This is a genomic window from Actinokineospora enzanensis DSM 44649 (assembly GCF_000374445.1).
In the GTDB taxonomy this organism is placed as follows: domain Bacteria; phylum Actinomycetota; class Actinomycetes; order Mycobacteriales; family Pseudonocardiaceae; genus Actinokineospora; species Actinokineospora enzanensis.
In genome coordinates this window covers 115,343-173,013 of record NZ_KB894412.1, presented here as the reverse complement: position 1 = coordinate 173,013, position 57,671 = coordinate 115,343, and the positions used below count along the sequence as shown (strand labels likewise).

Annotated in this window: 24 protein-coding genes and 1 pseudogene (2 of these 25 running past the window's edge); 14 read left to right on the top strand and 11 right to left on the bottom strand. The window is 71.1% G+C overall.

Annotated features, from left to right (window positions below; genetic code table 11):
• On the bottom strand, positions 1–641 hold the 5' end (the start) of the coding sequence (locus C503_RS0114715) for a glycosyl hydrolase family 18 protein (RefSeq protein ID WP_084477122.1). Its footprint begins 1,615 nt before the window's first position; 641 of the gene's 2,256 nt are visible here — the first part of the coding sequence; the start codon lies at positions 639–641; the stop codon falls past the left edge of the window.
• Positions 642–1,084: 443 nt separating this feature from the next.
• Between C503_RS0114715 and C503_RS0114710 the strand changes: the two genes are divergently transcribed.
• From C503_RS0114710 to C503_RS0114695, 4 genes are all read left to right on the top strand, one after another.
• Positions 1,085–1,870: a hypothetical protein gene (locus tag C503_RS0114710; RefSeq protein WP_018682978.1), complete on the top strand. Its 786-nt coding sequence runs from the start codon at positions 1,085–1,087 to the stop codon at positions 1,868–1,870.
• Positions 1,871–2,188: 318 nt separating this feature from the next.
• Positions 2,189–5,542 (top strand): fibronectin type III domain-containing protein, encoded by a 3,354-nt coding sequence (locus tag C503_RS43300; protein WP_018682977.1) that lies wholly within the window; start codon positions 2,189–2,191, stop codon positions 5,540–5,542.
• Positions 5,542–6,063, top strand: a complete 522-nt coding sequence (locus C503_RS0114700) for a hypothetical protein (RefSeq protein ID WP_018682976.1) — start codon at positions 5,542–5,544, stop codon at positions 6,061–6,063. Before C503_RS43300 ends, C503_RS0114700 begins: the two co-directional genes overlap by 1 nt.
• Before the next feature lie 136 nt (positions 6,064–6,199).
• Positions 6,200–7,942: a cytochrome c oxidase assembly protein gene (locus C503_RS0114695; protein ID WP_018682975.1), complete on the top strand. Its 1,743-nt coding sequence runs from the start codon at positions 6,200–6,202 to the stop codon at positions 7,940–7,942.
• Here C503_RS0114695 and C503_RS39395 read toward each other — a convergent pair.
• Positions 7,861–8,766 (bottom strand): hypothetical protein, encoded by a 906-nt coding sequence (locus C503_RS39395; protein ID WP_018682974.1) that lies wholly within the window; start codon positions 8,764–8,766, stop codon positions 7,861–7,863. The two genes, C503_RS0114695 and C503_RS39395, sit on opposite strands and share 82 nt — an antisense overlap.
• A 340-nt stretch (positions 8,767–9,106) precedes the next feature.
• On the opposite strand from C503_RS39395, the gene C503_RS39390 reads away from it, so the two are divergent.
• The 3 genes from C503_RS39390 to C503_RS39380 all read left to right on the top strand — a co-directional run bounded on the left by C503_RS39390 (position 9,107) and on the right by C503_RS39380 (position 14,912).
• Positions 9,107–12,313 carry a S8 family peptidase gene (locus C503_RS39390; protein WP_018682973.1) on the top strand — a complete coding sequence of 1,069 codons (3,207 nt, stop codon included), beginning with the start codon at positions 9,107–9,109 and terminating at the stop codon, positions 12,311–12,313.
• Positions 12,314–12,464: 151 nt separating this feature from the next.
• Positions 12,465–13,712, top strand: a complete 1,248-nt coding sequence (locus C503_RS39385) for a S8 family peptidase (RefSeq protein WP_018682972.1) — start codon at positions 12,465–12,467, stop codon at positions 13,710–13,712.
• Positions 13,713–14,207: 495 nt separating this feature from the next.
• Positions 14,208–14,912, top strand: a complete 705-nt coding sequence (locus C503_RS39380) for a Crp/Fnr family transcriptional regulator (RefSeq protein ID WP_018682971.1) — start codon at positions 14,208–14,210, stop codon at positions 14,910–14,912.
• 275 nt (positions 14,913–15,187) lie between these two features.
• On the opposite strand, the gene C503_RS0114670 is transcribed toward C503_RS39380, so the two are convergent.
• Both C503_RS0114670 and C503_RS0114665 read right to left on the bottom strand, forming a co-directional pair.
• A complete protein-coding gene (locus tag C503_RS0114670) occupies positions 15,188–16,546 on the bottom strand; it encodes a hypothetical protein (RefSeq protein ID WP_018682970.1) in 1,359 nt (452 codons plus the stop codon).
• A gap of 883 nt (positions 16,547–17,429) precedes the next feature.
• Positions 17,430–17,744, bottom strand: a complete 315-nt coding sequence (locus tag C503_RS0114665) for an ArsR/SmtB family transcription factor (protein WP_018682969.1) — start codon at positions 17,742–17,744, stop codon at positions 17,430–17,432.
• A gap of 87 nt (positions 17,745–17,831) precedes the next feature.
• Between C503_RS0114665 and C503_RS0114660 the strand changes: the two genes are divergently transcribed.
• Positions 17,832–18,998, top strand: a complete 1,167-nt coding sequence (locus C503_RS0114660) for an MFS transporter (protein ID WP_018682968.1) — start codon at positions 17,832–17,834, stop codon at positions 18,996–18,998.
• A 78-nt stretch (positions 18,999–19,076) separates the two neighbouring features.
• Here C503_RS0114660 and C503_RS0114655 read toward each other — a convergent pair whose 3' ends face one another.
• Positions 19,077–19,358 (bottom strand): isoamylase early set domain-containing protein, encoded by a 282-nt coding sequence (locus C503_RS0114655; RefSeq protein ID WP_018682967.1) that lies wholly within the window; start codon positions 19,356–19,358, stop codon positions 19,077–19,079.
• Between the two features lie 855 nt (positions 19,359–20,213).
• Here C503_RS0114655 and C503_RS0114650 point away from each other — a divergent pair.
• The 6 genes and pseudogenes from C503_RS0114650 (at position 20,214) to C503_RS0114625 (ending at position 50,917) form a co-directional block, all read left to right on the top strand.
• Entirely contained in the window at positions 20,214–21,533 is a 1,320-nt protein-coding gene (locus C503_RS0114650) for a serine hydrolase domain-containing protein (protein WP_018682966.1), read from the top strand.
• Positions 21,534–21,671: 138 nt separating this feature from the next.
• Positions 21,672–29,201: pseudogene (locus C503_RS0114645) on the top strand (amino acid adenylation domain-containing protein); the annotation flags it as partial.
• Between the two features lie 19 nt (positions 29,202–29,220).
• Positions 29,221–48,282 (top strand): non-ribosomal peptide synthase/polyketide synthase, encoded by a 19,062-nt coding sequence (locus tag C503_RS0114640; protein WP_018682964.1) that lies wholly within the window; start codon positions 29,221–29,223, stop codon positions 48,280–48,282.
• A 91-nt stretch (positions 48,283–48,373) separates the two neighbouring features.
• The gene (locus C503_RS0114635; RefSeq protein WP_018682963.1) at positions 48,374–49,603 is read left to right on the top strand and encodes an MFS transporter; all 1,230 of its coding nucleotides are present in this window, start codon (positions 48,374–48,376) and stop codon (positions 49,601–49,603) included.
• Positions 49,600–49,797, top strand: coding sequence for an MbtH family protein (locus C503_RS0114630; protein WP_018682962.1), 198 nt, complete (start codon positions 49,600–49,602; stop codon positions 49,795–49,797). The genes C503_RS0114635 and C503_RS0114630 overlap by 4 nt, the downstream gene beginning before the upstream one ends.
• Before the next feature lie 268 nt (positions 49,798–50,065).
• The gene (locus C503_RS0114625; protein ID WP_018682961.1) at positions 50,066–50,917 is read left to right on the top strand and encodes a hypothetical protein; all 852 of its coding nucleotides are present in this window, start codon (positions 50,066–50,068) and stop codon (positions 50,915–50,917) included.
• Positions 50,918–50,951: 34 nt separating this feature from the next.
• On the opposite strand, the gene C503_RS39375 is transcribed toward C503_RS0114625, so the two are convergent.
• From C503_RS39375 to C503_RS0114595, 6 genes are all read right to left on the bottom strand, one after another.
• On the bottom strand, positions 50,952–52,013 hold the full coding sequence (locus C503_RS39375) for an IS630 family transposase (RefSeq protein WP_051114824.1): 1,062 nt from the start codon (positions 52,011–52,013) through the stop codon (positions 50,952–50,954).
• Positions 51,974–53,299 (bottom strand): GH1 family beta-glucosidase, encoded by a 1,326-nt coding sequence (locus tag C503_RS0114615; protein WP_018682959.1) that lies wholly within the window; start codon positions 53,297–53,299, stop codon positions 51,974–51,976. Before C503_RS0114615 ends, C503_RS39375 begins: the two co-directional genes overlap by 40 nt.
• 10 nt (positions 53,300–53,309) lie before the next feature.
• Positions 53,310–54,107 carry a carbohydrate ABC transporter permease gene (locus C503_RS0114610; RefSeq protein ID WP_051114823.1) on the bottom strand — a complete coding sequence of 266 codons (798 nt, stop codon included), beginning with the start codon at positions 54,105–54,107 and terminating at the stop codon, positions 53,310–53,312.
• Positions 54,104–54,973, bottom strand: a complete 870-nt coding sequence (locus C503_RS0114605) for a carbohydrate ABC transporter permease (RefSeq protein ID WP_245572484.1) — start codon at positions 54,971–54,973, stop codon at positions 54,104–54,106. The genes C503_RS0114610 and C503_RS0114605 overlap by 4 nt, the downstream gene beginning before the upstream one ends.
• A gap of 14 nt (positions 54,974–54,987) precedes the next feature.
• Positions 54,988–56,256: an ABC transporter substrate-binding protein gene (locus C503_RS0114600; RefSeq protein ID WP_425393523.1), complete on the bottom strand. Its 1,269-nt coding sequence runs from the start codon at positions 56,254–56,256 to the stop codon at positions 54,988–54,990.
• 179 nt (positions 56,257–56,435) lie between these two features.
• On the bottom strand, positions 56,436–57,671 hold the 3' portion of the coding sequence (locus tag C503_RS0114595) for a hypothetical protein (RefSeq protein ID WP_026316315.1). The gene runs 153 nt beyond the window's last position; only the last 1,236 of its 1,389 coding nucleotides appear in the window; the start codon falls outside the window, past its right edge; its stop codon occupies positions 56,436–56,438.

Below are 57,671 nucleotides of genomic sequence, written 5' to 3'. Positions count from 1 at the left end.
GCCGAGGCCAGGCCGTTGGTGTCCTTGGCCTTGACGGTGAACTTGTAGGCGGTGGCCGGGGTCAGGTCGCTGATCGACGCGGTGGGGTCGACCACCGTCTTGACCAGCTTGCCGTCCTGGTAGAGGTCGTAGTCCTTGATGGGCAGCGAGCCCATCCCGGCCGGGTCCCAGGCCAGCGTGATGGTCTTGGTCGTCTTCACCGTCGCGCGCAGGTTCGCCGGGGCAGCGGGCGGTGTGTCGGGGGTGCCATCGCAGTTGGCGTTGTCGACCCGGCACTTGGCCGGGGTGGCCGAGCCGCTGAGCCGGAACGACGGGTTGTACGGGTAGGTGGAGCGACCCGGCTGGAGGGTGTTGATGTAGTACTCCGGGCTCAGCGTGACCCGGGTGCCGGTCTGGCTGACCTTCGAGTTGGCGTTCGCCGTGGCGGTGACGCCCGCGGGCAGCTCGAAGGTGACGGCCCAGCCGGTCACCGCGCTGCTGCCGTTGTTGACGACCGTGTACTCCCCGGTCGTGCCGGTCATAACGAGCGTCGCGCGGAGAGCGCCCGCCGCCGAGGCCGGTTCTTGGAGCGTGATCAGGGCGGAGGTGGCCAGCAGGAGGCTCACCGCCGCGGTGGACAAGCGACGAAGGGTGCGTCTCATGGCGTTGGCTCCAGGGTTGAGCGGAATGCCGTGTGGTCTAGACCACAATGAATCTAGCGGGTGGATCGGTTTAGGTCTAGACCAATACGCGTCTCGGAAATCACCAGTTGATCGGGGTCGGAACGGTGTCCGGGATGCGTGGAATCAGGGGCGGTTGGCTCGCCAGGGTTGTTTGTAGACCGTCGAGACGCTGGGCCGGAGTGGGAATTCACAGAATTCCGGCGGGGGTATTCGGCGCGAAAAAGAGTACATTTCGGGCGAATTATCGGTCACGCTCCGTGCTGGACCTCTCCCGGCCTTGGCCACCGGTTCACCCACCGGCTTGTCCGGACGCCGAGCCGGCCGGAAACGACCAGGAACTGTCATCTCCACGGCGGGCCCGGCGCAGTACGGTGTAAGCGCAGACGCGTCGACGGGGAAACACGGGGAAACGGAGTGCCGCGGTGACTGGTCCGTCCGATACCGAGGTCGAGCTGCCGCCCTACCGGGCGGTGCTGGTCGTGGACACCGAGCGGTACGGCTCGAACCCGGACCTGGCCCAGCAGGTGCTCGCCCAGGCCGTGCCGGACGTGCTCGGCCTCGCCTTCGCCCGCTGCGGCCTCGGCCACGTCTGGGAGGGCAGGCTGTTCCCGCAGGACACCGGCGACGGCGTCGGCATCGGGTTCGACACCAAGTACCTGCCCGGGGTCATCGGCAGGCTGTTCCCTGCACTGCAGGAGGTGCTCGCCGAGCGCGACGTCCGGCTCCGCGAGCGCGACCGCGGCCTGCGGCTGCGCCTGCGCGGCGCACTGCACGTCGGCCCGGTCCTGATGCCCGGCGGCGGCCGCGCGCTGGTCAACACCCACCGGCTGCTGGAGGCCGACGTCCTGCGCGGCGCGCTGAGGCGCTCCGACCCCGACCGCACCTTCTTCGCCGTCCTGCTGTCCGGCCGGGTCTACGACGACGTGGTCGACTCCGGCTACGTCCGGCTGAACGTGGCGCCGACGGACGTCCGGGTCAAGGAGCTGTCCACCAAGGCCTATCTGCACGTGCCGGTCATGAGCGGCGACCTCGTCGGCTCCGGGCTGGTCGCCGCGGGCGCGGAGATCGTGGGCGAGGAAGGTGCCGCGGGCGCCGACCTGCGGCAGCGGGTCCCCGCGGCGGGGGATGTGCACAACGTGATGAACGGAGTGCACACCGGGACGGCGATCCAGGTCGGCCACCTGCACGGCGGCCTGCACAATAACTGATTTCTCCCGCCGCCCGCCCCCACTTCCCCGCCCGGCATCGTTCCCGGCTTGGTGGGCGCACGTTCATCGGATAGCGCCACCATCGCCACGGATCAGGCAATGGCGTCGACTTTGTCCGTTTTGCCGTTATACCTTCGCAGTCTTCGTCCCGAAGTCTCGATGGTGAGAAATTCCCTGGGGGACAAGGGAATTCGTTTCGGGTACCGCTGTTCGGCCTAATCGAGAAATCCTCGCCTACTTCCCGAAACGTCCGTCCGCACGGCGCGATGTAAGCCACGCCGGCGTGGTCGGCCATGGAACTTCGGTCGAGGACGGTTCATGGGATTCCTTCGCCCCCGCCGGGCGCGCGTCGCACTGGCGGTTCTGCTGTCGTTCCTGGTGGTGACGCTCGGCTTACCCGGGCTGGCCGCCGGGGTCACCCCCGCCTTCGTGCAGAAGGCCAGTGCGCGGGCGGTCGCCACCAGCAAGGCGGTGACCCTGCCCAACGCGGTCGTCGCCGGTAACCGGATCGTCGTGCAGGTCGGGATCTGGAGCAGCGGCCACGCCACCGCCAAGACCGTCAAGGACGCGGCGAACAACACCTACACCAAGCTCACCGCAGTCGTCGCGGCCGACGGTACCGAGCTGAGCGTGTGGAGCGCGCCGGTCGTCAACGGCGGCGGCACCAAGCCCGCCATCACCGTGACCCCGACCGCCAAGGCCGACATCGGTGTCGGCGTCACCGAGTACTCCGGCCTGGCCACCGCGGCCGACGCCACCGTGGTCGACCAGCAGGCGCAGGCCACCGGCACCACCACGGTCGCGGGCGTGGTCAGCTCCGGGGCGACGCCCGCCACCACCGCGGGCAACGGCCTGGCGATCGGCTTCTACGCCGACTCCGGGTTCGGCCAGACCCTGGCGGCGGGCAGCGGGTTCACCGAGCGGGTCAACGTCTCGCCCACCTCGGACATGGAGTTCGTCTCCGCGGACCGGCCGGTCGGCATCGGCGAGCAGCCCAACGCGGGCGTGTCCACCGGGCCGGGCGTGCCCTGGCTGATGGCCACCGTCGTCTTCAAGGCCGCGGACAGCACCGGCGGCGGCACCAACGGCCCCACCGCGCCCGGCGCGCCGACCTCCGTGGTCGCCCAGGCCGGGAACGGGACCGTCACGCTGAGCTGGACCGCGCCGCCCAACGGCGGCAGCGCCATCGTCTCGTACACGATCACCCCGTACGCGGCGGGCGTCGCGCAGGCGCCCATCGTGCTCAGCGGCTCGACGCCGACCACCCAGGTCCCCGGCCTGACCAACGGCACCTCGTACACCTTCACCGTGGCCGCGACCAACGCGGTCGGCACCAGCGCCGCCTCGGCGCCGTCCAACGCCGTCACCCCCAGCGCGGCCCCGCAGGGCCAGTGGGCGCCCGCGATGAACTGGCCGTTCGTCGCCGTGCACATGATCGCGCTGAACAACGGCAAGTACATCCTGTGGGACGGCTGGCACCAGCCCGAGCCGACCTACCTGTGGGACCCGGTGGCCAACACCTTCACCACGATCACCGCCCCGGACAGCATCTTCTGCGCCGCCAACGCGCACCTGCCCGACGGCCGCGTGCTCGTGGTCGGCGGCTACGGCGTGGTCTCCACCGGCGAGCTGGGCATCAAGGACACCACGATCTTCGACCCGGCCACCAACGCGTGGAGCCGGGTCGCGGACATGCACTACCCGCGCTGGTACCCGAGCATCACCGAGCTGCCCGACGGCCGGTACGTGACCATCAGCGGCAACACCGCCGACGCCTACACCTGGGCCGAGCACCCCGAGGTCTACGACCCGGGCAACAACACCTGGACCGTGCTGTCCAATGTGAACACCTCGCAGATCCACGAGGTGGAGTACCCGTTCGCCTACCTCGCCCCCAACGGCAAGGTGTTCACCATGGGGCCGTCCGAGGACGTCTCCTACTGGCTGGACGTGGACAACCAGACCTGGACCCCGGTCGGCGCCAGCGGCGTGGTCAACGGATCGTCCACCATGTACCGGCCGGGCAAGATCCTCTACAGCGGCGGGTCGACCACCGTCTCCGACGGCGCGCCCGCGATGGCCAACACCGCGGTCATCGACCTCACCGCGCCCACACCCGCCTGGCGGCGGACCGCGTCGATGAACATCGCGCGCGACTTCCACACGCTGACCACCATGGCCGACGGCAAGGTGCTGGCCGTGGGCGGCGCGCCGTCCAGCGACCAGGGCAAGCTCAACACCAACATCCTCACCGCGGAGATCTGGGACCCGGCCACCGAGCAGTGGTCCACCGCGGCGTCGATGGCGGTGCCGCGCCAGTACCACCAGACCGCGCTGCTCATGCCGGACGGCCGGGTGCTGGTCGCGGGCGGCGGCCACCACATCAGCGCCACCGTGCCCGGCCAGCTCTCCGCGCAGATCTACTCCCCGCCGTACCTGTCCAACGGCCCGCGCCCGACGATCACCGGCGCGCCCGCGTCCACCGCGTACGCGCAGACGATCTCGGTGTCCACTCCGGACGCGGCGAACATCAGCGCGGTCAACCTGGTGTCCATGGGCGCCGACACCCACCAGAGCGACATGGACCAGCGGTTCGTGCCGTTGCAGTACACCAAGGGCGCGGGCAAGCTCGACATCCAGACGCCCGCCGGGGCGACCCTGGCCCCGCCCGGCGACTACATGCTGTTCCTGGTGAACGACGCCGGGGTGCCGTCGGTGGCGAAAACCGTGCGGATCCTGCCGTCCATCACCGCGCCGTCCGCGCCCTCGGGCGTGGCCGCGGTGGCGGGCAACGGCTCGGCCACGGTCAGCTGGTCGGCGCCCGGGGACGGCGGCAGCCCGATCATCGGGTACACCGTCACCCCGTACGCGGGTGCCGCCGCGCTCGCCCCGATCGCCGTGACCGGCACGTCCACGCAGGTCACCGGGCTGACCAACGGCACCGCGTACACGTTCCGGGTCACCGCCGCCAACGCCATCGGCACCAGCGGACCGTCCGGACCGTCCAACGCGGTCACCCCGTCGGCGACGCCGATCCCGGGCTATGTGCAGCAGGTCTCCGGCCGCGGCCCCGGCGGCGAACGAGCCGTCACCACGCCCTCGGCCGTCCAGGTCGGTGACCGGATGGTGGTCCAGGTGGGCGTCTGGAACACCTCGGGCGCGCGGGCGACCGGCGTCCGCGACTCCGCTGGCAACGTGTACACCAAGGTGGCCGCCGTGGTCGCCTCGGACAACACCGAACAGAGCGTGTGGACGGCACCGGTCACCGCCGGTGGTGGCACGAAGCTGACTATCACCGCCTCTGCGTCGTCGTCGGCCGACATCGGTGTCGGCGCGGTCGAGTACTCGGGACTGTCGTTGGCCTCCGGCACAGGCGCGGTGGACCAGGTGGTGTCCGCGGTCGGCAGCGGGGCCCTGGCGAGCTCCGGGCAGACCGCCGCCACCACGGCCGCCGACGAGCTGGCCGTCGGCCTGTACGTCGACTCCGGCTTCAGCCGACCGCTCACCGCGGGCACCGGCTACACGGCTCGGCTGAACTCCTCGCCCGCCGGGGACATGGAGATGCTGATCGAGGACCAGCCCGCGGCCCTCGGCACCCGTCCGAACGCGACGGTCAACACCAAGGCCAGCACGCCCTGGATGATGACCACCGTCGTGTTCCGGCACGGCTGATGACCACCCCGACCGATCCCACCCCGGGCACCCTCACCCCGGGCACCCCGGTCGTGGTCACCGAGGTCATCGAGCGCGTGGAACCGTCCGGGGCCGCCCGGTCGTCGGCGGCGCGGCGACCGGGTGTCCGGATCGGGGTCGGGGTGGCGGTGGTGGCCGCCGTGGCCGCCCAGGTGTGGTTGTTCGGCGGGTCCGGCGACGGCCCGGCCGACGCGGTGGCGGGCTACTTCCAGGCCGCCATCGACGAGGACTGCCCGACCGCGTTCGGCCTGCTCACCGCGCCCGTGGTGGGCAGCTATGGGACGGTGGACGGGCTGTGCGCGCGGGCCAAGGCCGACTCTCTGCTGTCCTTCCAGGTCGGGGACACCACGACCACGCCGGAGGGCGCGCGGGTAACGGTGACCCTGGTTCGGCCGAATCTCACCCTGGTGGACGCCGTGACCATGGTGCGGGTCGGTGACGACTGGAAGATCTCCTCGTTCGAGGTCATCTCCTCCGACCGCGGCCACGGACGCCCGTAATCACCCTGTCGCACGACCTGCCTCCGCTCGAAAGCCCCGGACCGGTCGCCCGGGGACGTCTCGACCAGATTGCCCGGCGGGCGGGGTGCCGGGGAGGGGGCAGTGGATGCCTGTGGATGGATCGCGAGGGTTGTGGATGGATCGCACCGTGAGTCGGGCGGGTCTGGCCCCGTTGCTGGGTGTCGGGCTGGTCGCCGCGGGTGTCCTCGCGGTCGGTATCACCGCCGCCGCGCCGCCGCCGTTGCCCGGGTTGCCGGACGCGGGGCCGTTCGTGCGGGCCGCGTTGCCCGGGGTTCGCACGGTCAGCGAGATCGCGGCCGTCTTGGTCGTGGGCGCGCTGTTGGCCGCGTCCGTGTTGATCCCGGTCGGTTCCGACCGCAAGACCGCGGTGCGGTTCGCTGGTCGCGCGGCCGGGTGGTGGGCAGTGCTATCGGCGGCGATGGTCGTACTGACCGTTTCCGACGCGTTAGGACAACCGCTGTCGGGTGTGTTGTCCGTGCTCGCGCCCATGGTGGGCCGGTTCTCGGTGGCGTTGGCGTGGTTGGTCGTGGCCAACATCGCCGCGTTGGTGTGGATCGGCACGCGCATGGATGTGCGACCGGTCATCCTGCTGGCGGCGACCCTGGTCGGTATCGCGCCGGTAGCGCTGACAGGACACTCGTCGTCCGGTGGTGACCACGACATCGCCAGCGACAGCCTGGCGCTGCATGTGGTCGCGATGTCCGTGTGGATCGGCGGGTTGGTGGCTCTCCTACTGATCGCCCGCCGCCGATACGCGGTCAGTGCTGCCGTTCGTTACTCGGCGATAGCGCTGGCCTGTTGGTCGACAATGTTCGTGACCGGTGTGGTCAACGCGTCGTTGCGACTGTCCTTGACCGAGTTGTTTACCCGCTACGGGGTGCTCGTTCTTGCCAAGACGGCCGCGATCATCCTGTTGGGAGTCTTCGGCTACCTGCACAGGCAGCACACACTGGCCCGACTTGCACGAGGCGAGCCGCGCGCCTTCCTGAGGTTGGGCTCCGTCGAGGTCCTGGTCATGCTTCTCACGGTCGGCATCGCTGTCGGCCTGAGCCGCACACCCGCCCCTGTCGGTCCACGAACCCGTCTGTCGGCGACCGAGGTGCTTGTCGGGTTCCCCCTGCCGCACCCGCCGAGCCTGTCCCAGGTGCTGTCGGACTGGCGACCGGACCTGGTTTTCGGCACTGCGGCAGTGGCGGCAGCCGGTTGGTACCTCTACCGATTGAACCGCCGCACCGATCCGTGGCCGATAGAGCGCACTGCGGCGTGGCTGGTCGGTTGCGCCCTGCTGTTCGTGGCTACCTGTTCCGGTCTGGGCAAGTACGAACCTGCGGTGTTCAGTGCCCACATCGGCGTGCAGCTGCTCGTCGGACTCCTCGTGCCGCTCCTGCTCGCGCGAGGCAAGCCGCTTGCGCTCGCGGGACCGTTGGCGATCTGGGTTCCTCGGCCCGATGTGGCTGCCTATGCCGCAGCGGTGATCCCCGTTGTCCTGTACGGGTTCGGTATCTACGGCGGTATTGCCGGACAGCACTGGGCGCGCCTGGTCGTGCTGGGCAGTTCACTTATCGCCGGACTCGCGTTGTTCGCGCGTACCAGCCGGACACCGGTAGTGACAGTGGCACTCGCGCACGGCCTGTGCGGGCTTGTGTTGCTGTGCCGCGAAACCGCGTTGGGACGCGGGTTCTATACCCGGCTCGCGTTCGACTGGCCGCACGACCTGCTGGCGGACCAGGTGTATGCCGGGTGGCTGATGATGGCCACGTCCGCCGCACTCGCCTGCTATGCGGTCCTGTCGACCCGGCGGGCCGAGCGCGTCCCGGTGGAACCGCTGGTCAGGGCGCCCGCGCGCACCAGCCCGTAAAGTGCCACCGACCCGACCGCGACCAACGCGACCAGCGCCACCACGGATGCCACGGCGACAGCGGCGGGCGGCTGCAGCGGCGAGACCCCGGTGATCGACTCGACACCGACCACCACGATGAGCGCCGAGTAGGCGACAATGCCCGCCCACAACAGCCGCATACGGTCACGTTCGGCCCACCGCGTGCGATCGAGCAACCACGCGAGCACGGGCAGTACGAGGATCGCGTGCATCGCCACCGCGTGCAACGGCTTGAGCGCTCCCGCCGTTGTATACGCGAGCTGCGGATCCCCACTGCGCGCCTGGGCCACCCCGCTCGCGATCATCGCGGCACCAGTCCCCAGGGCGACTATCAACGCGACCATCCCGAACCGCACCGCCACTCGCATAGTCGGTGAGGCGGCGCGCGCGCCAGTGATGGCAGAGATCGTGAAGAGAACGGCTGTCAGGACCAGGACTCCGCCCCCGGCTGCGAGCGCCATGGACACTCCGCTGTCGAACGGCGTCTCGAAGTTGAAATGCGATGGCACCCCGCGCCAGGCCTGCAAGCTGACCAGCACGACCTCCATGACGCTCGCGCCGCCGAAGAGGCTCAGCAGCAGCGTCCGGCCCTTGACCGTGACGAACGACGTCGCCCAGGCGACCGTGGCCAGGGTGAGCCCGAACGAGAGGCCGAACGTGGCGGGCTTGCGAAAGGAGAGCGGGCCGAGCCAGGACCCGCCGGTCACCAACAGGATGACGACGTGAGCCAACCCGCTCGCGAACAGCACACCTCCGACGATGAAGGCCGCGCGTTCCACTGGCCTCGCCTGCTGCCACCTCATGTCCGTAAGTGTCACCCGAACGGCCTGAGAGTGCGTTCAGATCTGTCGGCCCGCGACAGGACTACCTATTGCGGTAGTGGAAACGACCTTCCGCCGACGGCCAGCGCTTGATCGACATCCGGATGACCCCCAACCACCAAAGCCCGCCGCTCCACTGGGGGAGCCCCCGCTGGCCATTCTACCGGGTGGGGGTGGCAGTGGATCTTGGCTTGTGGGGGGTTGGGGTGGGGGTGTGGATAACTTCTGTCGCTGGGAAGAGTGAATTTTGTGGGGTGGGAAGGGAACGTCAACCTACGAACGGACGCTGGACGGGGGGTGGGGAGTCGGCTTCGTTGGGGGGATGCGGCGGATTCTGGTGCTCCTGGTGGCGGTGCTGGTCGGGCTGGGTGGGGTTGTCGGGTCTGCGGCCGGGGAGGAGGAGGGCCTGGCCGGGGCGGTGGCGACGTTCGTCGGGTCGGTCACCCTGGTCACCGGGGATCATGTGACGGTGCGGCGGGTGGGTGGGCGGTTGGTGCCCGCCGTCGATCCGGGGCCGGGGCGGGCGGGGATGCAGTTCGCGACGGCAGTGCATGGGGATGCGCTGGATGTGGTGCCGGGGGACGCGTGGGGGTTTCTGGGGTCGGGGTACCTCGATCGGCGGTTGTTCGATGTGGCCGGGTTGATCCGGGATGGGTTTGGGGACGAGCGGCGGGATGATCTCCCATTGATCCTGCCGGCGAGCGCGCCTGGGGCCGGGATTGTTCTGTCTACTGTGGACGTTAAGACACTGTCCCTGCCCAAGGCGGACGCGGTGGACTTCTGGGAAGGGATGGTGCGGAACCGGGCCGCGGGGCGGGTGTGGCTGGACGGGGTGCGGAAGCCGAGCCTGGACGAGAGCGTGCCGCAGATCGGGGCGCCGACCGCGTGGAAGTCGGGGTGGACGGGGAAGGGGGTGCAGGTCGCGGTCCTGGATAGCGGGATCGATGGGACGCATCCCGACCTGCGGCGGAAGATCGCGGCGGCGAAGGACTTCACCGGGGAGGGCAAGGAGACCGAGGACACCGACGGGCACGGGACGCATGTGGCGTCGACGATCGCCGGGACGGGGGCCGCCTCCCAGGGGCGGTACACCGGGGTGGCGCCGGACGCGCGGTTGCTGGTCGGGAAGGTGTGCGGGGGATCGGGGTGTGCCGAGTCGGCGATCCTGGCCGGGATCCAGTGGGCGGTGGACTCGGGGGCGAAGATCGTCAACCTGAGCCTGGGCGGGCCCGATACCGCCGACGTCGACCCGATCGAGGCGGCGATCGACCGGCTGAGCGATCGGGCGTTGTTCGTGGTGGCGGCGGGCAATGACGGGGGTTACGGGGCGGAGACCGTGTCTTCCCCGGCCAGCGCGGATGGGGCGTTGGCGGTGGGGGCGGTCGACAAGTCGGATCGGTTGGCGGGGTTCTCCGGGCAGGGGCCGCGGGTGCACGACGCGGCGGTGAAGCCGGAGATCGTGGCGCCGGGGGTGGATATCACGGCGGCTCGGTCGAAGTACTCCAGCCTCGGGAAGAAGGGAGATCGGTACACCTCGCTCAGTGGAACCTCGATGGCTGCGCCGCACGTGGCCGGCACGGCGGCCCTGCTCGTGCAGCGGCACCCGGACTGGCCCGCGCCGCGGCTGAAGGCGGCGTTGGTGGCGGCGGCGAAGCGGCTGGACGGGCCGGGCGCGTTCCAGCAGGGGGCGGGCCGGGTCGACGCGGCGCGGGTGGTCGGCCAGGTCGGGTACACCGAGCCCGCGGTGGTCTCGGTGGGGCGGCAGGCGTGGCCGCACGAGGACGATCCCGTGGTGACCAAGCAGCTGACCTACGTCAACACCGCGACCGTGCCGCTGGTGCTGCGACTGTCGTTGGCGGGCAACGCACCCGCGGGAATGTTCCGATTGTCGACGCAGGATGTCACGGTGCCGCCTGCCGGGCGGAGCACGGTCGACGTCGTCACCGACACGAAGGTCTCCGCGCCGGACGCGACCTACAGCGCGTGGGTGGTGGCGGAAGGGGGCGTGGAGCGGATCACCACGCCGGTCGCGGTAGATCGGGAGTCGGAGAGCTATGACCTGACCGTGCACACGATTGATCCGAGCGGGGCGCCTTCCGACAGCAATTTCACGCTGCTGTGGGGCGTGAGCGCGGACCGGTACCGTCCACTTCCGACGATCGCGGGTGCCGACACCGTTCGGGTGCGCAAGGGGACCTATCACCTCGACACCGTCATCTCCGCGCCGTTGCCGGACGGCCGGATCGCGTCGCACAAGGTGGTTCAGCCGACGGTGGAGGTCACGCGGGACACCTCGGTCACCCTGGACGCGGCGCTCGCCAAACCCATCACGATCGACTTCTCGCACCCCGGAGTGCGATCCCAGACCGTCGGCACCGGATATGGTCGTCGATTGCCTTGGGGGACTTTGTACGCGAGCGTCCTGGGTGACTCCTTCGAGCGGATATTCACCGCCCAGCTCGGTGGCCCCATTCCCAACGTGAGCGCCGATGTCGGCGGCGGCTTCTACATACCCGACCCCACGGGCGGGGTGAACCAGGCGCCGATCACCTATAACGTCGCCTGGTTCCAGGCAGGCGAACTGCCGACCGGGTTCAGCCGACATGTGGACGACACCGACCTGGCGCGGGTCGACAGCACCTATCGCCAGGTTCAGGCGCAACGGAACGGGACCAAGCTGTGGCTGGTCACCAATCCGACCTTCCAGAGCGGCTCCGGATTCGGCCTGCCGATGACCCTGCCGACCAGCCGGACCGAGTTCCACGGTGGTGACGGGACCTGGTCGGCCGAGTTCGACCAATGGCGGCAGACCCGCAAGCAGACGATCACCGAGTTCACGTCCACAACGGACACCCTGGACCAGGTGCCCGGCCAGACCTACCGGGAGGACTGGAACACCGCGACCTTCGGACCCGCCGTGCCGCGCACCGGGCTGGCCGTGCGGGTCAACGACCAGATTTCCTTCGGCGTCCCCCTGTTCACCGATTCCCTGAGTCGCATGGCCCAATCCCCGGTGAAATCCGGCTCCAGTGAGCTTTATCGGGAAGGCGTATTGATCGGCCAGTCGACCCAACCCGGGCAAGGCGTGTTCGACGTGCCGCCGGAGAAGGCGAACTACCGCCTGGAGACCAAGGCCGTGCGCGACGCGCCGTTGAGCACGGAAGTGCGGTGCGCGTGGACTTTCGACTCCATTCGGCCGCAGTCGTTCAAGGGTGGCGCGCTGCTGCCGTTGATGGGTGTCCGATTCGCGCCGGAGAACCTCGACCCCCGAAACCACGCGACGACCAGGACCGTCCGCGTTCCGGTGACTGTGCGGCGACAACCGCAGGCACCGACCGCGCCACTGGCGAGCCTCACCGTCGCCGCCTCCTTCGACGACGGCCAGACCTGGGTCGACGTCCCGGTGGCCGACGGTGCCGCGACCGTCACCTCGCCCAAGGGCACCCGCTTTGTCTCCCTGCGGGCGAAGGCGGTCGACACGGCGGGCACGTCAATCGAGCAAACGGTTATCCGCGCCTACGGGGCATAACCGGGAAAGGACCGATCGGCGTGCCCGGCATTGGGCTGTCCGGGTGCGTGAAATGACCCTGTGGTGGTTACGCGGCGGTCGCAACCGCGTCACAACCGGGGTGCGGTGTGCTCGGGCCTTCCCTGACGTCCCACCCAGGAGGCCGTGCGAGATGAACGAGAGGTTCCGCAAGCTGTCCCGACGATCGGCGCTCGCCGCCGGTCTGGCGTTGGCCATCAGCGGTATCGCGGGCGCTGTTCCCGGTGCCGCCGCCCCGGCCCCGGCGACCAAGGCCGGAGTGGTGCTCTACGCCGACACCGGCAATGTCGTGCCGGACAGTTACATCGTGGTGCTCGCCGACGGCAACGCGTCCCCCGACGTGGTGAAGCGGCGGACCACCGAGGCCACGCAGAAGTACGGTGTGACCATCACCGCCACCTACACCACCGCCCTGCGCGGCTTCGCGGTCAAGGCGAAGGCCGACCAGGCGGCGAAGATGGCGACCGACACCGCCTACGAGTACGTTGCCCAGGACCAGGAGATCACCGCCGACGCGCTCGGAGTGCAGAACGCGCCGCCGTCCTGGGGCCTCAACCGGATCGACCAGCGCTCGCTCCCGTTGGACACCAAGTACTTCTACCCCAACACCGCGCCGTCGGTGTATGCGTACGTCATCGACACCGGGATCCGTTACACACACCAGGAATTCGGCGGCCGAGCCATCTACGGCATCGACACGGTCGGGGGAACCTTCCCGCCCGGCAACGACTGCAACGGCCACGGAACCCACGTCGCGGGTACCATCGGCGGCGCCACGGTCGGTGTCGCGAAGCAGGTCCAGCTGGTGTCGGTGCGCGTACTCAACTGCGCGGGCTCGGGCACGGCGGCGGGCGTCATCGCGGGCGTCGACTGGGTGACCAACGACTCGATCCTCAACAACCGCAAGGCCGTCGCGAACATGAGCCTCGGCGGCGGCCCGTTCCCGCCGCTGAACACGGCCGTCACCAACTCCGTCGCCGCCAACGTGCACTACTCGGTCGCGGCGGGCAACAGCAACGCCAACGCGTGCTCGTTCTCCCCGGCCAACACCCCGGCGGCCACCACCGTCGGCTCCACCGACCCGAACGACGCGCGCTCGTCCTTCTCCAACTGGGGCACGTGCCTCGACCTGTTCGCCCCCGGCCGCAACATCTACTCCGCGTGGGCGACCGCCGACAACGCCTACCAGACCCTCAGCGGCACCTCGATGGCCGCCCCGCACGTCGCGGGCACGGCGGCGCTGTGGCGGCAGCGTTTCCCCGGTGACTCGGCCTGGCAGACGGCGACGGCGCTGACCGCCAACGCCACCCCGGGCGTGGTGGTCGGTCCGGGCGCGGGTTCGCCGAACCTGCTGCTGTTCGCGGGCATGATCCCGGTCTGATCGGACTGGAGCCGGGCCTCGACGCGTTTCCGCCGTCGAGGCCCGGTCGCGCCCGTCACATGGGACTGGCGACCCTACCTGCCTCTTGTCCTGGCAATCAGTAGACCGATCTCGAAATGGAAAGAGAGCCTATAGGGTCCAGGCGCAGTCCGAAGGCTGATCGTCAAACGTGCAGTGTGGCGGCATCAAGGGTGGCGAAGCCGAGGGCGCGGGATTGCCGGACGCAACCAGCTCGTCGGGTCGGGCCGGGGGTGCGGGGCTCCGGCCGCGTCGAGGGTGCGCCCGCGACGCCAGAGGGCGGGGATGGCGTCGTCGGGGGTGGTCGGCCGGGGCTCCGGGGGATCGGGTGGCAGGTGGCCAATGGTGGTCCGCGCCACCCAAGTGGACTCCTTCCCCTGCGCCGTTCAGGGGACGCTCGCCGGTAGTGGACCACTTCGACCGGGCAAGTGGGAAAGTGTGATCGGCAACTGTGTCTACCACGGGAATGGTGGGCCGATGACTCTCGCGAGCCGGTGGCCGCCAGCGAGCCTGCTGGGCGGTCTGGACGATCGCATCCGCCGGGATCTGCTGGCGCTCGGCAAGTCTGTGCGCGTGCGGGATGGAGACCGGTTGCTACGCGCGGGGGATCCGGCGACCCATGTCTACGTGCTGCTGCTCGGCTGGTTCAAGGTGCACGCCAGCCGGGCGAGCGGGGACGAGGCGTTGATCGCGGTACGGTCCGGTGGCGACCTGGTGGGCGAGCTGGGCGCGTTCGAGAGCAGACCGCGCGCGGTGTCGGTGCGCGCGGCCGGGCCGGGGGTGGTGCACCGGATCGAGCGTGAGGACTTCCTGTCCTTTCTCACCGCACATGGCGGCGCGTTGCGGGCCGTTTTGCGTGCGGTGTCGGTGAAGCAGCGGTGGACGACGCGGCGGCTGACCGAGTTCGCCGGGTACACGGCGGAACGGCGGGTCGCGTGTGTTCTGGCGGAACTGTTGGCCAAGGACCTGCCGCACGAGTACGGCGCGGCGATCCCGGTGCGGTTGAGCCAACCGGAGCTGGCCGCGCTGGCGGGCACGTCGGTCCCGTCGGTGCAGCGGGCACTGCGGCAGTTCCGGGTGAACGGCATCGTCGAGACCCGTTACCGCCGGGTCGTGGTCACCGACGCCGTCGCCCTGGTCGAACTGGCAGGCGACGAGTCCCAGATGGACTGCGTGTGGTGAGTGCCCGCACCCGCGGACGCGCCGGGTCCCGGCCGCCGAACCGACGCAAGATCGACAACTCGCCGCGGCGCGCGCCCCGCCCTTCCCAGGGGCTTGAGGTCCCATTTCGAGGCTATCGGCTTTGGAGGCTTGTCAAGAGGGGGTGCGGGCGGGTTGTGGATGGATTCGGCGGGTTGTGGACAACCGGGGCATCGTCGGGCAGCGGTGTGCCGGACCTGTGCGGTGGGGCCGACAGGGTCTGCGGTCAGGTCGGCGAGTGCCGGGAGAGTGGCGGATCAAGCGCTTCGTAGGGCGGCGTTGATGGCGCCTGCCAGGGCGGTCGCGGCGCGGGCGAGGCGGTGCCAGTCGACTCGGTCGTTGTCCTGGTGGGAGGTGGCGCGGGCGGTTGCCGATTCGGCCTGTTTGGTGGCCAGGTCGGTGAACAGGGGTTCGTAGGTGGCGGCCAGCAGCGTCCAGGTGCGGTTGATCAGCAGGGTGGTGGCCTGTTCCACGGTCGCGGCGAGGGTGCCGACCGAGTCGCCGGGGTGCGGGATGGGGACGCGTTCGCCGGGGCCGCTGGCGACGATCTCGGCCAGCGGGTGGGCTTCCTCGACGCGCAGGCTGGGTTCGGCCGGGCGCCAGGGTGTGCTGTCCAGCTCGGATTCCAGCCAGGTCAGGTCGTCGGTCACGGTGGCGCGGATGAGGGTCTCGGTGCGTTCGGCGGCCGCGGCGAGTTCGGCGCGCAGCAGGCCCGGCAGGTCCACGCGCCACCAGGAGCGGGGGTTGTTCGCCTGGGACATCGCGGTTTCCAGACGGGACAGGGTCGCGGTGCGTTCGGTGCGCAGCTGGTCGCCGACGCGGCCGATCAGGGCAAGCTGGCGGGCGGAGAGGCGGGCGCGCACCGAGTCCCGGCGGCGGTCCTCCGGGGTGCGCGCGTCCGGGTCCCTGGTCTGGCCACTGTGGACGCGGCGGGCGTCGGCGATGGTCTCGGTGGCGCTGGTGGCCATGGCGGTGCACTGGTCGGCGACCTGGGCGGCGATCCGGCGGGCGCGCAGGCGGGCACGGTCGGCCGCCGGAGCTGAGTCGACCAGATAGGAGCGCAGCGCGGTGCGTGCCGGGTCGTCCGCGGTGGGGCCGGGACCGGACAGCAGGACGACGCGGCCGACCCGGGCGTTGATGTAGGTGAGCACGCGGCCGCGTTCGGCGGCGCCGAGGCGGTCCAGCATGGTCACCACGACGGCCAGCGACGTCACGTGCGCGGCCACCGCGTCCTCGACCAGCCGGGACTGCGCGGCGCCCCACACGCCGGTGGCGGGCATGGCGAGCAGCACCGCGTCGGTGTCGGTCACCGCCTCCGAGGGCGGGCCTGCCGGATCCCAGGGGGCCTCGACCAGCTCCATCCCGGGCAGCGGGTCCCGGCCGAGCAGCCGGTACACCAGCGTGGACTTGCCCGCCCCGGCCGCGCCGACGACGGCCACCCGCCACGACTGCCGTTCCCGCCCGGCCGCGAGCCGCTCCACGGCGCTCGCCGTCCGCGTCCGCCCGTGCTCGGCGGCCAACCGGCCCGCCTCGCGCAGCCACCGCGGTGTCATGGTGATGATCTCGCGGCCCTCGATGGTGCCTGCCCCCTCGCCGTCGTGCCCACTGCGCGGCAATCATGGGGCGCGCCGCGACCGGAGATGCCATCACCGGAGGGGATTGGCCGAAACATCGGCCATGAGGGTGATCACCGGTCCGGCCGGTCGGTAGCCGTCGACCTTGTCGCGAACGTGCCTGCACCGGGTCGTCGGACGTCGTTGTCGGCCCGGGTCGGTCGCTCGGCGTCCGGGATTGTCCACAGCCGGTCCGATTCATCCACAGTTCCCGACCGGGGGATATTGACAACCGCCAAGATCGCCTAGGGTTTCACGTATTGGGCGGGTTGCCCCCCGGGTGGGTGGGGGTGTGCCCTGGGGTTCGCGCCCGGAGGGCACAGGATCATGTGGCCCCGGCGGGCGGCGGCATGTCGCCTGGGCTCGGGGGCGGTGTGGGTTGTCCACAAGCTGCCGATCCATCCACAGCTCACGGTCGGGGGATATTGACAGCGGGCGAGGTCGCCTAGCTTGCCTTTTTGTGGGCCCGCCCCCTGGTGGGGCGGGGCCTGCTTTCCGGTGGACTCATCGTGGTGGGGTTCGACAGCGGGGGTTCGACAGCGGGGTTCGGTGGCCGGGTGCGTCGGCCGGGTGCGTTGGCAGGGCTCGACGGCGGGGCTCGGTGGCGAGGCGCGTTGGCAGGCCGCGATGGCTGGGTGCGGTGGCTGGGTGCGGTGGCGGAGCCCGATGGCAGGGCTCGGCTGTGGGGCTCGACTCGGCGAGGTGGCTCGGGGAGTCGGGGAGGTGCCTTGGGCGTCGGGGGTGTCTCCACGGGTGCGCTCGCGGCCGGGCGGCACGAGCGTGAGTGGAGTGCGACATTCGCCCCATGGCGTCGTGAACGTGTCGGTTTGTCTTGATCGGCTCGGTGCGCGTCCGGCATGGGGGGTGTCGTACCCCGCTGGTACCTCTACTGGCGGGCCGCGAGGACGCCGTCGAGGAGGCCCGGGTAGAGGGCGTCCAGGTCGTCGCGGCGGAGGGTGGTGATGCGGGCTGTGCCCGCGGGGCGGATGCGGATGATGCCTGCCTCGCGGAGGGTGCGCAGGTGGTGGGTGCGGGTGGACTTGGAGATGGGCAGCTCGATGGAGCCGCACGGGACGCCCTCGGGGAGGGTGGCCAGGACGCGGACCAGGTGCAGGCGCATGGGGTCGGCGAGGGCGTGCAGGACCGCCTCGATCCGGATGTCTTCCCGGGTCGGGTGGGGTAGCTCGGCGATGGCGGTCACGGATCCATAGTACGAAATCTTTCGTAGTTCGGCGAGCGTCGTAGTACGATCGCAGTCGTACTTGGATCAGGGCACGGAGGGGGCCGGATGTCGTCGCGCACCTACCTGCTGGCCGCGGGCGCGTTCACCGTGGGGACCAGCGGATACATCATCTCGGGGCTGCTGCCCGAGATCAGCCGGGAGCTGGAGGTGTCGCTGCCGAGCGCGGGGCTGCTGCTCACCGCGTTCGCCATCGCCTACGCCATCGCGTCCCCGTTGCTGGCCGCGGCCACTGGGAGCTGGGGGCGCAAACGGCTGGTGATCGCCGCGCTGGGGGTGAGCGCGCTGGGCAACGCGCTGTCCGCGGTGGCGCCGAACTATGAGCTGTTGCTCGGCGCCCGGGTGCTCAGCGCGCTCGGTGCGGCGGTCTTCACGCCGGTCGCGACCGCGATGGCGACCGCGATCAACCCGCCGGAGCGGCGTGGGCGGGTGGTCGCCATCGTGTTCGGCGGGTTGACCACGGCGTTGGTGGTCGGGGTGCCCGCCGGGAACCTGCTCGGCGGCGCGCTCGGCTACCAGGGCGTGTTCGGGATCGTGGCGGGCGTGACCGTGATCGCCGCGGTGGCGAGCGCGGTGTGGCTGCCCGCGGTGGAGCCGCCGCCCGCGGTGGGGATCCGGGAGCGGTTCGCGGTGCTCGGCGACGCGCGGGTGCGGATGGTGTTGGGCATGACCGTGCTCGGCTGCCTGTCCGCGTTCAGCGTGTTCACCTACGTCTCGCCGCTGGTGTCGGAGACGGCGGGTCTGCACGGCGGGGTGATCAGTCTGCTGCTGCTCGCCTACGGGGTGGGTGGCGCGATCGGCAACACGCTGGGCGGCCGGGTCACCGACCGGTTCGGCAGCCGCAGGCCGTTGCTCTACTCCTTCACGGCCTTCGTGGTGCTGCTGGCGACGCTGCCGCTGACCGCGGTCACCGCCGTCACCGCGGCGGTCGCGCTGTGCCTGTGGGGGATGGCGACCTGGTCGACCAACCCGCCGATCCAGAACTGGCTGATCGAGCTGGCGCCGGAGACGGCCGGGCTGCTGCTGTCGATCAACGCCTCGGCCATCTACCTCGGGGTCGGGCTGTCCGGTGTGGTCGGTGGCGTGGTGGTCTCGGCCTGGGGCGTGGTCGCGCTCCCGCCGGTCGCGGCGGTGGTGGCGTCGCTGTCGTTCGTGCTGCTGGTGCGTGCCGGGCGGCCGGTCGCGTCGAAGCGGGCGGAGCTGGTGGCCGCGTAGGGCGACGGGTGGAGACGGGTCTCCACCCGTGGACGAAGGGCCGGTGCCGGAGGGGGAGGCACCGGCCCTTCGCCGTGCTCACACGGTGATGCGCGGGTTGCCGTGCTGGTCCCGGGCGGTCACCGCGGGGTCGTCGGTCCAGACGCCGCCGTCGGTGAGGTAGCGGAAGGACAGTTCGGTGCCCGCCGGGAGGACCACCGAGCTGGAGCGTTTGCCGTTGGACCGGGCGCGCAGCGGGTGCGCGCCGGGGGTCCAGCCGTTGAAGCAGCCGACCACGCTGGTGTGTCCCGGCGGGTCGTCGCGGTCCAGGGTGAAGGTGACCCGGACCTTGTCGAATGGCAGTGACCTGGTGTCGATCATCCGTTGACGGTTCCTCACGGTCGGCGGTGGTCCTCGACCAAGCAGGGTGCTCGCCGCGGCCGCCGCGCACCAGGGACGTCACCCGGACGTGTCCGGGGTGTGTCGGCGCGGGCGAATGACGGCGAATATCCGGTGGATCGTGTCGCGGACAAACCGCACCGAGATCGTTGTAGTTGTGGAAGCAAGGAGTTTAGCGGTGCCCACCGTTCCCAGATATTGGGCCATTCGGTGCCGAGTGTGGCGCGAATCTCGCATTGGGTCCGGCTGGGTGTTACTCGCAGTTCGCTGTTCCCATAACCGCGAATTCCCTGTTATTGGATTGTCGAGACGGTAAATCGAATGGGCGGATGCATGTGCAAGCTACTCGCGGGTATCCGCCGGACCGAACGCGAGGATCGTTCGGAGCTGCCCGATGAGGTGCTCTTCCCTGTGTACCAATAGGATTGGTATCAGGCCACTGTGGACTACGCGAGCGCTCCCAGTCATCTGTGATTGGCGTCACAGGAACGGCCCAATATCTTCGTCGTTGCTTTGCGAAGATTTTTTATGAATGCTCGGTCCGGTTGTCGAAACGTGTTTGGCCGGATTTCGCCGAGCCGGCTATAGGCCCGCTATGGTGTTGTGCCATAGGGGTTTGATTGCTCCGTTCGGCGGTAGCTGGTGTGCTCAGCCGCTGGTCAACATTGGGCTCGTTCGACGATTGAATCGAGCGGTATCGGGGAACCTGGACTACGGTCGGAGACACTCCGGCTCGGGCATTCTTCCCGCTGCCGACCCCATCAGCGTCACGTGCGGATCACCCGTTTTGCGCGTGCTGTTCACCGTGCCCACCAGGCACTCGACCAGTGAGGATCCATGGACGCATCCGTCAGAGCCGGGCTGGCAGCCCGGGTCGACGAGCTCGCCACCGCGCACCTCGTCCCCGGCGCCCAGCTGGCCATCCACCATGACGACGACACGTGGTCGCACGTGACCGGGGTGACCCGGCACGGGACCTCGACCGCGCTGACCATCGGGCACGCGGTGCCCACCGGGTCGATCACCAAGGTGGTGACGGCCGCCACGGTCCTGGCGCTGGTCCTGGACGGGGACCTAGACCTGGACGAGCCCTTGGCCGGGCAGGCGCCCGGGCTCACCGGCCTGCCCGGGTTCGCCCGGGTCACCCCGCGACACCTGCTCAGTCACACCGCGGGCCTGCCGTCGGACACCGCCGAGGTGACCGCGCCCACACTGCGCAGGCTGCTGCAGGAGTCCGCGGCGGGTCTGCACCCGGTGGCCCCGCCCGGGAGCGCTTTCTCCTATTCCAATGTGGGCTATCTGCTGCTCGGCCACGCCATCGAGTTCGTCACCGGTATGTCCTGGGCGGAGGCCGCCGAGGCGATCGTGTTGTCCCCCTTGGGGATCGACGCGCGCTGGGTCATCGGGCCCGGTGCCGACCAGGATCTTGTGACCGGGCACACGGTCAACCGTTCCCGCGGGACCGTCCGGCCGGTCGCGCAGTCGATCACGCCGGTGCAGGCGCCCGCGGGCGCGTTCGCCGCGAGCGCGGCCCAGCTGGTCCTGTTGGGACGGGCGCTGGGCGGCAACGAGCCGAACGACCTGCTCGACCCCGGCTCGCTCAAGGACATGCGCGGCGCGGTCGCCGCGGCGGAGCCGTTCGGCATGGCCGACGGCTGGGGCCTCGGCCTGGCCGTGTTCGGGTCCGGGGACAACGCGGTGGTCGGGCACGACGGCACCGGTGACGGCACCTCCGCGCACCTGCGGATGAACCCGTCGACCGGCACCGTGGTGGCCTTCACCGCGAACGCGGGCGCGGGCTTCGCGATGTGGCGCGAGCTGGCCGCCGAGCTGCCCCGGTTCGGCATCCCGATCACCGACTACGACCCCGTGCCCCGGGTGGTCGAACCGGTCGCCGTCCCGCGCGGCGTCGCGGGCTCCTACGCCAACGGCGACACCACCTACCACGTGGACCACGACCTGCACCTGACCGTGGACGGCGAGCCCTTCGCCGACCTCACCCCGATGAGCGGGCTGCGGTTCGCCATGCGGGACTGCGACACCGGCGAGACCGACCAGGTCGGCCGCTTCCTTCCCGGGCCGGACGGCGTCCCGGCCTGGCTCCAGGTGGGCGGCAGGCTCGCCCGCCGGACAGACGCCGTCACCGCCGCCGCGTAGTCGCGGACCGAGCGGAACCTCCCCCGGCAGTACCCCGAAGCAGAACCCTTCCTTCGCGCGCGCCCTCCCCGACGCCCGCGCCGCCCCACGCCGCGAAAGGTTCGACCAGTCATGTCCGCGCCCCGGTTAGCGAACCCGACCCTGCTGGATCTGTTTGCCGCCCAAGTCCACCGCGATCCCCAGGCCCCCGCACTGGTCGCGGATCGGGGGTCGGTGAGCTATGCCGAGCTGGACGCCTGGTCGGACCGGGTGGCCCGAGCCCTGGTGGCCCGGGGCGCCGGGCCGGAGCGGCTGGTGGCGTTGCTGCTGCCGCGGTCGGTGGAGATCGTGGTGGCGCAGCTGGCGGTGCTGAAGTCCGGCGCCGCCTACCTGCCGGTGGATCCGGCGTACCCGGCCGAGCGCATCACCGCGATGCTCGACGACGCCCGCCCCCTCGCGGTGCTCGACGATCTGTCCACAGTGGACGACACGACGGCGTCCCCGCTCCCCGCGCGGCCCGGGATGGACCAACCGGCGTACGTGATCTACACCTCCGGGTCCACCGGCAGGCCCAAGGGCGTCGTGGTCACCCACCGCGGCCTGGCCACCTTCGCCATCGCCGAGGTCGAGCGGTTCGACGTGCGGCCCGGCGACCGGGTGCTGCAGTTCTCCTCGCCCAGCTTCGACGCGTCGGTGCTGGAGCTGTGCATGGCGTTCGCGGGCGGCGCGGCGCTGGTCGTGCCGCCGCCCGGCCCGCTGCTGGGCGACCAGCTGGCCGGGGTGCTGCGCTCCCGTCGGGTGACGCACGCGCTCATCCCGCCGGTGGCGCTGACCACGATCGAGGGCACGGACTTCCCCGACTTCCGCACACTCGTCGTCGGCGGCGACGCCTGCTCGGCCGACCTGGTGCGGCGCTGGGCGCCGGGCAGGCGGATGATCAACGCCTACGGGCCGACCGAGTCCACGGTCGTCGCCACCTGGAGCGACCCGCTGGTGCCGGTGGACACCGCGCCCACGATCGGCCGGGCGATCACCGGCACCGTGGCGCACGTCCTCGACGACCACCTGAGCCCGGTCCCGCCCGGCACCCCCGGCGAGCTGTACGTCACGGGTGTCGGCATCGCCCGCGGCTACCTGGACCGGCCGGGCCTGACCGCGCAGCGGTTCGTCGCCGCCCCGGACGGGGCCCGCATGTACCGCACGGGTGACGTCGTGCGCGAGCTGCCGGACGGCAACCTGGAGTTCGTCGGCCGGGCCGACCACCAGGTCAAGATCCGCGGCTTCCGGATCGAGCCGGGCGAGATCGAGGCCGAGCTGGCGGCCGACCCGTCGGTCGGCCAGGCGGTCGTGGTCCCCCGGGACGAGACCGGTCTCAAGCGGCTGGTCGCCTACGTCGTCCCGGGGCAGACCCGGCCGGAGCCGCACGAGCTGCGTGCCCGCCTGGTCGACCGGCTGCCCGCGCACATGGTTCCCGCCGCGATCGTGGTGCTGGAGGCTTTCCCGTTGAGCCCCAACGGGAAGCTCGACCGGTCGGCCCTGCCCGCGCCCACGGTCGGCGTGGCCGCCGTGGACCATGTGGTGGCGCGGGACGAGCGCGAGCGGGTGCTCACCGAGATCTGGTCGGACGTGCTCGGCGTCGACTCGGTGGGCGTGACCGACGACTTCTTCGCGCTGGGCGGCGACTCGATCCTGGCCGTGCGCGCGCAGACCCGGATCGCCGCCGCGTTCGGCACCCCGGTGTCCGGGCGGGCGATCTTCGACGCGCGCACGATCGCGGGCCTGGCCGCGCGGCTGCCCGCGAACCCGGTCGAGACCGCGGCGATCCCGCGCGTACCCCGGGACCTGCCGCTGCCGCTGTCCCCGGCACAGCGCCGGTTGTGGCTGGAGGACCAGACCTCGCTCGGCCCGGTCAACAACACCGGTTTCGCGCTGCGGCTGACCGGACAGCTGGACCGTCGGGCGTTGCAGTCCGCGCTGGACGGGCTCGTGGCGCGGCACGACGCGTTGCGCACCACGGTCGACGGCGAGTTCCAGATCGTCGCCGCCACCGCCGACCTGCCGATCCGCGAGGTGGCGAGCCCGGACCTGGATGCGACGTTGGCCGAGCTGGTCGCCGAGCCGTACGACCTGGCCACCGGACCGCTGACCCGCGCGACCCTGATCAGCCTCGGCGACGAGGAGCACGTGCTCGTCCTCGCCCAGCACCACATCGTCACCGACGGCTGGACGGCCGCGCTGCTGGTGGAGGAGCTGACCGCGCTCTACGTCGAGGCGACCGGTGGCGCGCGGGCGGACCTGCCGGAGATCGCCGTCCAGTACGCGGACTTCGCCGCCTGGCAGGTCGACCGCCCCGAGCCGGACACCGAGCACTGGCGGCAGCGGCTCGACGGCGTGACCCCGCTCGACCTGCCCACCGACCGCCCGCGCCCGCCGGTGCGGGTCGGCTCCGGCGGTGTGCACCGGCGGGTGTTGTCCGCCGACCTGACTCGCGGGCTCACCACGCTGAGCACCGCGCACGAGTCGACGCTGTTCATGACGCTGACCGCCGCCGTGCAGATCATGCTGTCCGCGCACGCCCGCACCCGTGATGTCGCGCTCGGCGCGGTGCGCGCGGGCAGGCCGCTGGCCGAGCTGGACCGGGTGGCCGGGTTCTTCGTCAACACGCTGGTGCTGCGCTCGCGGATCGATCCGACGATGCCGTTCAGCGACTTCCTTGGCGCCGTGCGGGAAACCGTGCTGGACGCCTTCGACCACGACGAGGTGCCGTTCGACCGGCTGGCCGACCAGCTCGACCTGGTCCGCGACCCGAGCCGGACCCCGCTGGTGCAGGCGGTCGTCGCGGTACAGCAGAAGCTCGTGCGGGTCCCGGAGGCGGGCGGTCTGCGCTGGGCGGACCAGCCGTTGCCGCGTCCGTCGGCCCGGTTCGACCTGGCGGTGGAGTTCTGGCCCGGCGCGGGGCAGGAGGACGGCGCGGGTATGACCGTCGTGCTGGAGTACGACACCGCGCTGTTCGACGCCGAGCGGATCGCCGCACTGGGCGAGGAGCTGGCCGCGCTGCTGGCCGTCCTGGCCGAGCGCCCGGACAGTCCACTCGGGACACTCGCGGAGCTGCCCGATGGCGAGCACGCGCCGGTCCCGGCGCCCCGGGTCGCCGAGCCGAACCGCTACCTGGCCCCGCGCACCCCGGTCGAGGCCACCCTGGCCACGGTGTTCGCGCAGGTGCTCGGCGCGGAACGGGTCGGCGTGCGGGACAACTTCTTCGCGCTGGGCGGCGACTCGATCCTGAGCATCCAGGTCGTCACCGCCGCCCGCGCGGCCGGACTGGTGCTCACCGCGCGGGACGTGTTCGTGCACCAGACCGTGGCCGCGCTCGCCCCGCACGTCACGCCGCTGGACACCGTGACCCCCGCGCCCGAGGTCGGACCGACCGCCGGGGCGGTGCCGCTGACCCCGATCCAGCGCTGGTTCTTCGACACGCACACCGCGCACCCGCACCACTTCGACCAGACCTGCCTGGTCGACCTGGGTGAGCCGGTGCTGCCGGACGCGCTGGCCACCGCGCTGTTCGCGGTGCTGGAACACCACGACGCGCTGCGCATGCGGTTCACCCGCGCCGCCGACTGGCACCAGGAGAACGCGCCGGTGGGCGAGTCCGGCACGGTCGGCGAGCACGGCCCGATCTTCCTGGCCGAGCTGCCCCGGCCGGGCGACCCGGACACGGCCGTGCGGCTGCGGGCCCACCACCTGGTGGTGGACGGGGTGTCCTGGCGGGTGCTGGCCGAGGACCTGAAGACCGCGCACCACCAGGCCGCCGCCGGGGAGCCGGTGCGGCTGCCCCGACGCACGACCTCGTTCCGCGAGTGGGCGGTGCGGCTGGCCGAGCACGCGGTGGACGGCGGGTTCGCCGACGAGATCACGCACTGGGCGGAGGTTCGCGCCGCGTCGTCGGTGCCGCGCGACCAGGATGGCCCGAACACGACGGCGTCGGAACGTTCCGTCACGGTGACACTCTCCCGTGAGGAGACCGACGCGCTGCTGCGCGAGGTCCCGCGCGCCTACCGGACGCAGGTCAACGACGTGCTGCTGACCGCGTTCGGCTCCGCGCTGGGCAAGTGGACCGGCCGCGACCGCACCCTCGTCCACCTGGAGGGACACGGCCGGGAAGACCTGTTCGACGGCGTCGACCTGTCCCGCACGGTCGGCTGGTTCACCACGCTGTTCCCGGTCGTGCTGGAGACGACGCCGGACTGGGCCACCTCGCTCAAGACCGTCAAGGAGTCGCTGCGCGCGATCCCGCGCCGGGGCATCGGGCATGGCGCGTTGAAGTACCTGGCCGGGGTGGAGCTCGGTGGCACGGCCGAGGTGTCGTTCAACTACCTGGGCCGTCTCGACGACGCGGCCGACCTCGCGCTCGACGCGCACCCGGACGCGCGCCGCCCACACGTGCTCGACGTGGTGGGCAAGGTCGTGCGGAACCGGCTCGACATCACCGTCTACTACAGCGAGAACCTGCACCGCGCCGAGACGGTCACCGGCCTGGCCGAGTCGATCGCGGCCGGGCTGCGTGCGATCGTCATCCACTGCGCGGCGGGTGCGCACGGCCGCACACCGTCGGACTTCCCGCTGGTCACCCTCGATCAGTCCACTGTGGACGATCTGGCCGGGCCGGGCGTGCTGGACATCCTGCCGCTGACGCCGATGCAGGCGGGCATGGTGTTCCACGGGCTGTCCCAGCCGGGGCAGGGCGCCTACTTCCAGCAGACCGCGTTCGTGCTCGACGACATCGCCGACCTCGACCGGCTCGCCGACGCCTGGCGGCAGGTGGTCGACCGGAGCGCGATCCTGCGGTCCTCCGTGGTCTGGGCGGGCGTGCCCGAGCCGCTGTCGGTGGTGCACGAGCACGTCGACCTGCCGGTCGAGTGTCTCGACTGGACCGGCCAGGACCGCGAGAAACGGATCGCGGACCTGCTGGCCGCCGACCGGGAGACCGGGTTCGACCTGGCCGAGCCGCCGCTGATGCGGCTGACGCTGGCCCGGCTGGCGGACGACCGGGTGCAGGTGCTGTGGACGTTCCACCACGTGCTGCTGGACGGCTGGAGCATCTTCGGCGTGCTGTCCGACGTCGCCGAGGCGTACGCGGGTCGGCCGCTGCCGGACCGCCCGGACTTCGCCGAGTACCACCGCTGGCTGGCCGCCCAGGACCCGGCCGACGCGGCACGGCACTGGCGGAACGTGCTGGGTGAGCTGGAGGCGCCGACCGCGCTGCCGTTCGACCGGCCGCGCGCCTCGGTGTCCGACCCGACGACGTCCGCGCAGACCGAGGTGGCGTTGACAGCCGAGGAAACCGCGCGGCTGACCCGGTTCGCCAAGAACCACCACCTGACCCCGGGCTCCGTCGTCCAGGGCGCGTGGGCGCTGCTGCTCGCGCACCACAGCGCGACGCGCGAGGTGTGTTTCGGGGCGACGGTGTCCGGTCGTCCGGCGGACATCCCGCAGGTCGAGGCCATCACCGGCATGTTCGTCAACACGCTGCCGGTCGTGACGGCGCTGGACGACTCGCCGGTGGTGGACTGGCTGGCGCGGGCGCAGCGCACGCAGGTCGAGTCCCGGGCGTTCGAGCACATGTCGCTGACCCGGCTGCACGGCTGGAGCGCGGTGCCGGGCGGCATGGACCTGTTCGACAGCGCGGTGATCTTCGAGAACTACCCCGCCGACGGGCCCAGCCTGCACGAGCTCACCGCCGTGGAGAGCACGACGTTCCCGCTCAGCGTCACCGTCTACCCTGGCGAGGAGCTGCGACTGCTGTTCGGCTACGAGCCCCGCCTGTTCGACACCGAGACGGTCGACTCGCTCGCCGCGCACCTGAGCCGGGTGCTGGTCGACCTCATCGCCGACCCGCGCCGCAAGGTGTCGGAGATCCCGGCGCTGGCGGGCGCGGACCGTGAGCGGGTGTTGGTCGACTGGAATGACACCGCCGCTGAGGTTCCGGACACGACGCTCGACGCTTTGCTTGTCGCACAGGCGAAGCGGACGCCGGACGGGCAGGCGCTCGTGGCTGGCGAGCGGAGCTGGACCTACCGGGAGCTGGACGCCGAGGTCAACCGGCTCGCGCACTGGCTGCGCCGGTCGGGGGCCGGGCCGGAGAAGGTCGTGGCGATCGCGTTGCCGCGCTCGGCCGAGCTGGTGATCGCGCTGCTGGCCGTGCTCCGCGCGGGCGCCGCCTACCTGCCGGTCGACCCCGAGCTACCGCGCGACCGGGCCGATTTCATGGTCGCCGACGCGGGAGCGGTGCTGCTGGTCGCCGCCCTGCCGGACACCGCCGCCGAGCCCGCCGACGCGCCCGAGGTGACGATCACCCCCGGCAACAGCGCTTACGTGATCTATACGTCCGGGTCGACCGGTCGGCCGAAGGGTGTCGTGGTCCCGCATTCGGCGATCGTCAACCGGCTCGTGTGGACACAGCACCGGTTCGGGCTCACCGAGCAGGACCGTGTGTTGCAGAAGACCCCGGCGAGCTTCGACGTGTCGGTGTGGGAGTTCTTCTGGCCGCTGACCGTCGGCGCCACGCTCGTGGTCGCCAACGCGGGCGGCCACCGGGACCCGGCCTACCTGTCCGGGCTCATCCGGGACGAGCGGGTCACGACCGTCCACTTCGTCCCGTCGATGCTGCGCGCGTTCCTCGACCACGGTGACGCGAACGCCTGCGGCAGCCTCAAGCGGGTGCTGTGCAGCGGCGAGGCCCTGCCCGTCGACCTGGCCGAGGAGTTCCACGCGACTCTCGACGCCGAGCTGCACAACCTCTATGGGCCGACGGAAGCGGCCGTCGACGTCACCCACTGGGCGTGCCTGCCGGGCGCGTCGGTGGTGCCGATCGGGCGGCCGGTCTGGAACACCCGCCTGCACGTGCTCGACGCGGACCTGAACCCGGTGCCGGTCGGCGCCCCGGGCGAGCTGTTCCTGTCGGGGGTCCAGCTGGCGCGCGGCTACCTGAACCGGCCCGGCCTGAGCGCGGACCGGTTCATGGCCGACCCGTTCGGCCCTGCGGGCACCCGCATGTACCGGACGGGCGACCTGGTGCGCTGGAACCGGGACGGTGCGGTCGAGTACCTGGGCCGCACCGACCAGCAGGTGAAGATCCGGGGCGTGCGGATCGAACCCGGCGAGATCGAGGCCGCGCTCACCGCCCGGCCCGAGGTCACGTCGGCCGCCGTCATCGCCAGGGACGGCAGGCTGGTCGGCTATGTCGTGTCCACATCGGACATCGAACCGGCCGGGCTGCGCGCGGAGCTGGCCCGGGAGCTGCCGGAGCACATGGTCCCGGCGGCCATCGTCGTGCTGGCCGCGCTGCCGCTGACCCCGTCCGGCAAGCTCGACCGCCGCGCCCTGCCCGAACCGGACTTCGGCCAGGCCGGGGAGTTCGCCGAGCCGGAGACCGAGACCGAGCAGGTGATCGCCGAGATCTGGACCGAGGTGCTCGGCGTGTCCCCGGTCGGTGTCGAGGACAGCTTCTTCGACCTCGGCGGCGACTCGATCCTCAGCCTGCACGTCACCGCGCGCGCCAACGCGGCGTTCGCGGTGAACCTGACGCCGCGCGACGTGCTGACCGCGCGCACCGTGCGCGCCCTCGCGGACGTGGTCGAGGACCACGTGCTGCGCGAACTCGAAGCCCTCGCGGGCGAGACCCGCTGAGCCGAGGAGACCCGAGAAGATGACCACGTCCAAGTCCCCTCGGCAGAGCCGCTTCGACGCGTTGCCCGAGCACCTGCGCGCCCAGTTGGCCCGCAGGCTCGCGGGCAAGGCAGGCGCCCCCGCCGTCCCCGACGCCATCCCCACCGCGCCGCGCGACGGCCACCTGCCGCTGTCGTCCGCGCAGCAGCGCCTGTGGTTCCTCAGCGAGTTCAACCCCGGCGGCAACGACTACAACTCCGGCACCGCGCTGCGGTTCACCGGCTCGCTCGACGTGCCCGCGCTGGTGGCGGGCGTGCGGGCGTTGGCGGCGCGACACGAGTCGCTGCGTACCACGTTCGCCGAGGTGGACGGTCGGCCGGTGCAGGTAGTGCACCCCGACCTCGATCTCGAAGTGCCGGTGCGCGACTGCGCCGCCGACGCGTTGGATGAGACGCTGCGCGAGGAGTTCGCCAGGCCGTTCGACCTGCGCAACGGACCGCTGTTGCGTGCGCTGGTGTTGCGGCTGGGCGAGAACGAGCACGTGCTGCTGCTCACCTCGCACCACATCGCCGTGGACGGGTGGTCCCTGGGCGTCCTCACCGAGGAGCTTGCCACCCTCTACATCGGACAGACCCTGCCCGCGCCCGAACTGCACTACGCCGACTTCGCCGTCTGGCAGCAGGACCGGCTCACCGGCCCGGCGATGGAGAGCCACCTCGTCTACTGGCGGGACGGCCTCGCCGGGTCGAGCGCGCTCGACCTGCCCACCGACCGCGCGCGCCCGCCGGTGCGGACCCCGGCGGGCGCGGCGCACCACCTGACCGTGCCCGCCGAGCTGACCGCCCGGCTCACGGAACTGGCTCGCGCGAACGACACCACCCTGTTCACCGCGCTCATGGCCGCCTGCCAGCTGCTCGCCGCCCGCTACAGCGGTCAGGACGACATCGCGCTCGGCACGGTCACCGCCGGGCGCGGGCGCGCGGAACTCAACCGCGTGGTCGGCTTCTTCGTGAACACCGTGGTACTGCGATCCACTGTGGACATGAAGGCCACGTTCGCGGAGTTCCTGCGCGCGGTCAACGGGTCGGCGCTGGACGCGTTCAGCCACGACGAGGTGCCGTTCGACCGGCTGGTGGAAGCCGTCGGCGCCCCCCGTGACCCGAGCCGCAACCCGCTGTTCGACGTGCTCGTGCTGCTGCAGAACGCCTCCCGGGGCCTGCCGGAGTTCCCCGGGCTGGCGGTCGAGGAGGTGGACCTGCGGCGCTGGGCGGCGAACTTCGACCTCAGCGTGGAGTTCACCGAGCGGGCCGACCACCTGGACTGCGTGCTGGAGTACAGCACGGACCTGTTCGACGCGACGACCATCGAGCGGTTCGCCGGACACCTGCTGGTGCTGCTGGACGCGGTGACCGCCGCGCCCGAGCGGCCGATGGCGGAGCTGCCGTGGTTGACGGGGCCGGAACTCGACGCCGTCATCAAGGGCTGGAACGACACCGCGCTGCCGGTCGAGCCCACGACGTTCCCGGCCGTGTTCGAGGCACAGACCCGGCTGACCCCGGACGCCACCGCGCTGGTCTTCTCCGGCGAGCGCCTGACCTATGCCGAGCTGAACGCGCGCGCGAACCGCGCCGCCCACCAGCTCATCGCCGCCGGTGCCGGTCCGGAGCGCGTGGTGGCGGTGTCGCTGCCGCGCTCCGTGGACGCGGTCGTCACGCAGCTGGCCGTGCTCAAGGCGGGCGCGGTGTACCTGCCGGTCGACCCGGCCCAACCCGCCGAGCGGCGCGCGCACCTGGTCGAGGACTCGGGCGCGGTGCTGACGGTAGAGAAGCCGTTGGCGGACCAGGGTTCGGACGAGAACCCGGAGGTCGGGCTCCGGCCGGACCACACCGCGTACGTGATCTACACCTCCGGGTCGACCGGCAGGCCCAAGGGCGTCGCGGTCGAGCACCGGGCCCTGGTGAACCTCCTGCACAACCACCGCGCCGACTTCGCGGGCGGCGACCGGTTGCGGGTCGCGCTGTCGGCCGTGTTCTCCTTCGACACCTCGTGGGAGGGGCCCGTCCTGATGGCGGGCGGGCACGAGCTGCACCTGCTCGGCGACGACATCCGCCTCGACCCGGACGCCCTGGTCGACTACGTGGTCGGTGAGCGGATCGACTTCCTCGACCTCACGCCGTCCTACCTGCGCAAGCTCCTGCCCGCCGGGCTGCTGTCCAGCCCCGACCACCGCCCGGCCTTGCTGATGCTCGGCGGCGAGGCGCTGGGCGAGGACCTCTGGCGTGAGCTGGGCGAGCTGCCCGACACGGCCGTGCACAACTTCTACGGCCCCACCGAGACCACCGTCGACGCACTGTCCACTGTGGTCACCGGGGACAAGCCGACGATCGGCCGTCCGCTGCGCAACCTCGCCGCCTACATCCTCGACGCCGACCTGCGCCCGCTGCCCGTCGGCGTTCCCGGCGAGCTGTACATCGCGGGCGCCCAGCTCGCGCGTGGCTACCTCAACCGGCCCGGCCTGACCGCCGACCAGTTCGTGCCCGACCCGTTCGGCGAGCCGGGCAGCCGCATGTACCGGACGGGCGACCTGGCCCGGTGGACGGCCGACGGCACCGTGGAGTACCTGGGCCGCACCGACGACCAGGTGAAGATCCGTGGCTTCCGCATCGAGCCCGGCGAGATCGAGGCCGCCCTGCTCGCCCGGCCCGGCATCCGCGAGGCCGCCGTGGTCGCGCGCGAGGACGACGGCCACCGCAGGCTCGTCGCCTACCTCGTCGGCGACACCATCCCCGAGCCCGCCGCACTGCGCGTCGCTCTCAAGGAGACACTGCCGGACTACATGGTCCCGGCCGCGTTCGTGACGCTCGACCGGCTGCCGATGACCCGCAACGGCAAGCTGGACAAGGCCGCGCTCCCGGCACCCGAGGTGCGGGCCGAGGCGGCCGAGGAGTTCGTCGCGCCGCGCACCGAGACCGAGTCGCTGCTCGCGGGGCTGTGGGCGGAGGCGCTGGGCGCGGAGCGGGTCGGCGTGACCGACAACTTCTTCGCGCTCGGCGGCGACTCGATCCTCAGCATCCAGATCGTGTCCCGGGCCCGGCAGGCCGGGCTCAAGGTGTCCTCGCGGGACATCTTCGTCAACCAGACCATCGCCGAGCTGGCCCTGGTCGTGTCCAGGGAGACCGCGCCGGTCGAGCGGAAGGTGCCAGCGGGGCCCGCGCCGCTGACCCCGATCCAGCGCTGGTTCTTCGACACCCACGGCGACCGCGCGCACTTCACCATGTCCGTGCTCGTCGACCTCGCCGACGACGTCGACCACGACGTGCTGGAACGGGCGCTGCGGGCCGTGGTCGACCACCACGCCGCGCTGCGCAGCCGGTTCCGGCACGACGGCGACTGGCGGCAGGAACCCGCCGAGGTCACCGTCCCGCTCGCGCGCGGCCTCGACATCGCCCGCGCCCGCGCCGGGATCGACCTGGCCGACGGGCCGCTGCTGCGGGCCGCGCTGCTCGACGACGGCCGCCTGTTCCTGACCATCCACCACCTGGTCATGGACGGCGTCTCCTGGCGCGTCCTGCTCGAAGACCTGGTCACCGCCTACACCCGGCTGCGGGACCACCAGGACGCCGACCTCCCCCCGGTCGGCACGACGTTCGCCGAATGGGCCCACCGACTGCGGGAGTTCGTCACCGCCGGTGGCCTGGACGCGGACGCCGGGTACTGGGCGGCGGTGCCCGATCCGGCGCCGCTGCCCAAGGATCGCGATGGCACTGCCACCACGGCCGCGAACGCCGTGCACAACACGGCGGGCAGTACCGCGTCGGTCACCGTGCGGCTCGATCCCGCCACGACCGACGCGGTGCTGCGCACGGTTCCCGAGCGCTACCGCACCCAGGTGAACGACGTCCTGCTCAGCGCGCTCGGCCGCGTCCTGACCCGCTGGACCGGCGTGCCCACCGCCGCCGTCACGCTGGAAGGCCACGGCCGCGAGGAGATCCTGGACGGCGTCGACCTGTCCCGGACCGTCGGCTGGTTCACCACCCAGTTCCCGGTGACGCTCGACGTTCCCGCAGGCGACTGGGGCGCGGTCCTCAAGTCCGTCAAGGAACAACTCCGCGCCGTCCCGCGCAACGGCCTCAGCTACGAGGCCCTGCGCTACCTGACCCCGGACAGCCCGCTCGCCGGGCGTGCGCTGCCCGCGATCAGCTTCAACTACCACGGCCGGTTCGAGACCGGCGACAACGAGCTCATCGGCGCCCGGCACGACGCGGGCCCCGAGATCGACCCGGCCGCGCCGCGCGACTTCGAGCTGGAGGTCATCGGCCTGGTCGAGGCCGACGAGCTGGTGCTCACCTGGGAGTACTCGACCGCGCTGCACCACGAGGCGACCGTGCGCAGGCTCGCCGACGCCATGGTCACCGCGCTCGCCGAGATCGCCCGGCACTGCACCGCCCCCGGCGCGGGCGGCCGCACCCCGTCGGACTTCCCGCTCGCCCGGCTCACCCAGGCCCAGGTGGACGCGATCGCCGGGGACGGCACGGACGTCGAGGACATCTACCCGCTGACGCCGTTGCAGTCCGGCATGGTCTTCCACAGCCTGGTCGACCCGGACAGCGGCGCCTACGTCGACCAGGTCCGGCTCGTGCTCGACGGCGTGCGTGACCCGGCCGCGCTGGTCACCGCCTTCCAGGCCGTGCTGGACCGTACGCCGGTGCTGCGCACGGCCGTGGTGTGGGCGGACGTGCCGGAGCCGGTGCAGGTCGTGCGCCGCTCGGTCCGGCTCGACGCGCTGGTCCGGGACTGGCGCGACCTCGCGCCCGCCGACCGCGACCGGGCCATGCGCAACCTGCTCGCCGAGGACCGGGCGCGGCCGTTCACCCTGGACACCGCGCCGCTGCTGCGGATCGCGGTGGTGCGGGTGACCGACGACCGGGTGGTGCTGGTGTGGTCGTCGCACCACGTGCTGCTCGACGGCTGGAGCACCGCGCAGGTGTTCGGCGAGGTCTGCGAGCGCTACAACGACCTGGTCGACGGCCGGACCTCGGCCGCGCCGGTGCGCAGGCCGTTCCGCGACTACCTGCGCTGGCTGTCCGAACAGGACAGTGTGGCCGCGGACGCGCACTGGGCCGGGGTGCTGGCCGGGTTCGCCGACCCGGTTGCCGTGCCGTGGGACCGGGCGCCCGCGCAGGCGCACCGCACCGAGTCCAGCGCGTCCGTGCGCGCCGATCTCGACCGGGCCGGGTCCGAGCGGGTGCGGGTCGCCGCGCAGCGTGCCGGGCTGACCGTGAACACCGTGGTGCAGGGCGCGTGGGCGTTGCTGCTCTCGCGGTGGGCGGGCACCCAGGACGTCGTGTTCGGGTCCACTGTGTCCGGCCGTCCCGCCGAGCTGCCGGGCGTGGAGTCGATGGTCGGCATGTTCATCAACACCGTGCCGACGCGGGTTTCGACCGACCCGGAGCGGCGCGCGGGGGAGTGGCTGCGCGAGATCCAGGCCGGGCAGAGCGAGTCCCGCCGGTTCGACTTCCTCGCCCTGCCCAGGATCCAGGCGCACAGTGACCTCGCGCCGGGCGCGCAGCTGTTCGACAGCGTGGTGGTGTTCGAGAACTACCCGTTCGAGGACGCGTCCACCGAGGACGGTCTGCGCGTCGCCGAGGTGCACGCGATCGACACCACCAACCTCCCGCTGACCCTGTCCGCGCACCTGGACGACCGGGTCCGGCTCGACCTCGGGTACGACCCCGCGCTGCTCGACGCCGAGACCGCCGCCCGGGTCGCCGGTTGGCTGCGCACGCTCGTCTCGAACCTGGTGGACGACCCGGAGCGCACGCTCGGCGCGCTGCCGTGGGTCTCGGCCGAGGACCGCGAGCGGGTCATGGTCGCGTTCAACGACACCGACCACCCGCTGCCGTTCGAACCCGTCACCGAGGTGTTCGAACGCCAGGCCCGGCGCACCCCGCACGCCACCGCGCTGGTCTTCCGCGACACCGAGCTGACCTTCGCCGAGACCGAGAAGGCCGCGAACCGGCTGGCGCACAAGCTGATCGAGGCCGGTGCCGGTCCCGATCGGACGGTCGCGCTCACCATGCCGCGTTCGGCCGAGACGGTCGTGGCGCTGTTGGCCGTGCTGAAGGCGGGCGCTGCCTTCCTGCCCGTCGACCCGACCCTGCCCGCCGAGCGGATCGACTACCTGCTCGGCGACGCCAAGCCGGTGCTCGTGCTGGACGCGATCGGCGACACGAGCGGCTACCCGGACACCGCGCCGGGCAGGCGGATCCGCGCCGATCAGGCCGCGTACGTGATCTACACGTCCGGATCGACCGGCAAGCCCAAGGGTGTCGTGATCACCCACGGCAACTTCTCCGCCCTGCACCAGGACCACCGCGTCGACATCACCGGTGTCGACCGCACCCGGTTCGCGCTCACCGCCACGTTCTCCTTCGACACCTCGCTGGAGGGCGTGCTGTTCCTGGTGGACGGGCACGAGGTGCACGTCATCGGCGAGGACCTGCGGCTGGACCCCGAGGGCCTGGTCCGCTACATCGCCGAGCGCGGCATCGAGTACGTCGACATGACCCCGACGCTGGCCACCCACCTGGTCGCGGCCGGTCTGCTGGACAGCGGCCTGCGCGTGCTCATGCTCGGCGGCGAGGCGCTGTCGGACAAGCTCTGGCGGGACGCGCAGGCGGCCGGGCTGCGGGTGGTCAACTACTACGGCCCCACCGAGACCACCATCGACGCCACGGTGTGCTTCTCCGGCGACGACGAGCGCCCGCTGATCGGCCGCCCGCTGCGCAACACCCGCGCCTACGTGCTCGACGAGAACCTCGACCCGCTGCCGCCCGGCGTCCCGGGCGAGCTGTACCTGGCGGGCGCCCAGGTGGCGCGCGGCTACCTCGACCGGCCCGGCCTGACCGCCGACCGGTTCATGGCCGACCCGTTCGGCGCGCCGGGCACCCGCATGTACCGCACGGGCGACCGGGTGCGCTGGACCGGGAACGGACTGCTGGACTACCTGGGGCGCGCCGACGACCAGGTGAAGATCCGTGGCTTCCGGATCGAACCGGGCGAGATCGCCGCCGTCATCCGGGAGCGCGCGGGCATCCGGGACGCCGCCGTCGTGCCGCACACCGACGCCACCGGCACCCGGCTCGTCGGCTACATCGTGGGCGCCTTCGACGGCGACCTGCGCGCCGACATCGCCCGCGAGCTGCCGGACTACATGGTGCCCGCCGCGATCCTCACGCTGGACCGGCTGCCGATGAACGCCAGCGGCAAGCTCGACCGCCGCGCCCTGCCCGCCCCGGACTTCGCAGGCGTGGTCACGCATGTGGAGCCGCGCACCGAGACCGAGCGCGCGGTGGCCGCCGCCTGGGCGGACGTGCTGGGCCTGCCCAGGGTCGGCGCGGAGGACAACTTCTTCGCGCTCGGCGGCGACTCGATCCTGAGCATCCAGGTCGTGTCCCGGCTGCGGGCCGCGTTCGGCACGCAGATCTCGCCGCGCGCGGTGTTCGACAACCCGACCGTGGCCGCGCTGGCCCGTGCCATCCCGGTGGAACGGACCGACGCGATCCCCGTGGTCGAGCGGCCGGGGCCGGTGCCGCAATCGTTTGCGCAGCGGCGGCTGTGGTTCCTCGACCAGTTCGAGCCGGGCGACACCGAGTACGTCAGCCCGACCGCGCTCCGGCTGTCCGGCCCGCTCGACATCGACGCGCTCACGGCCGCGCTGACCGCCCTGATCGCCCGCCACGAGTCCCTGCGCACCACCTTCGCCGAGATCGACGGCGAAGCGGTGCAGATCGTGCACGCGCCCTATCCGGCTGATCTGCAGCTTGTGGATGGTGGCGTCGAGGAAGTGCTGGCGCGGGAGAGCAACCAGCCGTTCGACCTGGTCGCAGGCCCGTTGCTGCGGTCCACTGTGGTGCGACTGGGCGCCGAGGAGCACGTGCTGGTGCTGACCCTGCACCACATCGTCACCGACGGCTGGTCCACCGCCGTGCTCACCGACGACCTGGCCTCTCTCTACCGGTCGGCGCTGTCCGGCGTGCCCGCACAGCTGCCCGAGATCCCGGTCCGCTACACCGACTTCACCCTGTGGCAGCGCGAGCAGCCCACGGACCTCGACTTCTGGAAGCACGCCCTGGCGGGCGTGGAGCCGCTGGCGCTGCCGACCGACCGGCCGCGCCCGGCGATCCGCACCACCTCGGGCGCCAAGCACGAGTTCGTGCTGCCGGAGGAGATCCTGGTCGCGCTGCGCGCGGTCGGCCGCCAGGCGGACAGCACCCTGTACGTCACGCTGCTCGCCGCCTGCCAGGCCCTGCTCGCCCGCTACAGCGGCCAGCGGGACATCACGCTCGGCACGGTCGCCTCCGGCCGGGAGCGGGCCGAGCTGGAGCGGGTGGTCGGGTTCTTCGTCAACACGGTCGCGCTGCGGTCCACCGTGGACGTCGACCTGCCGTTCACCGAGCTGCTGGCGGGGGCGCGGGCGAGCGCGCTGGAGGCGTTCGCGCACCAGGACGTGCCGTTCGAGCGGGTCGTGGACGCGGTGGCGCCGGAGCGGGACGCGGCCCGGTCGCCGCTGTTCGACGTGATGGTGCTGCTGCAGAACACCCCGGACGAGGTCCCGGTCCTGCCCGGACTGACGGTGTCCGAGGTGGACGTCCCGGTCACCACCTCCGCCTGCGACCTCACCTTCGAGTTCCAGGAGTCGGCGACCGGCCTGCGCGGCGCGGTCGAGTACAACCCCGACCTGTTCGACGCCTGCACGGTAGAGCGCATGGTGCGGCACCTGTCCGCGCTGCTCACCGCCGTCGCCGCGAACCCGGGCGTGGCTCCCGGCGACGTCGAGCTGTTCGGTGTGGACGAACGGGTCCTGCTGCTCGACCAGTGGCAGGGCAAGCGCCCGGTCGACTACACGCCGATGCCGCGCGTGTTCTCCGCGCAGGCCGCCCGCACGCCGGACGCGACCGCGCTGGTGTTCGGCGACGACCGGCGGACCTTCGCCGAGGTCGACGCCCGGTCCAACCGGCTGGCACGCAGGCTGATCGCCGAGGGTGCCGGGCCGGAGCGGCTGGTGGCGCTGAAGCTGCCGCGCTCGGCCGACATGGTGGTGGCGATCCTCGCGGTGATGAAGTCCGGCGCCGCCTACCTGCCGATCGACCCGACCATGCCCGCCGAGCGGGTCGAGTTCCTGCTGGCGGACACCAGGCCGACCGTGGTGGTCTCGGAGATCCCGGACCTGACCGCGTTCGCCGACACCGACCCTGGCGTGCGGATCCACCCCCGGTCGCGCGTCTACGTCATCCACACCTCGGGCTCGACCGGCGTGCCCAAGGGCGTCATGGTAGAGCACGGCAACCTGTCCGCGCTGTTCACCCACCACGTCGCCGGGGTCGCCGCGCCGCGCGAGACGCCGCTGCGGTTCGGGCAGACGGCGGTGTTCTCCTTCGACACCGCCATCGAGGGCCTGCTGTTCATGGCCGCCGGGCACGAGTGGCACGTGATCGACGACGACACCCGGCTCGACCCGCACGCCTTCGTCGAGCACGCGCGTGGCCTGCTCGACGTGCTCGACCTGACCCCCGCGCACGCCCGCAGGCTCATCGCGGCCGGGCTGCTCGACGCCGGGGTCCGCGAGGTCATGCTGGGCGGCGAGGCGGTCGACGCGGCGCTGTGGTCCCAGCTGGCCGCGACCACCCGCAGCACGCTCGCGGCCGGGTCGCCGCCCGGGGCCTCGCGCGGGCACAACGTCTACGGGCCCACCGAGACCACTGTGGACGCCACCGAGACCATGATCACCAGCGACCGGGTGACCATCGGCCGTCCACTGTCCACGATCCGCGCCTACGTGCTCGACGAGCACTACCGGATGCTGCCGGTCGGGGTTCCCGGCGAGCTGCACCTGGCGGGGCCGCAGGTCACGCGCGGCTACCTGGGTCGGCCGGGGCTGACCGCCGACCGGTTCGTGGCGGACCCGTTCGGGGCGCCGGGGACCCGGATGTACCGGACCGGCGACCGGGTGCGGTGGACGCCCGATGGCACGCTGGAGTACCTGGGCCGCGCCGACGACCAGGTGAAGATCCGTGGGCACCGGATCGAGCCGGGCGAGGTCCAGGCTGCCCTGCGCAACCACCCCGATGTGCGGGACGCCGCCGTCATCGCCCGCCCGCACGGCGGTCACCTGCGGCTCGTCGGTTATGTCGTTGGTAGTGACCACGACTATGCGGCGTTCCTGCGGCAGTCGCTGCCGGAGTACATGGTGCCGTCGGCGTTCGTGCTGATGGACCGGCTGCCGATCACGCACAACGGCAAGCTCGACCACCGGGCCCTGCCCGAGCCGGTCGTGCGGACGACCGGACACGTGCCGCCCCGGCCGGGGGTGGAGTCCGAGTTGGCCGCCATCTGGGCGGACGTGCTGGGTGTCGGGACCGTGGGCGCGGAGGACAACTTCTTCGCGCTCGGCGGCGACTCGATCCTGAGCATGCAGGTCGTGTCCCGGGCGCGGCAGGCCGGGCTGGCGGTGACGTCCAAGGACATCTTCGTCCGGCAGACCGTCGCCGCGCTGGCCACCGCCGTCACCCGGTCGACCACGGCCGAGGACACACCGGTGATCACCGGGCCCGCTCCGCTCACGCCGATCCAGCACTGGTTCTTCGCCACGCACACGTCCGAGCAGCGCGACCACTTCGTCATGGCGATGACCTTCGAGCTGGCGTCCGATGTGGACCACGACCGGCTGCGCACCGCCGTGCGCCGGGTCGTGTCGCACCACGCCGGTCTGCGGACTCGGTTCACCGAGACCCAGACCGGTTGGGTGCAGGAGCCGGTAAAGCTTCCTGCGCTGGATGAGCGGCTCGATGTCACGGCCGGGCATGTGTTCCGGATGACGCTCGACGGCACCCGGCTGCACCTGGCGGCGCACCACCTGGTCATCGACGCGGTGTCCTGGCGGATCGTGCTCGCCGACCTGGAACGCGCCTACCAGGGCCACTTCCTCACCCCGGCCATCCCGTTCGGACACTGGGCACACCGGTTCACCGACTTCACCCTGTCCGGCGGCTTCGACGCCGACCTCGCGCACTGGCAGTCGATCCCGGCGGCGGCCACGCTCCCGGTCGACGGCGACGGCGACCGGCACCAGGCGACCTCGTTCAGCGTCAGCCTGGACCGGGAGACGACCGACGCGCTGTTGCACCAGGTTCCGGACGTGTACCGGACGCAGGTCAACGACGTGCTGTTGGCCGCCCTCGCGAAGGCGCTGACCGACTGGACCGGCGGGCCGCACGCGCTGATCACGCTGGAGGGCCACGGTCGCGAAGAGGTGATCGACGGCCTCGACATCACGGGCACGGTCGGCTGGTTCACCAGCCAGTTCCCCGTTGCGCTGCCGGTCGCCCAGGACTGGTCGGGCACGCTCAAGGGCGTCAAGGAAGCCCTGCGCGCCATCCCGCACCGGGGCGTGAGCTTCGAGGCCCTGCGCTACATCCGCCGCACGCTGGACAGCTCGCCCGAACCGGAGGTGGCATTCAACTACCTGGGGCGTTGGGACAGCGCGGACGCCGAGGACGGGCTGTTCCGGGAGCAGGTGGCCGATCCGGAACGGCAGGGACCGACGATGCCGCGCAGCCACCTGCTCGACATCAACGCCGCCGTCTCCGACGGCACGCTCAACGTCGACTGGGAGTACGCGCCGGGCGTGCACGCCGAGCAGACCGTGCGGGCGCTCGCGGACCGGATGCTGACCGCGCTGCGCGAGATCGTCGCCCACTGCGCCGAGCCGGGCACCGGCGGCCGCACGCCGTCGGACTTCCCGCTCACCCGGCTCACCCAGTCCCAGGTGGACACCTTGGTCGGGGATGGCCGGGATGTCACGGACATCTACCCGCTCACTCCGTTGCAGGCGGGCATGCTGTTCCACGGCCTGCTCGACGGCGACGCCTATGTGAACCGCACCCGGGTTCGGCTGCACGGCGTCCACGACGTGCGGCGGCTCGCCCAGGCCTGGCAGGAGGTCGTCGACCACACGCCGGTGCTGCGCACGCTGATCGTGTGGCAGGGCGTGCCGGAGCCGGTCCAGGTCGTCCACCGGAACCTGCCCGCCACCATCGAACACCGGCCGGTCACGCCCGAGGACGAGACGGCGGGCCTGGACCTGGCCGCGGGCTCGCTCACCCGGGTGATCCTGCACGAGGTCGAGCCCGGCATCGTCGACCTGCTCTGGACCGCCCACCACCTGCTGCTCGACGGCTGGAGCACCCCGCAGGTCTTCTCCGACGTCCTCGCCCGTTACGCCGGTGCGCAGCTCCCGTCCCGCAGGCCGTTCGCGGACTACCTACGCTGGCTGTCCGAACAGGACTCCGCCGCCGCCGAACGCTACTGGCGGGGCGTCCTGTCCGGACTGGACGGTCGCACGCCGCTGCCGTTCGACCGGCCGCCGCTGGACACCCACCGGACCGAGTCGTCCGCGCACATCGGCTTCAGCCTGCCCGCCCGGGACGTCGGCCCGCACGGCATCACCATGAACACGATCGTGCAGGGTGCCTGGGCGCTTTTGCTGGCCCGGCACGCAGGCGAGGACGAGGTCGTGTTCGGCTCGACCGTGTCCGGCAGGCCTGCCGACCTGCCGGGGGTCGAGGACATGATCGGCATGTTCATCAACACGATCCCGACCCGGATCGCGGTCGACCGGGACGGCAGCGCGCTGCCCTGGCTGCGCGGCCTGCAGTCCGCGCAGGCCGACTCGCGGCGGTTCGACTTCGTGTCGCTGGCCCAGGCGCAGACCTGGAGCGGGGTGCCGACGCTGTTCGACAGCCTGGTCGCGTTCGAGAACTTCCCGGACGGCGCCGACACCGACGGCGCGCCCGAGGTGGAGGCCGTGGACGGCGAGGAGTCCACCACGCTACCGCTCAGCGTCACCGCTCACCTGGACGGCGAACGGTTGCGGGTGGAGCTCGGCTACGACCCCGCGCTGTTCGACCCCGAGACGGCGCAAACGCTTGCGAACCGGTTGAGCGCCCTCATCGACGCGCTCGCCACCGACCCGACCCGGTCCCTGGACGACCTGCCGTGGCTGACCGAGTCCGAGCGGGCGCGGGTGCGGACCGAGTGGAACGCCACCGACGCGCCGGTGCGGCCGGTAGTGTTCGGCGATCTGCTCTCGTCCACTTCGGACGCGCCGGCCCTGGAACAGGGCGACGTCGTGCTGAGCTTCGCCGAGTTGGACGCGGCGGCCAACCGGCTGGCGCACCTGCTCATCGAGCGCGGCGCCCGCCCGGAGAAGATCGTCGCCCTGCGCCTGCCCAGGTCGCTCGACCTGGTGGTCACGCAGCTCGCGGTGCTCAAGACCGGCGCGGCCTACCTGCCGGTCGACCCGAACTACCCGGCCGACCGCATCGCGTTCATGCTCGACGACGCCCGCCCGGTGCTCACCATCGACGCGCCGCTGGACGCCTCCGGCCACCCGGACACGGCGCCGTCGGTGAACATCCCGGTGGACGCGCCCGCGTATGTGATCTACACGTCCGGGTCGACGGGCGTGCCGAAGGGCGTCGTGGTCACCCACCGTGGCCTGGCGAACTTCTCGGCGGCCGAGGTCGAGCGGTTCGAGGTGGCGCCGGGGGACCGGGTGCTGGCGTTCTCCTCGCCCAGCTTCGACGCGTCCGTGCTGGAGCTGTGCATGTCCCTGCCCGCCGGGGCCACGCTGGTGGTCCCGCCCGCCGGGCCGCTGGTGGGCGAGCCGCTCGGGGCGGCGCTGCGGGACCTGCGGATCACGCACACGCTGATCCCGCCGGTCGCGCTGGCGACCGTGCCGGAGATCGACCTGCCGTCGCTGAAGACGCTGGTCGTCGGCGGTGACGCGTGCTCGGCGGACCTGGTGCGCCGGTGGGCGCCGAGGGTGCGGCTGGTCAACGCGTACGGGCCGACCGAGGGCACGGTCGCGGTGACCTGGACCGAGCCCCTGGTGGCCGGTTCCGGCGCGCCGACGATCGGACGCCCGCTGCCCAACACGCGGGTCTACGTGCTGGACGAGGCGATGCGGCCGGTGCCGCCCGGTGTTCCGGGTGAGCTGTTCATCGCCGGTGTCGGGCTGGCGCGCGGGTACCTGCGTCGGCCGGGCTTGACCGCGCAGCGGTTCATCGCGAACCCGTTCGAGCCTGGTCGGATGTATCGGACCGGGGATGTCGTGCGCTGGACGCGGGACGGGCAGCTCGCGTTCGTGGGCCGGGCCGACGACCAGGTGAAGGTGCGTGGGTTCCGGATCGAGCTCGGCGAGGTCGAGTCGGTCATCGGCGCGCAGTACGGGGTCCGCGCGGTCGCCGTCGTGGTGCGCGAGGACGAGCCGGGAGTGAAGCGGCTGGTCGCCTACGTGGTCGGCGAGACCTCCGGGCTGCGGGAGTCGCTGGCGGCCGCGCTGCCGGACTACATGGTGCCGTCGGCGTTCGTGTCGCTGGACGCGTTGCCGCTGACCGCCAACGGCAAGCTGGACCGGCGGGCGCTGCCGGTGCCCGAGCAGTCCGAGGACCCGGGTTATGTCGCGCCGCGCACGGACGCCGAGCGGGCGGTGTGCGAGGCGTGGGGTTCGGTGCTGGGCATCGAGCGGGTCGGGGTCGCGGACAACTTCTTCGCGCTCGGCGGCGACTCGATCCTGAGCATCCGGGTCGTGGCGCGGCTGCGGGAGATCCTCGGGACCGACATCTCGCCCCGGCTGCTGTTCGACAACCCCACCGTCGCGTCGCTGGCCGCCGCGCTCGGCGGGGCCCGGGTGGCGGAGATGATCCCGGTGCTGGGCGACGACGCGGACTCGCCGTTGTCGTTCGCGCAGCAGCGGCTGTGGTTCCTGCAGGAGTTCGAGCCGGGCAGCACGGAGTACGTGACGCCGCTGGCGATCCGGCTGCGCGGGCCGCTCGACCTGGGTGCGTTGACCGTCGCGATGACGGCGCTGGTCGCGCGGCACGAGTCGCTGCGCACGACCTTCCACGGGGTCGACGGTCAGGGCAGGCAGACCGTGCACCCGATGACCAGCACAGCCGAGGTGGCCGTGCCGGTCGTGGACGTCTCCGAGGAGGCCCTGCCCGGCGCGCTGGACCGGGCGGCGACACAGTCGTTCGACCTGGCCGCCGGTCCGCTGCTGCGGCCTACGGTGTTCCGGGTCGGCGCCGAGGATCACGTGCTGGCGCTGGTCATGCACCACATCGTGACGGACGGCTGGTCGGCCGGTGTGCTGATGGCCGATCTCGCCGAGCTGTACCGGGCCGAGCTGGACGGGTCCGAGCCAGAGCTGCCCGAGCTGCCGATCCGGTACCGGGACTTCGCCGCGTGGCAGCGGTCGCGCGGGGAAGTGCTGGCCGCGCAGCTTGAGCACTGGCGGACGGTGCTGGCGGGCGTGCCCGCGCTGGAGCTGCCGACCGACCGACCGCGTCCGGCCGTGCACACGACCACGGGCGCGCAGCTGCCGTTCACGGTGTCGGCCGAGGTCGCCACGCGGTTGCGGACCTTGGCGCGGGAGCACGACGCGACGCTGTTCATGGCGTTGGTGGCGGCGTGCCAGGCGTTGTTCCACCGGTTCTCCGGGCAGGACGACATCGCCGTGGGCACGGTCGCGGCCGGTCGTGACCATCCGCAGCTGCACGACCTGGTCGGGTTCTTCGTGAACACACTGGTGTTGCGGTCGTCCCTGGACTCGCGGGAGCCGTTCGCGGAGTTCCTGCGGCGGGTGCGCGGGACGGTGCTGGACGCGTTCGCGCACCAGGACGTGCCGTTCGAGCGCGTGGTGGACGCGGTCGCGCCGGAACGGGACACCAGCCGGACGCCGCTGTTCCAGGCCATGGTGGTGTTGCAGAACGCGGTCGGCCGGGCAGGCGGGCTGGCCGGGCTGGACGCCGAGGACGTGGCGTTCCCGGCGGTCACCGCAGCGTTCGATGTGACCGTGGAGTTCCACGAGGTCGAGGACGGCGGGCTGTACGCGACGCTGGACTACAACACCGACCTGTTCGACGCCGACACCGCCGCCCGGCTCGTGGCCGGGCTGGACGCGCTGCTCACCGCCGTGGCGGCCGCGCCAAGGACGACCGTCGGCGCACTGCCGGTGACCACACAGGCCGACCGGGCGAAGGTGCTGGTCGACTGGAACGACACCGAGCTGTCCACTCCGAAGTGGACACTCCCGAGCCTGCTGCGCGCCCAGGCCGCGCACACGCCGGACGCGCCCGCGATCATCACCGGCGGTGACGAGATCACCTACGCGGAGCTGGACGCGCGCACCGACCGGGTGGCGCGGGCCCTGGCCGCCCGGGGCGCCGGGCCGGAGACGGTGGTGGCCGTCAAGCTGGGCCGGTCGGCCGAGCTGATCATCGCCGAGCTGGCGGTGACCAAGGCGGGCGCCGCCTTCCTGCCGGTCGACCCGGCCTACCCGGCCGACCGGATCGATTACATGCTCGACGACGCCCGGCCGGTGCTGGTGCTCGACGACCCGGCACTGCCCGAGGCCGAGTCCGGGACGCTGACGCCGCCGACCCTGGCCAACCCGGCGTACGTGATCTACACGTCCGGCTCGACGGGGCGGCCCAAGGGGACCGTGATCACCCACACCGGTATCGCCTGCTTCGCGGCGGCCGAGGTGGCGCGGTTCGACGTGCGGCCCGGCGACCGGGTGCTGGCCTTCTCCTCGCCCAGCTTCGACGCGTCGATCCTGGAGCTGTGCATGGCCCTGGGCGCGGGCGCCGCGATCGTGGTGCCGCCGCCGGGGCCGCTGCTGGGCGACCAGCTCGCGGAAGTGCTTGCCGGACAACGGATCTCGCACACACTCATCCCGCCGGTGGCGCTGGCGACCGTGCCCACCGTGGACCTGCCCGACCTGCGCACGCTGATCGTGGGCGGCGACGCCTGCTCGGCCGAGCTGGTGTCCCGGTGGGCACCGGGCCGTCGGATGATCAACGCCTACGGCCCGACCGAGTCGACCGTGGTGGCCACCTGGAGTGATCCACTGGTGCCGGGCGGGGTGCCGCCGATCGGTCGGCCGATCAGCAACACGCGGGCGTACGTGCTGGACGCGAACCTGGAGCCGGTGCCGGTCGGGGTTCCCGGCGAGCTGTACGTGTCCGGTGTCGGGTTGGCGCGGGGATACCTGCGTCGGCCTGGGTTGACCGCGCAGCGGTTCATCGCGAACCCGTTCGAGCCTGGTCGGATGTATCGCACCGGGGACGTCGTCCGGTGGACCCGGGACGGGCAGTTGGCGTTCGTGGGTCGGGCGGATGACCAGGTGAAGGTGCGTGGCTTCCGGATCGAGCTCGGCGAGGTCGAGGCCGCCCTGCGCGCCCACCCGGCCGTGGTGGACGCGGCCGCCGCCGTGCACACCGACCCGGCCGGGCACAAGCGGCTCGTCGGCTATGTCGCGGGCACGGGCCTGCCGGACAGCGCGGCCCTGCGCGAGTTCCTCACCGAGACCCAGCCCGACCACCTGGTGCCGACCGCGTTCGTGCTGCTGGACCGGCTGCCGGTGTCGCCGAACGGGAAGGTGGACCGGCGCTCGCTGCCCGCCCCGGACCTGACCACCAGCACCGTCGCCTATGTGCCGCCGACCACCCCGGTGGAGGAGGCACTGGTCAAGGTGTGGGCGGACGTGCTGGGTGTCGAGCGGGTCGGCCTGGCGGACAACTTCTTCGCCCTGGGCGGCGACTCGATCCTGAGCATCCAGGTCGCGGCGCGGGCCAGGCAGGCGGGGTTGAAGCTGGCCACCAAGGAGCTGTTCCTGCACCAGACGATCGCCGAGCTGGCCCCGGTGGTCACGTTCGTGGACACGGCCGCCGACCGCGCGCCGGTGACCGGCCCGGTGCCGCTGACCCCGATCCAACGCTGGTTCCTGGACGGTTCCCGGGTCGGCTACCACCACTTCAACCAGGCCCACTACGCCGAGTTGACGATGGTCCCGGACGAGTCCGCGCTCCGCACGGCCCTCGCCGCCCTCCTCGCCCACCACGACGGCCTGCGGCTGCGGTTCGCCCGCGAGGACGACGGTTGGCGCCAGTGGAACGCGCCGGTGACCGACGAGCCCGTGCTCCAGGTGTGCGACCTGTCCACTGTGGATGAGGCGGTGATCGAGCAGATCGCCGACACCACCCACGCGGGCTTCGACCTGTCCACCGGCCCGCTCCTGCGCGCCGTCCTCTTCCGCTTCACCGACGGCTCGACCCCCCGCCTGCTGCTGGTCGCCCACCACCTGGTGATCGACGGCGTCTCCTGGCGCATCCTGCTTGACGACCTGGACACCGCCTACCACCAGGCATCCCGGGGCGAACCGGTCGACCTGGGCGCCAAGACCACGTCCTTCCAGGACTGGTCCCGCCGCCTGGCCGAGCATGTGTCCACCGGCGGCCTGGACCACGAACTGGACTACTGGTCCACCCCGGCCGACGGCACCATCCCGGTCGACTCCGCCACGGACATCCCCGGCACCCCCGTGGCCGCCGTCTCGATCGAGCTGTCCACCTCGGACACCGATGCCCTCCTGCGCGGCGCCCCCACGGCCTACCGGACCCGGATCAACGACGTGCTGCTCGCGGCCCTCGCCCGCTCCCTGTCCACCTGGACCGGCCGACCGAGTGTCGCCGTACACCTGGAAGGCCACGGTCGAGAGGACATCCTGGACGACGTCGACCTGTCCCGCACGATCGGCTGGTTCACCACCATGTTCCCGATAGCCCTCACCGTCCCCGACGGCGAATGGCGAACCGTGGTGCGCGACGTGCGCAAGCAGTTGCGTTCCCTACCCGCCAACGGCTTCGGCTACAGCGCCCTTCGCTACCTGGGCACGCTGGCGGAGGCGGGCCCGGCCCCCGAGATCTCGTTCAACTACCTGGGCCAGTTCGACTCCCGCGCCACCGACGAGTCCACCGGCCTGTTCGGCACCACCCTCGGCGCGGTGGGCCAGGACCACCACACCGACGACCGCACCGGCCACCTGGTGGACATCGTGGGGGAGGCGACCGACGGCAAACTCGCCTTCGCCTTCTACTACCACCCCGACCGCCACAACGCCACCACCATCCAAACCCTGGCCGACTCCTTCGCCACCGCCCTCCAGTCCATCGCCGCCGACTGCGGCGGCCGCCGATGAACACCGGTGCCGATCGGCTGTCCGAACATGGGGGTGCGCGGTGAGTGACACGGCTCGTGACGTAGTGGCTCCGGCGACTCCGGAGACGGTGATGCCTGCGGCGCCGCTGGCGCGGAACCGGAACTACACGCTGCTGTGGGTCGGCCAGGCGTGCGCGGAGATCGGGTTCAGCGCGACGATGATCGCGTTCCCGTTGCTCGTGCTCGCGCTCACCGGCTCTGCGGCCGCGTCCGGTCTCGTGTTGGCGGCGGACGCGGTGGCCCAGCTGGTGGTGGGGTTGCCCGCGGGTGCGCTGGTGGACCGGTGGAACCGCAAGCGGATCATGGTCGCCTGCGAGCTGGCACAGGTGGTCGCGCTCGGGACGTTGGTGGCGGCGATCATCGCCGGGGTCGCGACGGTCCCGCACATGGTGGCGGTGGCAGCAGTCCTGGGTGTCTGTCGGGCACTGTTCGAACCGGCGGAGGACGCGGCATTGCCCGCGTTGGTGCCGGAGGAGCAGCTGCCCACGGCGATCGCGATGAACGCGGCGCGGTCGTCGGTGGGGCAGATGGCTGGGAATGCTCTGGGCGGCTTGCTGTTCGCGGTCGGGCGGTGGGTTCCGTTCCTGATGGATCTCGTCACGCACCTGGTGTCGTTCATCGCGCTGTCATTCCTGCGAGTTCCACGCCGGGAGACGAAGCCGGAGCCGTTGGGGAACCTCGGGCGGGAGATCGCCGAGGGGATGCGGTGGGTGTGGCGGCATCGAGAGGTCCGGGTGACCGCTTGGTGTGCGTTGACGCTGAACCTGTTCTTCAGTGCGTACTACCTCGTGGTCATCGTCCTGGCCGATCGCCGCGGGGTGTCCTCCGCCGAGATCGGTGTCATGGCGGCGATGTTGGGGGTGGGCGGGATCGTAGGGTCTCTGCTCGCGCCCTATCTGCACCGGCTGCTCAGCCCATATGTCTCCATCGCGGGTGTGTTCTGGGTGTTGACCGGGCTGGCGCCGTTGGCTGTGTTTATCGATCGTGGGTTGGTGCTGGGGTTGTTGTTCACTGGCATGGCATTGCTGGCGCCCACTGCCAATACGACGATCACGACGCACCAGCTCCTGCTTACCCCGGACGAGCTTCGCGGACGGCTCAGTGGGGTGATGAGTGTCGTCGTGGGGGGTGCTGCCGCTCTTGGGCCTGCGTTGGGCGGACTTTTGGTCGAGGCGGTGTCACCTACGACTGCGGTGTTGGTTGCTGCGGGGGGTATGGCAGTGGTGACCCTCGCGGTGACTGTGAATCCGACGCTTCGGCGTTATCCCGGTTTGCGACAAGGAGAGGAAGGCCGACTGTGAACGACGACGCTACCTACTGTGTGCTGGTGAACTCCGAGGACCAGTACTCGCTGTGGCCCGCGCATCGGGAGATCCCGGCCGGGTGGCGGGCCGAGGGGACCCGGGGGAGCAAGGACCACTGCACCGCGCACGTGGATCGGGTGTGGACGGACATGCGGCCTCGGTCGCTGCGCGAGCAGATGGACGCTGTCTGAGGGTTGTCCACAGGCGCGATCGCCTTGGCGCCTGGCCTTGTCGGTGCCCCCCGGTATGCCGGATTCCGGGGGGCCGGAGGCGAGCACTCTGGGGGCAGGACACCAGGCCCCGGGAACCGGCGCCACCGACAAACGGAACGTGATCCCACGCCCCAAACGACACCTAACGACGGCGTGGCCCAGTCGAGTGGACGCACCCGCTGTAACGACATGGATGCCCCTGGTGCATCATGCAGGGCGGCGCCAGTCGATATCGAAGGGTACCTCCATGAGCATCGCTCAGCCGATCGGCTTTGAACCCAACCCCGTATTTGACGTGCGAGTCAACCCTCATCTGGACGTCTTGGATCGAGTCGAGCGAGCCCTTGACGTCGACCTTGACCGGTCTACGGTCGTCTACGGGATTTATGGTGCAACCGAGGGATTCCGCACGGCTGAGAACACCTGGGTCCGCGTGGAACGGCGTAAGCGCTTGCAGATCAACAGCGCCGTGTGGATCGGCCTCGAAGCCGCCGCGACCATTAACGATGTGAAGAAGCCCGCGTGGTTCCAAAGCGCCACGTGGGTTGATCAGGATCGCGACGTGGTGTGGCGCGCCGATGAGGTGGAGCTGGTCACGGCACCCGTGGTCGGCACCGTTGAAGAAGCGCGTGCGCTGCCGGACTCGTGGTGGGAAGGGCTACGGGAGTCGTTGACGGCGCTCGGCAGACACGCCACCGAGCGAGTGGGGATGAGCCAGAAGCATCTCACGCGTCGAATCACAGAGGTTTTCGGCGACGTGGACACATGCATCGACGAATGGGCGACGGCACATACGGATGTCCACTGGGGAAACCTCACAACCGACGGTCACATGCTCGACTGGGAGGACTGGGGGGCGGCCCCGAGAGGGCACGATGCGGCCTGTCTGTGGCAGGCGTCCCTCACGGACCATGCCGTCGCGGAGCAGGTGCGGCGTGCGTTCGCCGACGACATGAACACCAGGGCCGGGAAGCTCGCGCAACTGCTCCAGTGCGCCAATGCAGTCCGCGCCGCCGCCAAGCGCGGGAAGTCGACTCCGTTGTCGGAGGCCGCGCAGGCGGCGGCGGACGATCTGCTGGTCGACCTCCGGTCGGCCTGACTACGGGTACTAGTGTCGCGTAAATCTGGTTTCTTTACTTGGCGTTGTTGTCGACCAGCTTCTTGATGTTGGCCTGGACGAGGCGGACCTTGGCCAGGATCTCGTCGGCGGTCGCGGTCCACGTGAACGGCGTGGGGTTGGCGTTCCAGTGGGTGATGTAGTCGCGGATCTGTCCGATGAGGACCTTCACCGACCTGAACGTGCCCCGGCGGATGGACTGACGGGTGATGATCCCAAACCAGATCTCGATCTGGTTGACCCACGAGGAACCCTTGGGGGTGAAGTGAAATCGCACGCGAGGGTTGTCAGCCAGCCACGCCATCACCTCGGGCGTGGTGTGGATCGACAGATTGTCCAGCACGACGTGGACCTCGCTGCCCGCGTACGGTTTCACCGCCTTCTTCAGGAACGCCAGGAAGGCCGCGCCATCACGCACCGGCGCACACTCGCCCAGGACCTCGCCAGTGCCCACGTTCAACGCGGCGAACAGGTTGGTGACGCCATGTCGGACATAGTCGTGTGTGCGTTTCTCCGTCGCGTCAAACGTGATCGGCAGCAGCGGCTGGGTCCGATCCAGGGCCTGGATCTGCGTCTTCTCATCCACGCTGAGCACCACAGCGCCACCCGGAGGATCCAGATACAACCCGACGATATCCGTGATCTTCTCCGCGAACTCCGGGTCCTTGCCGAGCTTGAACGTGCCCTGCCGATGCGGCGCCAATCCATATTGCCGCCACAGTCGCGCCACAAACTGATGCGACACCGACACGCCCTCGGTCCGCGTGATGAACGCGGCCATCTCCCGGCTCGACCAACGTGACAGACCCGTCTCCACCGGAGGAGATTGACGAGTGGCCGCCAGAATCCGACCACGGATCACCGCCGGAACCTGTTCGCGCGGCGCGGCACGAGACTGATCGAGCAACCCGGCAAGACCCTCAGCCTGGTAGCGCGACAGCCACAGATCCACCGTCGGCCGCGACACCCCCGCCAACTCGGCGACCTCTTTCTTCAACCGGCCTTCAGCCCGCCACAACGGTGTTGTAGTTGCCTCTCCTACGGCACCCGGTTCCCCCGAGCCACCTCCGAATACCACTCCCCACTCGCCTTCACGATCCGGCGTTGGGTCTCGAAGTCCACATGCACCAACCCGAACCGCCGCCCATACCCCTCGGACCACTCGAAGTTGTCCAACAAGGACCACGCGAAGTACCCCCGAAGATCCACCCCCGCGGCCAACGCCGTATGAGCCGCCCGGACATGATCCGACAGATACGCCAACCGAGCATGATCATGCACCGCGCCGTCCATCACGACATCGGCGAAGCAAGCCCCATTCTCATGCACATACAACGGAACGGTCGGGTACTCCGAAGCCAACCGCACCAACAACTCCGTCAACCCGGCCGCCCGGATCTCCCACCCGAGATCCGTGACCGGCAACCCTCGCCGAACATGCCCGATATGCTCGCTCCCCGGCCAGTCCAGGTTCGGCGAACCATCCCACGCGGACGACACCGCGTGGTCACGATAGAAGTTCACCCCCAGCAGGTCCATCGGCGCCCCGATGATCTCCACATCCCCATCGCGCACCGGAATCGCGTACGGCAGTAGGTCATCCAGCACATCCGCAGGGTAAAAACCACGAAACAGCGGATCCAGGAAGAGTCGATTCTGCAACCCGTCTATCCGTCGAACCGCGTCCGCGTCACCGAAGACCCCGAACAGGTTCAGTGTGATGCCGACCCGGGTGGCAGCACGGGATCGGATGGCCTGCACGGCAAGCCCATGCCCCAGCAACAGATGATGCGCCGCAGCCACAGCCGCCCCCGGATCACGGCGGCCGGGTGCGTGAACCCCGGAAGCATAGCCAAGAAACGCCGCGCACCACGGCTCGTTCACGGTCGTCCACAGCGGAACGCGGTCGGCTAATCGGTCCGCGACCACCCCGGCGTAGTCGGCGAAACGATAGGCGGTCTCACGTTCCGGCCAGCCGCCGCGATCCTCCAACGGCTGTGGAAGATCCCAGTGGTAGAGCGTCGCGGACGGCGTGATGCCGTGCGTCAACAGTTCGTCCACCAACCGGTCGTAGAAGTCCAGCCCGGCCGGGTTCACCGTCACGCCGTCCGGGCAGACGCGCGGCCAGGCCAGGGAGAAGCGGTAGGCGTTCAGCCCGAGCTCGGACATCAGGGCCACATCGGCGGGCATCCGGTGGTAGTGGTCGGCCGCCGGATCGCCGGTGTGGCCGTCGGCGACCCGGCCGGGTTCGTCCGCGAAAGTGTCCCAGATGGACATACCGCGACCATCGGCCGTGGTGGCGCCCTCGATCTGGTAGGCCGAGGTGGCCGTGCCCCACAGGAAGCCGGATGGGAACGTGGACACGGCTACCCCCTCACGGTAGCTGCCCGATCCCGGTCGTGATCCGGCGACCGAACGCGACGAACACGATCAGTACCGGGATCGTCGCCAGGGTGGTCCCGGCGAGTACCAATGAATAGTCCACATAGTGCCCGGATTGCAAGCGTTCCAGCACGAGTGGGATGGTCGGGTGGTCCGCGTCGAGCGCGACCAGCGGCCACAGGAAGTCGTTCCAGCTGGTCATGAACGTGAACACGCCGAGGAACGCCGCCGCCGGGCCGACGGCGGGCACGCAGACGTGGCGGAAGGCGCCCCAGGGTGAGCAACCGTCCACCCGGGCCGCCTCGACCAGTTCGGCCGGTACCGCCGAGACGGTGTACTGGCGCATCAGGAAGACGCCGAGGGCGGTCACCAGGTTCGGGACGATCACCGCCTGCAACCCGCCTGCCCAGCCGAGATCCGCCATCGCCCGATAGAGGGGGATGATTCCCAGTTGGGTCGGCACCGCCAGGCCCGCGACCACGATGCCGAACAGTCGGTCCCGGCCGGGGAAGCGCAATCGGGCGAACGCGAACCCGGCGAGAGTGGCGAACACGACCGTGGACGCGGCTACGGCCGCGGACACCAGGACGCTGTTGCCGAGGGCCTGCCAGAACGGCACGGTGTCGAATACCCGCCGGGCGTTGGCCAGGAAGTGACCGCCTGGGAGCGGTGTCGACACCCGTGCGCCCGGTTCCCGGCTGCCGACCGTGAACGCCCAGTAGAACGGGAACAGCGAACCGGCCACGAACCCGGCGAGCACCCAGCCCGCCCAGCGTCTTCGGCCGCTCACCGGGCCAGCGCCCGGGTGACCCGGTAGTTCACCCAGGCCAGCAGGCCGATGACGACGAACAGCACGCAGGCGATGGCGGCCGCGTAGCCGAGGTGCCGGTCCTCGAAAGCCGCCTGGTACAGGTACAGGGTCACGGTCTGGAACTGCCCGCGCGCGCCCCCGTTCGCCCCGGGCAACATGTCGAACAGTTTCGGTTCGGTGAAGATCTGCAGCCCGCCGACGGTCGAGGTCACGGCCACGAACACCAGCGTCGGCCGCAGTAACGGCAGGGTGACACTCGTGAACCGCCGCATCGGACCCGCCCCGTCGAGCAGTGCCGCCTCGTGCGGTTCGCGTGGTACCGCCCGGAGCGCGGCGAGCACGATCAGCGCGTTGTAGCCGGTCCACCGCCAGTCGACCATGGACGCGATGGCCAGGTGCGCGGCGAACCGGTCCGCCTGCCAGTCCACCGGGTCCAGCCCCACCGCTGTCAGCGCGTCGTTGACCAGCCCGAACCTCGGCCCGAACAGGTTCGCGAAGACGATCGCCACGGCCACCAGGCTCATCGCGCAGGGCAGCAGGATGCCGATCTCCCACCGGGACGCGATCCGGCGCGTGTCCAGCAGCGCGGCCAGCCCGATCGCGATCACCAGCTGCGGCACCGTCGTCAACGCGACCAGGCTGAGCGTGTTCACCACCGCCCGGCCGAACCGCTCGTCGGTGAGCAGTGCCGCGTAGTTGCCGAAGCCGACGAACGCGGGCGAGTCGTCGAGCAGGTCCCAGTCGAACAGCGCGAGGTAGCCGTTGTATATCAGCGGATACACGACGACGAACCCGAACACCGCGAAGAACGGGAGGATGAACAGGTACGGTGCGCGCGACCTCATGCTCACCGACATGGTCACCGGGCGATTCTCCGCGCGCCCTCCACCGCCTGCTGCCAGCCCTGCTCCGGCGGCTCGCCCTGCTCGACCGCGTGCAGCGCGGGCGCCATCACGTTCTCCTGGATGCGCCCGTCCCCGGGCCCCTTGTACTGCGCCTTGCCGACCTGCCGAGCCCGCGCGGCGAACAGCTCGCCGGTTCGCGTGCCGCCGAAGTACGCGTCGACCGTGCCCAGCAGCTCCGGCGAGTCGAGTGCCGCCGTCTGGCTCGGGAAGTTGCCGGTCTTGGCGAACGCGCGGATCTGCTGTTGCGGCGCGGTCAGCCAGGCGGCCAGCTCGGCGGCCTCGCGCGGGTGCTTGGACTGCTTCGGCACGGCGAGGTACGAGCCGCCCCAGTTGCCCCCGCCGCCGGGGAACGCGTCGGTGACCGCCCACTTGCCTGCGTTGTCCGCGCCCGCCTTGGCCTTGATCACGCCGAGCATCCACGATGGACACGTCTTGGTGGCGAACGCCCCGGCCGCGAACCCGGCATCCCAGTCGGTGGAGAACGCGGTCAACCCGGCCGACTGTCCACGCGCGCCCGCCGCCGTCACCGCGTCCCAGTTGTGTCGGATGGCCGGTTCGGTGTCGATGACGAGCCGGTCGTCGGTGTCGAAGTAGCCGGTGGGCAACTGGTTCTGCATCGCGTTGAAGATCTGCGAGTCCGAGTCGAACCAGGCCTTGCCGGTGCGCGCGTGGAACGTGTCGCCCGCCGCGAAGTAGCTGTCCCAGGTGGCGAACAGGGACTTCACCGACTCCGGGTCGCTGGGCAGCCCGGCGGCGTCGAGCAGGTCGCGGCGGTAGCACATGGCCAGTGGCCCGATGTCCGTGCCATAGCCGATCAACGCGCCGTTCCTGGCCCGGCCCGCCTGGTACTTCCAGTCCAGCCACCGGTCCGCCTTGACGTCGGCGGGCCCGATCTCGGTCAGGTCGTTGAACAACCGAGCCTGGGCGAGCACATCGGACAGGTGCCCCTCCTCGACGGCCACCACGTCGCCCAGCCCGGAACCCGCGCCCAGGCGGGTGAACAGCTGGTCGTGGTACGGGCCGCCCTGGCCGGTGCGCTCCTGCACGACCCGGATCCCCGGGTGCGCCGCCTCGTACTCCGGTATCAGCTCGTCGTAGCCGAACTCGGAGAACGTCGCGACGGTGAGGGTGATCCTCCCCTGTGCCGCCCCGGTCCCGCACGAAGCGGAGAACAGGGCGGCCACGACGACGATGACCAGGCACTTCCACACTCGACGGTGCACTAACGACCTCTCGTTCTCGGCGGGCGTCCCGGGGTGAGGCTGCCGCGAGAGTGTGGCGTGGCTTACACAGCACTGTCAAGGCTGTCGGATTTCCCCTGTACAGAGCCAAATCCTCTGATCGAATCGGGAGCGTTCCCAAAACCGGTCGGTGCGGATCCCGGCGAGTGGGGGGCAATTCGTCACCTGGGCACAGTGGTGGGCTGGGCCGGGTTTCGTTGGATCGAGGGTTCGTGGTTCTGCGGCGGGTTCGTGGTCGTGGTGGGCGCCGCGGGCACCGTGACTATGGAGGTGGTGACGATCGGGTCCGGGGTCACGGGCGTGTCGGGTCGGAACGCGACGGTGAAGACCGCGAGCAGGAAGGTGACCACGGTCAGGGCGATGACCGCGTAGAACGTGTATTCCGCCCGGTGGTTCAGCCGGGTGACCAGGTGACGCACCTCGTGCACCGTCTTGTGCAGGTCCGCGACTTCGCGCGCCGGCAAGGAAGATCCCTGCGAACCCACGGCATTCGGCGCGGCCACGGGCGCGGGCTCGGGGGTCGGCGGTGGCTGCGGGATCTGCTGTGTCGGCTGATATGCGGGCATCGGATCGGAATACCCGAGACCGTAGCCGGACTGAACCGGCTGGGGCACAGGCACCTGAACCGGGGGAGCGGGCGCCACAGGCTGAGTGACCACAGGGGACACGTCGAGCAGCTTCGCGATTCGAGTGGTGCGGTCGTCCTCCTGCTGGAACCGTTGCAGGAGCGCGTTTCGGTAGCGCTCCGGCGCTGCGGCGAAGTACGTCTCAATCAGCTGGTCGGCCGCGCGCGAGTACCGGCTGTCCGGGGTGTCGCCGTCCCACCTGATCCGCACGCGCTCGGTCTCACCGGATGAGGGGAAATCCGGTATGCACCACAACCGGGGCGATCCCGAGTGGTTGGGGTAGGCCTCCGGGGACGTGTCGGTGTGCTCGTAGGTGGAGAACGTCCACGCGAACCGCTCGTAGGGAGTGGCGAAGATCGGGCGCAGGATCTCCCGGACCAGCGTCAACAGCCGGAGCGTGTCCTGCTCGCCGACGACGGTGAAGCAGCGGTCGGGCTCGGCGAGCATGCCGGCCACCAGGCTGTGGATGAGCCGGGGGTTGTCCTCCTCGGCCGTGCCGAGCACCTCGCGCTGCCACGCGGACCGCAGCTCCTTCCAGTCCGGGGTCTGCACCTCCTGGAACGTCTGGTTCTCGGCCCGCAGCCAGCCGTGCCACTTGGGCACGTACATCGCCCACTCGGCCAGGTCCGGCGCGGCGCCGACGATGGCGTGCGAGAAGTTGCGGCCGAGGTCGCCCGCGTTGAACCGGGCCAGCAGCGCGGCCCGGCCGCCGGGGAACTCGAAGTAGGAGAAGGCCTCGCGCGGGGTGCGGTACTGGTTGCCCTGGTAGGT

Excerpts from the sequence above, each read along its gene's own strand:
- C503_RS0114700 (WP_018682976.1), top strand. The coding sequence starts at position 5,542 with ATGACCACCCCGACCGATCCCACCCCGGGCACCCTCACCCCGGGCACC.
- C503_RS39395 (WP_018682974.1), bottom strand. The coding sequence starts at position 8,766 with ATGAGGTGGCAGCAGGCGAGGCCAGTGGAACGCGCGGCCTTCATCGTC.
- C503_RS0114640 (WP_018682964.1), top strand. The coding sequence starts at position 29,221 with ATGACCACGTCCAAGTCCCCTCGGCAGAGCCGCTTCGACGCGTTGCCC.
- C503_RS0114650 (WP_018682966.1), top strand. The coding sequence starts at position 20,214 with ATGGACGCATCCGTCAGAGCCGGGCTGGCAGCCCGGGTCGACGAGCTC.
- C503_RS0114655 (WP_018682967.1), bottom strand. The coding sequence starts at position 19,358 with ATGATCGACACCAGGTCACTGCCATTCGACAAGGTCCGGGTCACCTTC.
- C503_RS39390 (WP_018682973.1), top strand. The coding sequence starts at position 9,107 with ATGCGGCGGATTCTGGTGCTCCTGGTGGCGGTGCTGGTCGGGCTGGGT.
- C503_RS0114660 (WP_018682968.1), top strand. The coding sequence starts at position 17,832 with ATGTCGTCGCGCACCTACCTGCTGGCCGCGGGCGCGTTCACCGTGGGG.
- C503_RS39385 (WP_018682972.1), top strand. The coding sequence starts at position 12,465 with ATGAACGAGAGGTTCCGCAAGCTGTCCCGACGATCGGCGCTCGCCGCC.
- C503_RS43300 (WP_018682977.1), top strand. The coding sequence starts at position 2,189 with ATGGGATTCCTTCGCCCCCGCCGGGCGCGCGTCGCACTGGCGGTTCTG.
- C503_RS0114625 (WP_018682961.1), top strand. The coding sequence starts at position 50,066 with ATGAGCATCGCTCAGCCGATCGGCTTTGAACCCAACCCCGTATTTGAC.
- C503_RS0114695 (WP_018682975.1), top strand. The coding sequence starts at position 6,200 with ATGGATCGCACCGTGAGTCGGGCGGGTCTGGCCCCGTTGCTGGGTGTC.
- C503_RS0114605 (WP_245572484.1), bottom strand. The coding sequence starts at position 54,973 with ATGAGGTCGCGCGCACCGTACCTGTTCATCCTCCCGTTCTTCGCGGTG.
- C503_RS0114635 (WP_018682963.1), top strand. The coding sequence starts at position 48,374 with ATGCCTGCGGCGCCGCTGGCGCGGAACCGGAACTACACGCTGCTGTGG.
- C503_RS39380 (WP_018682971.1), top strand. The coding sequence starts at position 14,208 with ATGACTCTCGCGAGCCGGTGGCCGCCAGCGAGCCTGCTGGGCGGTCTG.